The organism is Streptomyces sp. WM6372 (genome assembly GCF_001279655.1).
Taxonomy (GTDB): domain Bacteria; phylum Actinomycetota; class Actinomycetes; order Streptomycetales; family Streptomycetaceae; genus Streptomyces.
Window position 1 is genome coordinate 1 of record NZ_LGDB01000216.1, and the last position, 54,077, is coordinate 54,077.

Annotated in this window: 58 protein-coding genes (1 of these 58 running past the window's edge); 26 read left to right on the forward strand and 32 right to left on the reverse strand. The window is 70.9% G+C overall.

The annotated features are described in order from the left end of the window. Positions 1 to 93 precede the first annotated feature (93 nt). From ADK52_RS30170 to ADK52_RS30180, 3 genes are all read left to right on the forward strand, one after another. The gene (locus tag ADK52_RS30170) at positions 94 to 1,713 is read left to right on the forward strand and encodes an ABC-F family ATP-binding cassette domain-containing protein (RefSeq protein WP_053693027.1); all 1,620 of its coding nucleotides are present in this window, start codon (positions 94 to 96) and stop codon (positions 1,711 to 1,713) included. Between the two features lie 189 nt (positions 1,714 to 1,902). After that, positions 1,903 to 2,883: a hypothetical protein gene (locus ADK52_RS30175; protein ID WP_053693028.1), complete on the forward strand. Its 981-nt coding sequence runs from the start codon at positions 1,903 to 1,905 to the stop codon at positions 2,881 to 2,883. Positions 2,884 to 3,194: 311 nt separating this feature from the next. Continuing rightward, positions 3,195 to 4,403, forward strand: coding sequence for a hypothetical protein (locus ADK52_RS30180; RefSeq protein WP_234344314.1), 1,209 nt, complete (start codon positions 3,195 to 3,197; stop codon positions 4,401 to 4,403). Here the strand turns inward: ADK52_RS30180 and ADK52_RS30185 are convergent. The 4 genes from ADK52_RS30185 to ADK52_RS30200 form a co-directional block, all read right to left on the reverse strand. Further along, positions 4,387 to 6,270, reverse strand: coding sequence for an asparagine synthase-related protein (locus ADK52_RS30185; RefSeq protein WP_234344315.1), 1,884 nt, complete (start codon positions 6,268 to 6,270; stop codon positions 4,387 to 4,389). The genes ADK52_RS30180 and ADK52_RS30185 overlap by 17 nt on opposite strands. Then, a complete protein-coding gene (locus ADK52_RS40660; RefSeq protein WP_078988710.1) occupies positions 6,209 to 6,835 on the reverse strand; it encodes a lasso peptide biosynthesis B2 protein in 627 nt (208 codons plus the stop codon). The genes ADK52_RS30185 and ADK52_RS40660 overlap by 62 nt, the downstream gene beginning before the upstream one ends. A gap of 598 nt (positions 6,836 to 7,433) precedes the next feature. Beyond that, a complete protein-coding gene (locus ADK52_RS42600; RefSeq protein WP_159046060.1) occupies positions 7,434 to 8,237 on the reverse strand; it encodes a helix-turn-helix domain-containing protein in 804 nt (267 codons plus the stop codon). Positions 8,238 to 8,559: 322 nt separating this feature from the next. After that, entirely contained in the window at positions 8,560 to 8,985 is a 426-nt protein-coding gene (locus tag ADK52_RS30200; protein WP_234344316.1) for an ATP-binding protein, read from the reverse strand. Positions 8,986 to 9,122: 137 nt separating this feature from the next. Here ADK52_RS30200 and ADK52_RS30205 point away from each other — a divergent pair, with 137 nt between their 5' ends. Beyond that, a complete protein-coding gene (locus ADK52_RS30205) occupies positions 9,123 to 9,983 on the forward strand; it encodes a helix-turn-helix domain-containing protein (protein ID WP_053693031.1) in 861 nt (286 codons plus the stop codon). After that, entirely contained in the window at positions 9,980 to 10,228 is a 249-nt protein-coding gene (locus ADK52_RS30210) for a DUF397 domain-containing protein (RefSeq protein WP_053693032.1), read from the forward strand. Before ADK52_RS30205 ends, ADK52_RS30210 begins: the two co-directional genes overlap by 4 nt. Before the next feature lie 10 nt (positions 10,229 to 10,238). On the opposite strand, the gene ADK52_RS30215 is transcribed toward ADK52_RS30210, so the two are convergent. Further along, a complete protein-coding gene (locus tag ADK52_RS30215) occupies positions 10,239 to 10,868 on the reverse strand; it encodes a hypothetical protein (RefSeq protein WP_159046061.1) in 630 nt (209 codons plus the stop codon). Positions 10,869 to 11,067: 199 nt separating this feature from the next. On the opposite strand from ADK52_RS30215, the gene ADK52_RS30220 reads away from it, so the two are divergent. Genes ADK52_RS30220 through ADK52_RS30230 form a run of 3 tightly spaced genes read left to right on the forward strand, consistent with a single transcriptional unit; the run spans position 11,068 to position 13,216 of the window. Next, the gene (locus tag ADK52_RS30220) at positions 11,068 to 11,511 is read left to right on the forward strand and encodes a hypothetical protein (protein WP_234344317.1); all 444 of its coding nucleotides are present in this window, start codon (positions 11,068 to 11,070) and stop codon (positions 11,509 to 11,511) included. Beyond that, entirely contained in the window at positions 11,508 to 12,899 is a 1,392-nt protein-coding gene (locus tag ADK52_RS30225) for a hypothetical protein (RefSeq protein ID WP_053693034.1), read from the forward strand. Before ADK52_RS30220 ends, ADK52_RS30225 begins: the two co-directional genes overlap by 4 nt. Further along, positions 12,896 to 13,216, forward strand: coding sequence for a hypothetical protein (locus ADK52_RS30230; RefSeq protein WP_053693035.1), 321 nt, complete (start codon positions 12,896 to 12,898; stop codon positions 13,214 to 13,216). Before ADK52_RS30225 ends, ADK52_RS30230 begins: the two co-directional genes overlap by 4 nt. Before the next feature lie 55 nt (positions 13,217 to 13,271). Here the strand turns inward: ADK52_RS30230 and ADK52_RS30235 are convergent, their stop codons facing one another. The 5 genes from ADK52_RS30235 to ADK52_RS30255 all read right to left on the reverse strand — a co-directional run bounded on the left by ADK52_RS30235 (position 13,272) and on the right by ADK52_RS30255 (position 17,614). After that, entirely contained in the window at positions 13,272 to 14,579 is a 1,308-nt protein-coding gene (locus tag ADK52_RS30235) for a dicarboxylate/amino acid:cation symporter (RefSeq protein ID WP_182508582.1), read from the reverse strand. Positions 14,580 to 14,918: 339 nt separating this feature from the next. Then, a complete protein-coding gene (locus ADK52_RS30240) occupies positions 14,919 to 15,185 on the reverse strand; it encodes a DUF4229 domain-containing protein (protein WP_053693077.1) in 267 nt (88 codons plus the stop codon). A gap of 135 nt (positions 15,186 to 15,320) precedes the next feature. After that, on the reverse strand, positions 15,321 to 15,842 hold the full coding sequence (locus ADK52_RS30245) for a GNAT family N-acetyltransferase (protein ID WP_053693037.1): 522 nt from the start codon (positions 15,840 to 15,842) through the stop codon (positions 15,321 to 15,323). A gap of 96 nt (positions 15,843 to 15,938) precedes the next feature. After that, complete coding sequence (gene mqnE / locus ADK52_RS30250) at positions 15,939 to 17,102, reverse strand: aminofutalosine synthase MqnE (RefSeq protein WP_030864588.1); 1,164 nt, start codon at positions 17,100 to 17,102, stop codon at positions 15,939 to 15,941. 56 nt (positions 17,103 to 17,158) lie between these two features. Then, on the reverse strand, positions 17,159 to 17,614 hold the full coding sequence (locus ADK52_RS30255; RefSeq protein WP_030161227.1) for an Lrp/AsnC family transcriptional regulator: 456 nt from the start codon (positions 17,612 to 17,614) through the stop codon (positions 17,159 to 17,161). 138 nt (positions 17,615 to 17,752) lie between these two features. On the opposite strand from ADK52_RS30255, the gene ADK52_RS43125 reads away from it, so the two are divergent. After that, on the forward strand, positions 17,753 to 17,893 hold the full coding sequence (locus ADK52_RS43125; RefSeq protein WP_182508901.1) for a hypothetical protein: 141 nt from the start codon (positions 17,753 to 17,755) through the stop codon (positions 17,891 to 17,893). A 20-nt stretch (positions 17,894 to 17,913) separates the two neighbouring features. Here the strand turns inward: ADK52_RS43125 and ADK52_RS30260 are convergent, their stop codons facing one another. Beyond that, the gene (locus ADK52_RS30260; RefSeq protein WP_053693038.1) at positions 17,914 to 18,600 is read right to left on the reverse strand and encodes a UbiX family flavin prenyltransferase; all 687 of its coding nucleotides are present in this window, start codon (positions 18,598 to 18,600) and stop codon (positions 17,914 to 17,916) included. A 102-nt stretch (positions 18,601 to 18,702) separates the two neighbouring features. On the opposite strand from ADK52_RS30260, the gene ADK52_RS30265 reads away from it, so the two are divergent. After that, positions 18,703 to 19,287 carry a rhomboid family intramembrane serine protease gene (locus ADK52_RS30265; protein ID WP_053693039.1) on the forward strand — a complete coding sequence of 195 codons (585 nt, stop codon included), beginning with the start codon at positions 18,703 to 18,705 and terminating at the stop codon, positions 19,285 to 19,287. A gap of 3 nt (positions 19,288 to 19,290) precedes the next feature. Here ADK52_RS30265 and ADK52_RS30270 read toward each other — a convergent pair whose 3' ends face one another. From ADK52_RS30270 to ADK52_RS30285, 4 genes are all read right to left on the reverse strand, one after another. Continuing rightward, positions 19,291 to 19,878 (reverse strand): Uma2 family endonuclease, encoded by a 588-nt coding sequence (locus ADK52_RS30270; protein ID WP_078988712.1) that lies wholly within the window; start codon positions 19,876 to 19,878, stop codon positions 19,291 to 19,293. Positions 19,879 to 19,956: 78 nt separating this feature from the next. Beyond that, complete coding sequence (gene mqnP / locus ADK52_RS30275; protein ID WP_420714956.1) at positions 19,957 to 20,880, reverse strand: menaquinone biosynthesis prenyltransferase MqnP; 924 nt, start codon at positions 20,878 to 20,880, stop codon at positions 19,957 to 19,959. Next, positions 20,877 to 21,344, reverse strand: a complete 468-nt coding sequence (locus ADK52_RS30280; protein WP_053693040.1) for a hypothetical protein — start codon at positions 21,342 to 21,344, stop codon at positions 20,877 to 20,879. The genes mqnP and ADK52_RS30280 overlap by 4 nt, the downstream gene beginning before the upstream one ends. After that, positions 21,341 to 22,798: a menaquinone biosynthesis decarboxylase gene (locus ADK52_RS30285; RefSeq protein WP_053693041.1), complete on the reverse strand. Its 1,458-nt coding sequence runs from the start codon at positions 22,796 to 22,798 to the stop codon at positions 21,341 to 21,343. The genes ADK52_RS30280 and ADK52_RS30285 overlap by 4 nt, the downstream gene beginning before the upstream one ends. A gap of 90 nt (positions 22,799 to 22,888) precedes the next feature. Here ADK52_RS30285 and ADK52_RS30290 point away from each other — a divergent pair, with 90 nt between their 5' ends. After that, positions 22,889 to 23,185, forward strand: a complete 297-nt coding sequence (locus ADK52_RS30290; RefSeq protein WP_078988713.1) for a PLD nuclease N-terminal domain-containing protein — start codon at positions 22,889 to 22,891, stop codon at positions 23,183 to 23,185. 9 nt (positions 23,186 to 23,194) lie between these two features. Here the strand turns inward: ADK52_RS30290 and ADK52_RS30295 are convergent, their stop codons facing one another. Beyond that, a complete protein-coding gene (locus ADK52_RS30295; RefSeq protein ID WP_053693042.1) occupies positions 23,195 to 23,566 on the reverse strand; it encodes a cupin domain-containing protein in 372 nt (123 codons plus the stop codon). A gap of 86 nt (positions 23,567 to 23,652) precedes the next feature. On the opposite strand from ADK52_RS30295, the gene ADK52_RS30300 reads away from it, so the two are divergent. Both ADK52_RS30300 and ADK52_RS30305 read left to right on the forward strand, forming a co-directional pair. Next, the gene (locus ADK52_RS30300) at positions 23,653 to 24,120 is read left to right on the forward strand and encodes a MarR family winged helix-turn-helix transcriptional regulator (RefSeq protein WP_420714957.1); all 468 of its coding nucleotides are present in this window, start codon (positions 23,653 to 23,655) and stop codon (positions 24,118 to 24,120) included. Positions 24,121 to 24,151: 31 nt separating this feature from the next. Then, on the forward strand, positions 24,152 to 24,622 hold the full coding sequence (locus tag ADK52_RS30305) for a hypothetical protein (RefSeq protein ID WP_053693044.1): 471 nt from the start codon (positions 24,152 to 24,154) through the stop codon (positions 24,620 to 24,622). Here the strand turns inward: ADK52_RS30305 and ADK52_RS30310 are convergent. From ADK52_RS30310 to hemL, 8 genes are all read right to left on the reverse strand, one after another. Then, entirely contained in the window at positions 24,598 to 25,107 is a 510-nt protein-coding gene (locus ADK52_RS30310) for an SRPBCC domain-containing protein (protein WP_053693045.1), read from the reverse strand. The two genes, ADK52_RS30305 and ADK52_RS30310, sit on opposite strands and share 25 nt — an antisense overlap. Positions 25,108 to 25,132: 25 nt before the next feature. Continuing rightward, entirely contained in the window at positions 25,133 to 26,215 is a 1,083-nt protein-coding gene (gene ccsB, locus ADK52_RS30315) for a c-type cytochrome biogenesis protein CcsB (RefSeq protein ID WP_053693046.1), read from the reverse strand. Next, on the reverse strand, positions 26,212 to 27,945 hold the full coding sequence (gene resB / locus ADK52_RS30320) for a cytochrome c biogenesis protein ResB (RefSeq protein ID WP_053693047.1): 1,734 nt from the start codon (positions 27,943 to 27,945) through the stop codon (positions 26,212 to 26,214). Before resB ends, ccsB begins: the two co-directional genes overlap by 4 nt. Positions 27,946 to 27,958: 13 nt before the next feature. After that, on the reverse strand, positions 27,959 to 28,666 hold the full coding sequence (locus tag ADK52_RS30325) for a cytochrome c biogenesis protein CcdA (RefSeq protein ID WP_078988715.1): 708 nt from the start codon (positions 28,664 to 28,666) through the stop codon (positions 27,959 to 27,961). A 76-nt stretch (positions 28,667 to 28,742) separates the two neighbouring features. Continuing rightward, positions 28,743 to 29,336 (reverse strand): TlpA family protein disulfide reductase, encoded by a 594-nt coding sequence (locus ADK52_RS30330; RefSeq protein WP_053693049.1) that lies wholly within the window; start codon positions 29,334 to 29,336, stop codon positions 28,743 to 28,745. Positions 29,337 to 29,402: 66 nt separating this feature from the next. Continuing rightward, positions 29,403 to 30,653, reverse strand: a complete 1,251-nt coding sequence (locus tag ADK52_RS30335; protein ID WP_053693050.1) for a hypothetical protein — start codon at positions 30,651 to 30,653, stop codon at positions 29,403 to 29,405. A 75-nt stretch (positions 30,654 to 30,728) separates the two neighbouring features. Next, the gene (locus tag ADK52_RS30340) at positions 30,729 to 31,403 is read right to left on the reverse strand and encodes a histidine phosphatase family protein (RefSeq protein WP_053693051.1); all 675 of its coding nucleotides are present in this window, start codon (positions 31,401 to 31,403) and stop codon (positions 30,729 to 30,731) included. Further along, entirely contained in the window at positions 31,400 to 32,734 is a 1,335-nt protein-coding gene (gene hemL / locus ADK52_RS30345) for a glutamate-1-semialdehyde 2,1-aminomutase (protein WP_078988714.1), read from the reverse strand. Before hemL ends, ADK52_RS30340 begins: the two co-directional genes overlap by 4 nt. Positions 32,735 to 33,039: 305 nt before the next feature. Here hemL and ADK52_RS30350 point away from each other — a divergent pair, with 305 nt between their 5' ends. After that, a complete protein-coding gene (locus tag ADK52_RS30350) occupies positions 33,040 to 33,477 on the forward strand; it encodes a hypothetical protein (RefSeq protein WP_030161262.1) in 438 nt (145 codons plus the stop codon). A gap of 15 nt (positions 33,478 to 33,492) precedes the next feature. On the opposite strand, the gene ADK52_RS30355 is transcribed toward ADK52_RS30350, so the two are convergent. Then, the gene (locus ADK52_RS30355; RefSeq protein ID WP_234344319.1) at positions 33,493 to 34,554 is read right to left on the reverse strand and encodes a serine hydrolase domain-containing protein; all 1,062 of its coding nucleotides are present in this window, start codon (positions 34,552 to 34,554) and stop codon (positions 33,493 to 33,495) included. A gap of 179 nt (positions 34,555 to 34,733) precedes the next feature. Continuing rightward, a complete protein-coding gene (locus ADK52_RS30360; RefSeq protein WP_053693053.1) occupies positions 34,734 to 36,155 on the reverse strand; it encodes an FAD-binding oxidoreductase in 1,422 nt (473 codons plus the stop codon). A gap of 129 nt (positions 36,156 to 36,284) precedes the next feature. Here ADK52_RS30360 and ADK52_RS30365 point away from each other — a divergent pair, with 129 nt between their 5' ends. The 3 genes from ADK52_RS30365 (at position 36,285) to ADK52_RS30370 (ending at position 38,316) form a co-directional block, all read left to right on the forward strand. Continuing rightward, entirely contained in the window at positions 36,285 to 37,442 is a 1,158-nt protein-coding gene (locus tag ADK52_RS30365; RefSeq protein ID WP_053693054.1) for a TDT family transporter, read from the forward strand. A 105-nt stretch (positions 37,443 to 37,547) separates the two neighbouring features. Then, positions 37,548 to 37,709: a hypothetical protein gene (locus ADK52_RS42605; protein ID WP_159046062.1), complete on the forward strand. Its 162-nt coding sequence runs from the start codon at positions 37,548 to 37,550 to the stop codon at positions 37,707 to 37,709. Between the two features lie 13 nt (positions 37,710 to 37,722). Then, entirely contained in the window at positions 37,723 to 38,316 is a 594-nt protein-coding gene (locus tag ADK52_RS30370) for a disulfide bond formation protein B (protein ID WP_053693055.1), read from the forward strand. 43 nt (positions 38,317 to 38,359) lie between these two features. Here ADK52_RS30370 and ADK52_RS30375 read toward each other — a convergent pair whose 3' ends face one another. Further along, the gene (locus tag ADK52_RS30375; RefSeq protein WP_053693082.1) at positions 38,360 to 39,259 is read right to left on the reverse strand and encodes an NADP-dependent oxidoreductase; all 900 of its coding nucleotides are present in this window, start codon (positions 39,257 to 39,259) and stop codon (positions 38,360 to 38,362) included. A 197-nt stretch (positions 39,260 to 39,456) separates the two neighbouring features. Here ADK52_RS30375 and ADK52_RS30380 point away from each other — a divergent pair, with 197 nt between their 5' ends. Together ADK52_RS30380 and ADK52_RS30385 are read left to right on the forward strand one after the other, a co-directional pair. After that, on the forward strand, positions 39,457 to 39,876 hold the full coding sequence (locus tag ADK52_RS30380; RefSeq protein ID WP_053693056.1) for a winged helix-turn-helix transcriptional regulator: 420 nt from the start codon (positions 39,457 to 39,459) through the stop codon (positions 39,874 to 39,876). A gap of 40 nt (positions 39,877 to 39,916) precedes the next feature. Further along, the gene (locus ADK52_RS30385; RefSeq protein WP_053693057.1) at positions 39,917 to 40,654 is read left to right on the forward strand and encodes a Mut7-C RNAse domain-containing protein; all 738 of its coding nucleotides are present in this window, start codon (positions 39,917 to 39,919) and stop codon (positions 40,652 to 40,654) included. A gap of 201 nt (positions 40,655 to 40,855) precedes the next feature. Here the strand turns inward: ADK52_RS30385 and ADK52_RS30390 are convergent, their stop codons facing one another. Next, a complete protein-coding gene (locus ADK52_RS30390) occupies positions 40,856 to 41,374 on the reverse strand; it encodes a hypothetical protein (protein ID WP_053693058.1) in 519 nt (172 codons plus the stop codon). Positions 41,375 to 41,499: 125 nt separating this feature from the next. On the opposite strand from ADK52_RS30390, the gene ADK52_RS30395 reads away from it, so the two are divergent. Both ADK52_RS30395 and ADK52_RS30400 read left to right on the forward strand, forming a co-directional pair. Next, positions 41,500 to 41,835: a YnfA family protein gene (locus ADK52_RS30395; protein WP_053693059.1), complete on the forward strand. Its 336-nt coding sequence runs from the start codon at positions 41,500 to 41,502 to the stop codon at positions 41,833 to 41,835. Between the two features lie 62 nt (positions 41,836 to 41,897). After that, a complete protein-coding gene (locus ADK52_RS30400; RefSeq protein ID WP_053693060.1) occupies positions 41,898 to 42,662 on the forward strand; it encodes an SDR family NAD(P)-dependent oxidoreductase in 765 nt (254 codons plus the stop codon). A 56-nt stretch (positions 42,663 to 42,718) separates the two neighbouring features. Here ADK52_RS30400 and ADK52_RS30405 read toward each other — a convergent pair whose 3' ends face one another. Together ADK52_RS30405 and ADK52_RS30410 are read right to left on the reverse strand one after the other, a co-directional pair. Beyond that, positions 42,719 to 43,795 (reverse strand): MBL fold metallo-hydrolase, encoded by a 1,077-nt coding sequence (locus tag ADK52_RS30405; protein WP_063783970.1) that lies wholly within the window; start codon positions 43,793 to 43,795, stop codon positions 42,719 to 42,721. A 162-nt stretch (positions 43,796 to 43,957) separates the two neighbouring features. Next, positions 43,958 to 45,151, reverse strand: a complete 1,194-nt coding sequence (locus ADK52_RS30410; protein ID WP_053693061.1) for an RtcB family protein — start codon at positions 45,149 to 45,151, stop codon at positions 43,958 to 43,960. Between the two features lie 172 nt (positions 45,152 to 45,323). On the opposite strand from ADK52_RS30410, the gene ADK52_RS30415 reads away from it, so the two are divergent. The 3 genes from ADK52_RS30415 to ADK52_RS30425 all read left to right on the forward strand — a co-directional run bounded on the left by ADK52_RS30415 (position 45,324) and on the right by ADK52_RS30425 (position 48,916). Next, positions 45,324 to 46,175, forward strand: coding sequence for a DUF3558 domain-containing protein (locus tag ADK52_RS30415; RefSeq protein ID WP_147420013.1), 852 nt, complete (start codon positions 45,324 to 45,326; stop codon positions 46,173 to 46,175). A gap of 177 nt (positions 46,176 to 46,352) precedes the next feature. Further along, positions 46,353 to 47,129 carry a DUF3558 family protein gene (locus tag ADK52_RS30420; RefSeq protein ID WP_053693063.1) on the forward strand — a complete coding sequence of 259 codons (777 nt, stop codon included), beginning with the start codon at positions 46,353 to 46,355 and terminating at the stop codon, positions 47,127 to 47,129. Between the two features lie 116 nt (positions 47,130 to 47,245). Then, positions 47,246 to 48,916, forward strand: coding sequence for a DUF2637 domain-containing protein (locus tag ADK52_RS30425; RefSeq protein WP_053693064.1), 1,671 nt, complete (start codon positions 47,246 to 47,248; stop codon positions 48,914 to 48,916). Between the two features lie 81 nt (positions 48,917 to 48,997). Here the strand turns inward: ADK52_RS30425 and lysS are convergent, their stop codons facing one another. After that, positions 48,998 to 50,734, reverse strand: a complete 1,737-nt coding sequence (gene lysS, locus ADK52_RS30430) for a lysine--tRNA ligase (protein ID WP_053693065.1) — start codon at positions 50,732 to 50,734, stop codon at positions 48,998 to 49,000. Between the two features lie 90 nt (positions 50,735 to 50,824). Beyond that, positions 50,825 to 51,382 (reverse strand): hypothetical protein, encoded by a 558-nt coding sequence (locus tag ADK52_RS30435; RefSeq protein WP_053693066.1) that lies wholly within the window; start codon positions 51,380 to 51,382, stop codon positions 50,825 to 50,827. Positions 51,383 to 51,500: 118 nt separating this feature from the next. Here ADK52_RS30435 and argS point away from each other — a divergent pair, with 118 nt between their 5' ends. Together argS and ADK52_RS30445 are read left to right on the forward strand one after the other, a co-directional pair. Next, entirely contained in the window at positions 51,501 to 53,294 is a 1,794-nt protein-coding gene (argS, locus tag ADK52_RS30440; RefSeq protein ID WP_053693067.1) for an arginine--tRNA ligase, read from the forward strand. A gap of 66 nt (positions 53,295 to 53,360) precedes the next feature. After that, a protein-coding gene (locus ADK52_RS30445; protein ID WP_159046063.1) for a hypothetical protein crosses the window boundary here: on the forward strand, positions 53,361 to 54,077 show its 5' portion. The gene runs 93 nt beyond the window's last position; the window shows 717 of its 810 coding nt (coding positions 1-717); it begins with the start codon at positions 53,361 to 53,363; its stop codon lies off the right edge, out of view.

Here is a 54,077-nt window from a genome sequence, read left to right on the forward strand (position 1 = left end):
CGAGCACCTCGCCCGCACCCCCCGTACCCCCTTCCCTCCCCCACGCCGAAAACGCGTTGTGCCGCCGTCGTACGGCAGGCAAGGATCCGGACCATGGGACATCTGGAAGCCTCGCACCTGGAGTACTACCTGCCCGATGGGCGCGTGCTGCTCGGCGATGCCTCGTTCAGAGTGGGCGAGGGTTCGGTGGCGGCCCTCGTCGGCGCCAACGGCGCGGGCAAGACGACGCTGCTGCGGCTGATCTCCGGCGAGCTCCGGCCGCACGGCGGAACCGTCACCTCCAGCGGCGGCGTCGGCGTCATGCACCAGTTCGTCGGCTCGGTGCGGGACGACCGCACGGTCCGTGACCTGCTGGTGTCGGTGTCGCAGCCGCGGATCCGGGAGGCGGCGGCAGCGGTGGACGCGGCCGAGCACCTGATCATGACGGTGGACGACGAGGCCGCGCAGATGGCGTACGCGCAGGCGTTGAGCGACTGGGCCGAGGCCCGCGGGTACGAGGCCGAGACCGTCTGGGACATGTGCACGACGGCAGCCCTCGGCCTGCCGTACGACCGCGCCCGCTTCCGCGAGGTGCGGACGCTGTCCGGCGGCGAGCAGAAGCGGCTCGTACTGGAGGCGCTGCTGCGCGGACCGGACGAGGTCCTCCTGCTGGACGAGCCGGACAACTACCTCGACGTCCCCGGCAAGCGGTGGCTGGAGGAGCGGCTGCGGGAGACCCGCAAGACGGTCCTGTTCATCTCCCACGACCGGGAGCTGCTGGCGCGGGCCGCGCAGCGGATCGTCGCCGTGGAGCCCGGCCCGGCCGGATCCGACGTGTGGGTGCACGGCGGCGGCTTCGGGACCTTCCCCGAGGCCCGGGAGGAGCGGTTCGCGCGCTTCGACGAACTGCGCCGGCGCTGGGACGAGAAGCGCGCGCAGCTGAAGCGGCTCGTGCAGGACATGCAGCAGTACGCGGCGCGCAGTGACGAGATGGCCTCGCGGTACCAGGCGGCCAAGACCCGGCTGCGCAAGTTCGAGGAGATCGGCCCGCCCCCGGAGCCGCCGCGCAAGCAGGACATCACGATGCGCCTGCAAGGGGGCCGGACGGGCGTACGGGCCGTGGTCTGCGAGGACCTGGAGCTGACGGGCCTGATGAAGCCGTTCTCCCTGGAGGTCTTCTACGGGGAGCGGGTGGCCGTGCTCGGCTCGAACGGCTCGGGCAAGTCCCACTTCCTGCGGCTGCTGGCCGGTGAGCCCGTCGCGCACACCGGGAGCCGGAAGCTGGGCGCGCGCGTGGTGCCGGGGCACTTCGCGCAGACGCACGCGCACCCCGAACTCACGGGGCGCACCCTGGTCGACATCCTCTGGACGGAGCACGCCAAGGACCGGGGCGGGGCGATGTCGGCACTGCGCCGCTACGAGCTGGACCGCCAGGGGGACCAGCCCTTCGACAAGCTGTCGGGCGGCCAGCAGGCACGTTTCCAGATCCTGCTGCTGGAGCTGTCCGGCACCACCGCGCTGCTCCTCGACGAGCCGACGGACAACCTCGACCTGGAGTCCGCGGAAGCGCTGCAGGAGGGGCTGGAGGCGTACGAGGGCACGGTGCTGGCGGTGACGCACGACCGCTGGTTCGCGCGCTCCTTCGACCGCTACCTGGTCTTCGGCGCGGACGGGGTCGTCAGGGAGACCGCCGAGCCGGTATGGGACGAACGCCGGGTCCAGCGCGCCCGCTGACCGCCCCCACGGTGGCCGGCGCGCGCCCCCGGCGCCGCGCCGGCCACCGGCCCCAGTGCCAACCGGCCCCACGGCGTGGCCCGTGCAGGCGATCCTCCGGCCGTGACTGCCGCCACTTCGCACCGTCGCGGCATCACCTCTTCCTTGTGCCGCGTTCCCCGGCACCCAGCGCCGCCCAAGGAGAGACCCATGTTCCGACTCTCACGCCTGGCCACCACCGCCACGGTCGTCGCCGCCGCCTTCACCCTGCTCGTCCCCGCCGCCGCATCGGCCGGAGAGCCGGCCCTGTCCGATGTGCGCACCGTCGCGCACTTCGGCTTCGACGCCGGGGAGACGCCGGAGAACATCGCCCTCGAACCCGACGGCTCCGCGAACCTGACCCTGGCCTTCGCCCGGCAGGTCGTCCGCGTCGACCAGCACGGGTCCCCCCGGCTCCTCGCGGTCCTTCCGGCAGTCCCGGACCCGCTCACCCCGCTGCTCGGCGGGGCCGTGGTGATGGGGATCGTGCGCGCCAAGGACGGCACCCTGTACGTCAACTACGCCACCGGAACGAGCGAGACCGGCGTCTGGCGCATCGGACCCCGCGGCGGCGCTCCCGTCCAGATCGCGCAGCTTCCCGCGGACTCGCTCCCCAACGGCCTCGCCCTCGACGAGAAGCTCGGCGTGTTCTACGTGGCCGACTCGGCACGCGGACTCGTCTGGCGCGTCCCGCTGAAGGGCGGCCCGGCCACGATCTGGGCCGCGGGTGCCGCGCTCCAGCCGCTCCCCGCGACCAATGGCTTCCGGGCCGGCGCCAACGGCATCAAGATCCACAACGGCGCCGTCTGGGTGTCCAACACCCACCGCCAGACCCTGCTGCGCATCCCGGTACGCCGGGACGGCGGCGCGGGCTCGATCGAGACCCGGGCGACCGGACTCGCCGGGATCGACGACTTCGCCTTCACGGGACAGGACGACACGGCCCTCGCCGCGCTGATCACGGCGGACGAAGTCGCCCTCGTCCGCCCGAACGGCACCCACGCCGTCGTCCTCACCTCCCCGGACGGCCTGTCCGGCCCGACCGCCGTGGCCCTGCACGACAAGACCGTCTACGTGACGAACGCCTCCTACTTCGCCGTCCCGTCGAACCCCAACCTCCTCCTGGCCCACCTCGACAACGGCAACGACTAGCACCGGCCCCTGGGGGCCACCCGGCGCGGACCCTTGCGGTTGGGCCGTCCAGAGGCATCCGGATGGTGATCCCACGGATCGGCACGGACGATGGTGCTCAAGCCCTCGGCGCAGCGCCGGACCGCCCGGAACGGTGCGGGAAGGCGACACCGTGCCGGTCGCGGTCGTCATCGGCACATCCGGAGCACAACGCACCGCTTGCAGTCTCAGGAGGTGATCACGTGAGCCCGCCACCCAAGTCCGGACTCTGCTCGTACCTGCGGGCGGGACGGGCACCGGCGAAAACCCAACGGTCACGGACGACCCCGGTATTGATCCTGCTGGTCCTCCTCCTGACGGCGGGCTACCTGGGCCGGTTCGGCGTCGAAGACCTCAACGAGGCCCTGACCTTCATGGGGCGCGTCACCGGCGCCGGCCTCATCGCGGCCTCGATCACCGCACTGTTGGGCGGCGCCGCAGTCATGGACTACTGGTTCCGGGGCAGCTTCCCCCACTCCGGAATCGTCGCGCTGGCCGGCACGGTCGCGGCAGCCTTGACCAATCTCATGGTCCTGCTTGAGGTGGCGAACGGCGACTCTCGGTACTACATGACGGCGTCGATCCTGCTCACTGCGGGTTCCGCATGGGCCGTCTTCGCCGTGGGGCGGATGTCGGTCGAGATCCCCGCTCCGAAGCGGCTGGCCGTGGCGGTCCTCGCCTCCACTGCATTCGCGATCGCCAATTTTGGCTACCAAAACCTCTATCAGCCGTACCAGCACGGGGCCAGGCCCATCATCAAGCTGGCCATGGGGAATCCTGAATTGAGCATGGACCGGAAATCATTCGCCATTCCGGTCGACATCACGCTCGACAACCACAGCGATGTGGGGTTCTACGTCATGGGCGCCGAGTTCCACGCCATGGGGCAAAAGGTAACGGTGAGCGGGCACGACCGGCTCCGGCAGCAATGGCGGGACGATGCCAAGCGGTGGAGTAAATCCCAGGAGAAAAGCCCGCTCTCCCGCAGGGAGATCCACCAGGCCGGCCAATTGGTGGCGGCGCAGCCATGGATGGTCCAGGGAAACTGGATCGAGGCAAGCGACTCGTTCGTCACTCGAACGGTGGTACAGCTGCCCATCGACACGCCGTACGATCAAGTGTCCTTCTACGCCACCGCGAGCTTCGCACGCAAGGACCGACTCGGCCTGGATTCGGTCCGATTCGACAGGGACTCCTGGAGCGGCGGAAAAGTGCCCCACTGGATGAAGGCACAGGAGAATTTCGACTCCCTCATCTACACCGGCAGGGTGCACGAAAACAATTCGATCAACGCACATACGATGGACGCACGTTTCGTCGCCGTCTATTGGAAGTTCGGCACGCAGGGCGCAGCCGTGTTCTCATCCATCACGCGAAAAGGCGAGGAAGATCGCACGCCGTCCGACGCGGAGAACCGCGCGGTGAGCAACCGGTACGGCCTCGTCGATGTCGTGACGGGCCCCATCCAGCGATCGTTGTGGGACATCAAGAGCCGTCGGTGACCGCCGTTGCCGCACCGAGCGCGCGGGATCGCGGGTCCAATCGCTCCAGCCACGCCACAAGGGCGAGGGAGCTGTTCATCCGATCCCAGGATTCCGCGTTCCCCACGCCGAGCCGTGCCTCCCTCACTGCCCGGCACAGCACCTCGATGTCGAACATCTCCGCGACCAGCGGATGCCTCGCGGAGCGGCAGAGGTCGATGAGTTCGTCGCCGTGTGCCCGCAAGCCGCGGGCGTAGAGCTGGTCGAAGGGGATCTTGACCGCTCGGCCGCGGATCCGGGAGGGGAGCAGATCTGCCATGGCCTCGCGCAGAACCGCCTTCGGACGGCCCGGATGGAACGTGGCTTCCGCACGGAAGCGGCGCATCGTGGTGATGACCTCGCGGTCGAGAAAGGGGTGCGAGAGGAAGAATCCGTCCTGCCGTGCTCGCTGCCAGGACAGCGGGTCGGGAGCGGCGAGGTAATTGGCCGCCTCGAAGAGCGACTCTTCCGGCCTGCGTCCGAACACGAAGCGGCTCTCCGCGATGCTCGCCTCACGGTAGCCGTGGGCCCGCGCGAATCCGTATCGCAGCCAGCGGGGGCGGGCGAAGCTGCCGAGGCCGCCCAGCACGGTCCCGCGGCGGTCGAGCGACGCAGTGATCCGTTCGGCTGCCAGTGGGAGGGCCGGCCGCACGACGTAGTCGTAGACGACGTCACGCACGCCGCGTTCGGTGCCCGCGGCCCAGGCACGTGCCTGCTTCGTCATCTGCCGGAGCTGTCCCGTGCGGGCCAGTCTGTGCAGGTGGAGGGGGTTGGCGTCCGCGATCGGATCGGCCCCGCAACCGGTCATGAGGATGTCGCAGCCGAGTTCCGCCGCATTGCCGTGGAGCCTGCTCCAGAACGGGGCGCGGAAGGCGTGCGCATGGGGCTCGTCCGCGTCTCCCGCGTGGTGTTCGAAGTCGTCGAAGTCAGCCACGTCGCCGACGTCCAGAATCACCGGGCGGGCTGCCGGTGCATGACGGCAGATCTCCTTCATCGCCTCTTCGAGGTACGGCTGCTCCCCGGCCAGCTCTCCTCTGTCGAAGCGCCCGGCGAGCAGGACCAGGTCCCCGGGGTGGCCCAGTCCCGCGCCCAGCTGACGGGCTGCGAGCAACGCGACGCTGGTGGAGTCGATGCCGCCGGAGACGTGGCATGCCGTCATCCGGCCCACTCGGCGCCCGACGGCGTCCTCCAGTGCGAGGCGCAGGTCCTTCGCGGCCCCGCTGAGACCGAGCCCGTCTGTCGTCGATCCCCCCGGGGCGTCGGCCCCACGGGCGCGTCTGCGCACCCGACCACGCATCTGCCCGGTGATCGAAAGCTCCACCACCTCGCCGCCGAGGATCCGGTGCACACCGGAGAACGGGGTGAGTTCCGAGTGCGGTTGCGCCATGTTCCCCGTCAGGAACCGGCAGAAGTAGCTGCGTTCCAGCGCTTCGACGTCGCCCAGACAGCGCGCCGACGTACTCACCGCGCTGACGCGCCCGCCGGACTCCCTGAAGAACAGGGGAATGCGCGCATGGTCGTCGCGCATCAGCACGATGCGGTCGCGGCACACCAGGACAGCCGCGTAGTCGCCGATGGGCAGACGTGCTGTGGCTCCCGGTCGGCCGACGTCGTCCAGGAGCCCGCGCGCGCCCGCCTCGCGGTCACGGAGCGAGCCGACCCAACCGACGACCACTGCGGTGCCGGCCCGTGAGGAGACCGTCGTCACGAGTCCCTGCCGCGCCATGGCCTCGGCCGCCCGGAGCCTCGGTGCACCCTCTGCCCAGTCAAGGCGGAGCGCTTGCACGTCACTGCCCTGCGCAACTGATCGAGAGAACCGGCACGAACGCGTGGCCCCGCGGATCGGCATCAGGGATGCACACGCCGCCCGAAGAGCTCCAGGCATGCAAGGCGAACGGGTGCTCGCGCACACCGACGTGGAGCACGGCGTTCAAGCCGCATCGCCGCAGAAGGACGAAGGCCGTCACGGCCTCGGCCTTGCAGTCGTCGTTCACGAACCAGCTTCTGTGACTGTGTGATCGCACGGCCCGTTTCAGCCGCGCCACCTCGTCCGCCGAAGGCGGGTCTGCACGTGAGTACACCGGGGCCGCCACGGACAGGAGCCGAAGGACGCGCCCGAATCCCATGGTCCGGATCGACAGGTGCACTCCGCGCAGCCAGAGCCCGACCTCGACGTCCGAGTACGCCTTCCGGTGATCCGTCGCACACCCGGCGCGGATGAGATCGGCGACGAGTTCGGCACGTTCCTCGGAGCTTCCCTCGACGAATTTCTGAACGTCCGTCGTCGTCATGCCGAGAAAACGGGTCCGCCGCCTCCAGTCGGCGATCAGGGCACCGCTGGACGTCCTGGTGACACGGCAATGCGGTGACAGAACCCGCGTAATGGCCACCAGAGTGTCGGTCTCTTCTGCCACCGCACATGCTCCAAACTCGGCCTGCCGCACGGACTCTGCGACAGGCCGAGTTCGACACGGTGAGCTGTATCAGGACATATATCCATGGCCGTCGTAGAGCCCCCCGCTGAAGCCTCGAATCGAACGGCCGTTGCCGAGAAGAACAAACCGATGCGGCATACGGCGCCGCAGCCGTCGGACGAACATCGCCTACCTCCAGAATCGGGCAGCGTCGATCAAGTCCAGGCTACTCTGCGTCGAATGCCCCGCAACCGGACCGCGCACACTCCGAAGCGGCTCCCGCGGCTTTCTGACCAGCAGGATTCACCTTGGCGCGGACAGGTTGATCACGACATCACCCGGTCCCCGGGCCGGGCGGGGGACGACCGTGAAAGGGTCGCACCCGTGTACACGAAAGTGACCGCGGGGAGGCATTTCTCCTCGACGACGGTCCCGAGGCCGTCGCAGTGAGGAAGCGCGCTCGGTACACCGGGCACCACCTTTCGGTGTCGATCAGTGGGGACGCCGGTCAGCCGACCACGCCCCGGTGCCGCACCCGCGGCGACATCCCGCCGGAGCGGCCGGACGGCGCAGCACATCCACCCCGACAGGGCCCGGCTCAGGCGGCGGCGCGCACTTCGGGCGGTGTCGGGCAGTCGCGGCAGCGGCCGGGGTGCGGGGAGCGGAAGGCGCGTTCGCAGCCGTCGCAGGTCTGGAAGGGGTCCGGGCGTCTGATCGGCCTCGCCGCCGGGGCCGCCGGGGCCGCCGGCAGGTGAGGCGGGAGCAGCGCCTTGAGGCGGTACGCGAGGACGGAGGCGGGGCTGCGCAGGGGCTCCGGGAGGCTGGTGGTCAGGGCCAGGATGACCGCCTCGGGGTCCGCGCCCCGGTCCAGCCAGGCCGAGACGGCGGGTGCGAGGCGCCGTACGTCGCGCTCGGCCAGCAGGAGCCGGGGGTCGTAGCGGCGGAGGCCGGCCAGCAGATCGGCCGCGCCGGGGTGCACGGGGTACGGCGCCGGCCCGGGTTCGGGGTCGGCGACCCACTGCGGCCCGGGCCCGGGCTCCGGCTCGGGCCCCGGGTCCGGGTCCGGGTCGGGCTCCGGATCGGGCGCCGGGTCCGGGTCCGGGTCGGGCTCCCGGTCCGGCGGCGGAGGCGGAGGCTCGTCCGGGCCGGTCGGCGGCTTGTTGTACGAGTACGTCCGGGTCACCACCCGCCCGTTCTCCAGCCGCTCGCGGCGGCGTTCCAGGTAGCCGTGGCGTTCCAGCTCCCTGAGGGCGGAGCTGAGGCGCATCTCGCCCTCCGGGAAGCGGCCCATGAGCGCCCTGATGCCGACCGGTGCGCCTTCGGGGAGCGACTGGATGTACGCCGCCACCCCGATCGCCGTCGCCGACAGCTCGCGGTGCTGGAGGAGGTGGTTGCCGATCACGGTGTAGTGACTGGCATGCCACGTGTTGACGTGGATGACACCGGATCGGGGGGTCCCGGCGGGAACTCGGGACGAGGCGCACGAGGGCGCGCTAGGGTGCTGAAAAGCCATGGGGAAGCAGCCACTTCCTAAGTGGTCAGGCCCTCGACCGGGATGCCAGTCCCGCCGGGGGCCGTCTCATGTCTGCGGTTGTCGGGGCGAGCATATGCCCGCCAACCGGTCCGAAATCCAGCCGAGTTGGCACAGTTCACCCGTCCGAGCGACGGGGGCCGGTGGGGTGGGTTTGGTGGGTTCTTTCCCCCGGTTCTTTGGTCTTTTGCGTCTAAGCACGCCGGATCGCGGAGCCCCGGGACACGGGGGTGAGCGACACCTCCGCCCACACCACCTTGCACGGGACCGGCCCTTCCCGTACGCCCCAACGGTCCGCGAGCGCTTCGACCAGCACGAGCCCCCGCCCCGCGTCGTGGATCTGCGGGATCCGGTCGCCCCGGGCGTCCGTCACCTCGATGAGGAGGGTGTCCGGCGTGATGGTGAGGGCGAGTTTGAAGTCCCGTCCGGGAACCCGGCCGTGGGTCACGGCGTTGGTCGCGAGCTCCGCGATGATCTGCGCGGGGACCTCCAGGGGGAGCCCCCAGGCGCGGAGTTGTTCGGCGGCCAGCACGCGGCCGAGTCGAGCTCCGCGCGGGGTCGCGGACAGCTGGACGTGAAAGTCGACGAGTTGAGGAATCACGTCACTCAGCGTGGCCACGCATGCGTACCGTGGGAAGCAACACCGCCTGTACGTCCCGCGTTTGTCCGGTGCTTGTCCAGCGCTGTCGCGGCTGTCCGGACCGACCTGACGGGTACGGGGCGCTGAGGACATCGGCTCGTCGGAGGTGGGCGCGCATGAGCGTGGACAACAGTGACGGTACGGAAGAGCCCGGCTGGGACGTGGACCCGGAGGACGAACAGGGCGTGGCGGTGGTCGCCGCGCTGGGCCGCCAGCTCAAGACCTGGCGCGAGTCGGCCGGCATGCGGGCGGCCGAGTTCGGAGCGGCCATCCAGTACGGGGAGGACCAGGTCCGCAAGGTGGAGGCGGGGAAGCGGATCCCCCGCGCAGAGTATTTGGACCGGGCGGATGAGGTACTGAACGCCGGCGGCAAGATCAAGGCGATGAAGGTCGACCTTGAGCAGGTCCGCTACCCGAAGCGCATCCGCGACTTGAAGCAGAGGGAGGCCAAGGCCGTCGAGATCGGCGCCTACAACAACCACAACATCCATGGCCTGTTGCAGACCGAGGAATACGCACGGGCGCTCTTTCGAACGCTGCGCCCCGCCTATACATCGGACGAGATGGAGCGGATGGTGTCCGCCCGCATGGCACGGCAGTCCATCTTCCAGCGGTCTCCCGGTCCGGCACTCAGCATTGTCCAGGAAGAGGTCACGCTCCGCCGTCCGATCGGAGGCACAATGGTGTTGCGCCGACAGCTCGAACACCTCTTGGAGGTAGTCCAGTTGCCGAACATCGAGTTCCAGGTGATGCCGACCAGCCGCGAGGATCACGCCGGGATGCTGGGGCTGATCCAGTTCCTGAAGTTCGGCGACGGAACGGCGGTGGGCCGAGCGGACGGGGTGTTCTACGGGCGCCCGGTCTCCGATCCCAAGCAACTCCAGCTCCTTGAGCTGCGCTATGGCATCATCCGAGCTCAGGCGCTTACGCCCCGAGAATCGCGGGCCTTCATCGAGGAACTGCTGGGAGAAACATGATCCACGACGCCGAGTTGGACTGGTTCAAGAGCAGCTACAGCGACAGCGGCGACATCAACGACTGCGTCGAGGTCGCCTGGCACAAGAGCAGCTACAGCGACAGCAGCGACGGAAACGACTGCGTCGAGGTGGCCACCACTGCGGGCGCCGTCCTCGTCCGGGACTCCAAGGACATCGAGCGGCCCCACCTGACGGTCGGGCCGGGCGCGTGGGCCGGGTTCGTGGCCCACGCTTCCGGCAGCTGACTTCGACAGTTCAGGCGCGGGTGCAGACGTGCACCGATTCGCTGTGCCCGCCCTCGCTGTGGACGATCCGCACGACGTTGTTCTTGTAGGTCACCTTCAGCACCTGGCCGTCGCTGGTGTCCTTGTGGCCCGGGGGCTGCCAGGGGAAGGTCAGCGAGACGTCCTCCCCGACCTCCTTGGGGACGGTCAGGGCTTGGCCGCCCGTCAGCCGGCTCACGCCCTTGGGGGCCTCGTACACGTCGAGGACCAGGTGGCCGCCGCGCAGCAGCCAGCCTCCGTGCCACGTGACGGGGGCGGGGCCGCTGGTCCAGGTGATGGTCCAGCCGGAGTTGCCGCCGCCGTCCGCGTTCACGGTGGCCTTCCCCTTCACGGTCTCGCCGTTCGGGGTGGTCGACTCCAGGTTCCAGTCGCCCTTGATGAACGCGTCGAAGGCCCGGGCGATCGGCCCCGACGAGGCCGGCGCGGGAGCCGGGGACGACGAAGCCGCGCCGCCGGAGGCCGCCGGAGTGCCGGGCAGGGGGTCCTTGCCCTTGCCTCCGCACGCCGCGACCAGTGAGGCGCCGACCCCGATCGCCAGGTAGCGCAGCGCGTTGCGCCGCCCGATCATCTGCGCCGCCGCGCGTATCTCTCGTACCGTCACCACCCCACGGTATAAGGCCAGTTGATCAACGAGCGACCGACTGTCGGGCGGCGACCCGAGAGCCCTGGAACCGTACACTCCCCTTCCGCGTCTCCAGTTTCAGGCCAACACCGGCCGAACGACCGGAAATCCCCGTATTAGCATGGACATGACCAGTCGATTCTGGCCATTGTCCGGTTATCAACTCACCAGGGGACACATGTCGTTCGACGCGGAATGGGCCCAGCACAAGGCCGCCGCACTCGCGCAGCCGTCACCCGCCATGCGCCTCAACCACGTGCCCGCGGACGCGAGCACGGCGGGGAGCCCGGCCGGGAGCCTCGTCGCCGGGGCGCAGTCCATCAACGGCAACGCCAACCTGCTGATCGAGATCGCCGCGCTCCTCCACGAGGGCCGGCCCGACGGCGACGCGAGCACCATGGCCCGCGCGCCCCGGGCCCACGCGGACGTCTCGGCGGAGGCGCTGCGCTTCGCCCGCTTCGCCGACGACCAGTTCAAGGACACGATCAACCTGTTCGCCGCCCTGGCCACCAAGCTCAAGACCACCGGCACCAGCTTCGCGCAGGTGGACGACGGGACCGCCCGCAACTTCCTCAACGGCATCCTCGACGGCGGCCAGTACGTGAAGCCGGAGTCGAAGTGAGCCTGAGCCACCGCAAGGACGTCCAGTTCCTGGAGGAGTGCAATCCGGCGCTGGTGGAGCGCAACGCCGCCGAGTTCAAGCGGCTGCGCGATCTGCTGGTGCAGGTCGAGGATCCCGCCCGGCGCGCCGAGACCGGTACGCAGTGGCAGAGCGACGGCAGCCACACGTACACCTCCCGCCTCTCGGAGGCCCGCCAGCTCGTCCTCCACATGGCCGAGGGGTACGACAAGGCGGCCAGCGCCCTGCACGCCTACTCCTTGGCCCTGACCACCGCCAAGTCGCACTACGCGAACGGCAAGCGCACCGAGCGCAAGCTCGCGGCGCTCATCGCGACGAAGGGCACCGCGATCACGCGCACCGCGCAGGAGGCGGAGCCGATGTGCCAGTGGGAGGACATGCGGGCGACGACCGGCGTCATGGACTTCTTCGCCGAGATCACCATGGACGTGGACGACATCCGCGACGAGGCGAACCGGCTGCACGACGACGCGGGCGGCAGTTTCCACCTGGCCAAGACGGCCGAGCAGGAGGCGCGGAGCGTGTGCGTGCACGCGCTGAAGCAGGCGTACGAACTGCTGCCCGAGTTCAAGGTCAAGGGCGGCGGGGGCGGGGTCGACGTGTACGCGGCGATGGCCGACATCCGGCGCGAGGCGGCGGAAGCCCGTACGAACCCCCTGACGCACCTGCCGGGCAGCGGTCCGAAGAAGGACATGACCGGGCCGGTGGGGAGCGAGCCGGTCTCGCCCGAGCTGCGGGACATCCGGATGCGGGTGGCGGGCCTGCCGGAGGCGGACGACAACTACTGGGACCCGCCGCAGTCGGACGAGGGCCGGGCGGAGTGGATCCGCAACAACAAGGAGATCCTGCGGGCAGCGGCGCAGCGGGCGGGCCTGCCGGAGGAGATGGTCGCCGGTATCGCCTGGAAGGAGGTCGGCGGCCAGCCGGGCATCTTCGACGACGGCGTGGACTTCTTCCGCCAGGCCGCCGACGCCCCGTGGGGCCTGAGCCCCGTCACGGCCGAGAACCTGCCGGACCGGGCGGGCGGCAAGCCGGACGAGACCTCCTTCGGGCCGATCGCGGTGCAGCTGCGGCGCGGGGCGGAGGTGCTGGGCTACGACCCGGAGAACCTCACGGACCAGCAGCGCAACGTGGTGAAGTCCGCGCTCCAGGACCCGAAGCAGAACGCCTTCATCGCGGCGGGGTTCCTGGCGCAGATCAAGGAGGAGACCGGGTACGCCAACGTCCCGGCGGACCAGCTGACCGAGGCGCAGATGCAGGAGATCGCCGCCCGGTACAACGGCGGCCCGTACTGGGAGTCGAAGAAGGCCCAGGACTACGGCGATGATTTCCGGAACAACCTCGGCAACGTGAAGAAGGCGATGCGATGACGTACGGGCGCGAGAGCATCGACCTGCCCGAGGACCGGGGCTGCCTCCAGTGGGTCCTGGGCGTCCCGCTGGCCCTCATCTACCTGCCCGCGGCGTACATCTGCTTCCTCCTGCTGGCCGCGGACCCGGTCGCACCCGCAGATCAGCACACGCGTGACGACCTGTACGCGATGGGCGCCGTGGCGCTGTGCATCTGCTTCGCCGGGCTGCTGCTCTCGCTCCTCCCGGTCTACCGGCGGACCATGAACCGCTGGTGGTACGCCGTACCGCTCGTCCTCGGCGCGATCGCCTACTTCGGCGGGGTGTCCCCGGGCTGAACGCACCGCAGCCCCCGCCCGGACGGGGGCGGGGGCTGCGGGAGGGCCGGGCCGGTCAGGCGGCCACGGCGACCGGGGTGCGCTCGTCCAGCGGGGAGGACGAGGCCGTTTCGTAGGCCTTCTTGTCCAGGATTCCCTCGCGCGCCGCGACCACGACCGGGACCAGGGCCTGGCCGGCGACGTTGGTGGCGGTGCGCATCATGTCCAGGATCGGGTCGATCGCCATCAGCAGGCCGACGCCCTCCAGGGGCAGGCCCAGGGTGGAGAGGGTCAGGGTCAGCATGACGGTGGCGCCGGTCAGGCCGGCCGTGGCGGCCGAGCCGACCACCGAGACGAAGGCGATCAGCAGGTAGTCGGTGATCGTCAGCTGGACGTCGAAGATCTGCGCGATGAAGATCGCGGCGAGCGCCGGGTAGATCGCGGCGCAGCCGTCCATCTTCGTCGTCGCGCCGAACGGGACGGCGAAGGAGGCGTACTCCTTCGGGACGCCGAGGCGCTCGGTGACCTTCTGGGTGACCGGCATGGTGCCGACCGAGGAGCGGGAGACGAAGGCCAGCTGGATCGCGGGCCAGGCGCCCTTGAAGAACTGGATCGGGTTGACCTTGGCGACCGTCGCCAGCAGCAGCGGGTAGACGCCGAACATGACCAGCGCCGAGCCGACGTAGACGTCCGCGGTGAAGGTCGCGTACTTGCCGATGAGCTCCCAGCCGTACGAGGCGATCGCGGTGCCGATCAGGCCGACGGTGCCGATCGGGGCGAGGCGGATGACCCACCACAGGGCCTTCTGGAGGAGTTCCAGGACGGACTCCGCGACGGTGAGGATCGGCTGGGCCTTGTCGCCGAGCTGGAGCGCGGCGATACCGGCGACGGCGGCCATGAAGACGATCTGGAGCACGTTCAGCTCGGTGAACGGCGTGATGACGTCCGTCGGCACGATGCCGGTGAGGAAGTCGAGCCAGGAGCCGGTGCGCTTGGGCAGCTTGCCGTCCTGCGGGGTGAGGCCGGTGCCGGCGCCCGGGTTGGTCAGCAGGCCGATCGCGAGGCCGATGCCGACGGCGATCAGCGAGGTGATCATGAACCAGAGCAGCGTGCGCGAGGCGAGGCGGGCGGCGTTGTTCACCTTCCGCAGGTTGGTGATCGACACCAGGATCGCGAAGAAGACGAGCGGGGCCACGGCCAGCTTCAGCAGCTGGACGAAGATGTCGCCGACCTGCTCAAGGGTCTTGGCGAGCCAGCTGACGTCCTGGCTGCGGGCGAGCCAGCCGAACAGGACACCGAGCACGAGGCCGGTGACGATCTGGGCCCAGAACGGGAACTTGAAAGAGGCCTTGGCGGGGGCCTGAGGGGTCGCGGACACGGACACACTCCGGGGGTGATGCGCAAAGAAGGGGGGAAGAGGAAGAACGGCGTGGGCTCAGCGACAGCCACAACAGGCCGCGGACACGCGGCGGCAGAGGTCGACGTGCAGGCGCGCCACGAGCGGGACGCTCGCGGTCATTTCGTGCGCAACTGTGGTCAACATGTTTAACACGCTAACACTTTCCCTTTGAGGATCTCAAAGGTGCACTTTGAGTCAGGGAGCCCCCGCGAAACGCCGAACCGCCCCGGCGCGCAGGGCAGATCCCGGCGCGGGGGCGGTTCGGTGTGGTTCGGGGTGTGACGCAGTCAACACGGGCGCGGGAACTTCCGCGCGGGCGTGACCTTACGCGCGGGCGGCGTCGTCGGCCGCGTCCTCCTGGGAGCGGTTCGCGGCGAGCTTCTCCTTGGCGTCCGCGACGCGTCCGGAGATCTGCGCGGACATCTCGTCGCGCTGCTTGCGCAGCAGCACGAAGGAGAGCGGCGCGGAGATCACGAGGGCGAGCAGCACGACCCAGGCGGGGTTGGCGTCACCGAGGCCGGCGGGCACCCAGCCCACGTTGACCAGGACGGCGACCAGGACGAGGCATCCGACGAAGATGCCCAGCCGCATCGCGGTGTAGCGGATCGTCGCGCTCGGCTTGAGGGACACGGTGACCCCTTCTCTCTCGTCGGTACTCGGCGGCGTGCCCGTCCAGTGAAGCACGGCGCAGGTACGGACAAACCCGCCGGGGGTCACCCGCCGGGGTCAGTGCAGGGGCAGGAGCATCGTGATGTCGTCGCGGTCGTCGCCCGGGGCCACCCGGATCGCGCCCGGGACGCGGCCGACCTCCTTGTAGCCGCAAGCGGCGTAGAAGTGCTCCAGACCCAGGCCGCCGCGGCAGGACAGGCGGATGGCCTCCACGCCCTCGATCGCGCGGGCGCGGTCGGCGGACTCGGCCATCAGCCGGCGGCCGTAGCCCCGGCCCTGACGGTCCGGATGGACCATCACCGTGTAGAGCCAGATCCAGTGGCCCATCAGGGCGTGCCGGTTGATCCCGAGGAAGGCGACGGCGGCCAGCCCGCCCTCGTCGTGGCCCACCAGGAGCCGCATCTGACCGTCGGCGACCATGCCGATCTGCTTGATCAGCTGGGGGCGGATGTCGTCCCGGACGACCGGCGGGACGAAACCCACGGCTCCGCCGGCGTTGGAGGCGTCCGTCCACAGGTCGAGGAGGGCCTCGTGCAGGGCCGGGTCGATCTGCGGGTCCAGAGTGAACGTAAGGGCCATTGCGCCAGAGTATCTATTACCGGCGGGGGCGGTCCAGCAAAAAGACGCCCTGGTCCGGCATGCGGACCAGGGCGCTCAGGGAGCTACGACGGTGCGTCAGACGCGCATCGCCTGCGGGGTCTCGCGCAGGTCCGCGTCCGGGCCGGGGTACTCGCGGATGATCTCGTAGCGCGTGTTGCGCTCGACCGGGCGGAAGCCGGCCTCGCGGATCAGCTCCAGCAGATCGTCACGGCCGAGCTTGTTCGGCGTGCCGTAGTTGTCCGCGTCGTGCGTGATCTTGTACTCGACGACCGAGCCGTCCATGTCGTCCGCGCCGTGCTGGAGCGCCAGCTGGGCGGTCTGCACACCGTGCATGACCCAGAAGACCTTCACGTGCGGCACGTTGTCGAAGAGCAGCCGCGAGACCGCGAAGGTCTTCAGCGCCTCCGCGCCGGTCGCCATCGTCGTACGGGCCTGGAGCTTGTTGCGGACCTTGCCGTCCTGCATGTCCACGAAGTCGTGCTGGTAGCGCAGCGGGATGAAGACCTGGAAGCCGCCGGTCTCGTCCTGGAGCTCGCGCAGCCGCAGCACGTGGTCCACGCGGTGGCGCGGCTCCTCGATGTGCCCGTAGAGCATCGTCGACGGGGTCTTGAGGCCCTTGGAGTGCGCCAGACGGTGGATGCGCGACCAGTCCTCCCAGTGGGTCTTGTGGTCGACGATGTGCTGGCGGACCTCCCAGTCGAAGATCTCCGCGCCGCCGCCGGTGAGCGACTCCAGACCGGCCTCGATCAGCTCGTCGAGGATGTCGGAGGCCGACATCCCGGAGATCGTCTCGAAGTGGTGGATCTCGGTCGCCGTGAACGCCTTCAGCGAGACGTTCGGCAGCGCCTCCTTCAGCGCGGAGAGCGAGCGCGGGTAGTACCGCCACGGCAGGCTCGGGTGCAGGCCGTTGACGATGTGCAGCTCGGTGAGGTTGTCGTTCTCCATGGCCTTGGCCAGGCGTACGGCTTCCTCGATGCGCATCGTGTACGCGTCCTTCTCGCCCGGCTTGCGCTGGAACGAGCAGTAGGCGCACGAGGCGGTGCACACGTTCGTCATGTTGAGGTGGCGGTTGACGTTGAAGTGGACGACGTCGCCGTTCTTGCGCGTACGCACCTCGTGCGCGAGGCCGCCCAGCCAGGCCAGGTCGTCGGACTCGTAGAGGGCGATGCCGTCCTCACGGGTCAGCCGCTCGCCGGAGCGAACCTTGTCCTCCAGCTCACGCTTGAGCCCAGCGTCCATTCCGGTCGTCTCCTCTACGGGTCCTGTCCTGCCTGCAACCGCCACCCACCGTACTCTTAGCCCTCTTCGGGCAGGTCCCCGACCCGGTTCTCCCACTTCGTGGAGAGCACGATGGTGGTACGGGTGCGCGAGACGCCCTTGGTGCTGGAGAGCTTGCGGATGATCCGCTCCAGCCCGTCCACGTCGCCCGCGCGGACCTTGAGCATGTACGAGTCGTCGCCGGCGATGAACCAGCAGTCCTCGATCTCCGCCAGGTCGCGCAGGCGGCGGGCCACGTCCTCGTGGTCCGCGGCGTCGGAGAGGGAGATGCCGATGAGCGCCGTGACGCCGAGGCCGAGCGAGGCCGCGTTGACGGTCGCGCGGTAGCCGGTGATCACGCCGGCCGATTCGAGCCGGTTGATCCGGTCGGTGACGCTGGGGCCGGAGAGGCCGACGAGCCGGCCCAGCTCCGCGTACGAGGCACGTCCGTTCTCACGAAGTGCCTGGATGAGCTGCCTATCCACCGCGTCCATATACCTGGAGCCTTCCATTATTCGGCGATCCCGCAAGTTTACGTATAGAATCAAAGGCGCACAGGGTCAACACCCTGTGAATCTTTCAACAGATCGGCGATGATCTCGCTGATCTGACGACATCAGGAGTGGTTCACCGTGTACACGATCGAGATGGCCTACGCGCACATGCGACAGCTCCAGGAGCTGGCCAACCGATCCCGCACCCACCAGCCCGCCGCCGCGCGCAACGTCGACCGGACCCGCAAGCCGGGCGTCGTCCGCGCCAAGAAGCGCTAGTCGCCGCGCCAGTTCCCGCGCTAGCCACCGTTTTCCTCCCGGGGGCGGGACGCTCCACCGAGCTTCCCCTCCCACCGGCGGTACAGCCGGTGCGGCACCCCTGCCGCATCCAGCACCCGCCCCGCGACGAAATCCACCAGGTCCTGGATGTGCGTCGCACCCGCGTAGAACGCCGGAGAGGCGGGCAGCACCACTGCGCCCGCCTCGTCCAGCGCCACCAGATGCTTGAGCGTCTGCCCGTTCAGCGGGGTCTCCCGCACCGCGACCACCAGTCGCCGCCGCTCCTTGAGCGTCACGCTCGCGACGCGCTGGAGCAGGTCCTTCGACAGCCCGAGCGCCACACCCGCCACACAGGCCGTGGACGCCGGCACGATCAGCATCCCCTTCACGGGGTACGAGCCCGAGCTCGGCCCGGCGGCCAGGTCGCCGGCGCCCCAGTAGCGGACATCGTCCAGTTCCGGCCGTGGATGCGTCGCGGGCTTGCCGTCCGCTCCCCGCTCCAGCCAGGTGGCGAGATCGTCCCGCCAGTGCGCGTCTCGGAACGCGATCCCGGTCTCGTCGAGCAGGGTCAGCCGCGAGGCGCGGCTGACCACGAGGTCCACGCTCTCCCCCGCCGCCAGCAGTCCCCGGATCACCGCCGCCGCGTACGGCGTCCCGGACGCCCCGGAAACCCCGACCACCCACGGGGTGCGCTTGCCGTCAGTCATAGCTCCGAGACTATCCGGCCACCGGCGGACGACGCTGAGTAAGGTGGCCCGAGCGTCGATGGGTGGGGGTTTCAGGACATGGCCGAGGCAAGCGGGGCGGGCATGCGTCTCGATGAATGGAGCCGGACGGATCGGGCCGGAGCCGCGGGGAAGCTGATGCTGGGCTGGGTGGCCCTGCTGTGGCTGATCGAGGTGGTGGACCTGGTCACCGGGCACGCGCTGGACGCGTACGGGATCGCTCCGCGGTCGGTGGACGGCCTGAGCGGGATCCCGCTCGCCCCGTTCCTCCACTTCGGCTTCGACCACGTGGCGTCCAACAGCGTCCCGCTGCTGGTCCTCGGCTTCGTCGCCGCGCTGAGCGGGATACGGCGGTTCCTCGCGCTCTGCGCGGTGGTCGTGGCGGTGGACGGACTCGGCGTCTGGCTGGTCGCCGGGGCGGACACCGTGACGGCCGGCGCCTCGGGCCTGGTCTTCGGCCTCTTCGGCTACCTGCTGGTCCGCGGCTTCGTCGAACGCCGCCCGCTGGGCGTGCTGGTCGCCGTCGCGATCGCCGCGTACTGGGGCACCGCGATCCTGACCGGCATCCTGCCGACGAACACGACGGTCAGCTGGCAGGGCCACCTCTTCGGCCTGCTGACGGGCGTCGCCTCGGCGTTCCTCTTCCCCCGCCGCCCCCTGCGCGAGTAGGCCCTACGGGGCGCTCGCGCCCGGGTCCACGGGCAGTTCGGCGGTACCGATCAGCAGCTTGCCGATGTCGGTCAGGACGGTGACCGTTCCGCCGTAGGGAAAGGTGTCCCGGCCCCGGTAGCCGTCGGGTCCCGGGTTCCAGAGCTTCACGCACTCGGCCCGATACGGGTCAAAGATCACGTAGTGGGGGATGCCGGCGCGCGCGTAGGCCCGGTCCTTCACCTCGTAGTCGTTGCGGACGCTGCTCGGGGACACCACCTCGACGGCGAGCTCGATCAGGTCCGGCGCGTAGGCGGTGAGGTTCTTGCGCCATTCCGCCTTCGGGATCACCGCGAGGTCCGGACAGAACTCGTTGTCGCCGTCCATGGGCACAGCCACATCGCTGATGAAGGCCCAGTCCTCAGAGAGTTGGGGCTTCAGGTCATCCCGGACCCCCCAAATCGTCTCGTTGTGGTACGGCCTGACCGGACTCATCACGATGGCGCCCTCGACGATCTCCATCCGGTACCCGGGGAACATGTCCTCGAACCGGCTGAGCTGTGAGTGCAGGCGGTCGCTCTCCGAAACGGTCACGTTGGCCTCCCTGTCCATGCACTCGATGGTAGGCCGCACGCTACTCACGGCGCCGGACTGCGGACCACGAGTTCCGGCGGCGGCCACACCATCGAGCTACAGCGTGAGCCCGCGGGCCACGAGGTCGGCCAGGGCGCAGGCGAAGAGGGCCATGCCGATGAAGCCGTTCACCGTGAAGAAGGCCCGGTTCAGGCGGGACAGGTCGTGCGGCTTCACGATCGTGTGCTCGTACAGGAAGGCACCGACGACGACCAGCAGGCCGAACCAGAAGAAGGGGCCCGCGTCCGTCGCGAGCGCGTACCAGGCCAGCAGGACCGTCGTCACCGCGTGCGCGCCGCGCGCGCCCCACAGGGCCGCCGGGACACCGAAGCGGGCCGGGACCGACTTCACGCCGTCCGCGCGGTCCGCGGCCACGTCCTGGCAGGCGAAGATCAGGTCGAAGCCGCCGATCCAGACGCCCACCGCCAGGCCCAGGATCACCGCGTCCCAGGACCACTCGCCGGTCACCGCGAGCCAGGCCCCGACCGGACCCATCGCCTGGGCCAGGCCCAGGATCGCGTGCGGGAAGTTCGTGAACCGCTTGCCGTACGGGTACACCACCATCGGGATCACCGCGATCGGCGCCAGCGCCAGGCACAGCGGGTTCAGCAGCGCCGCCGAGCCGAGGAAGACGGCCAGCGCGATCCCGGCCCCGGTCCAGGCCGAGCGGACCGACACCGCGCCGGTGACGAGCTCGCGCCCGGCGGTACGGGGGTTGCGGGCGTCGATCTCCCGGTCGATGATCCGGTTGGCGGCCATCGCGAAGGTCCGCAGCCCGACCATGCAGACGGTGACGAGCAGCAGCTCCGCCCAGTGCATGGAGCGGTCGAGCCGGAACATGGCCGTCAGCGCCGCGATGTAGGCGAAGGGCAGCGCGAAGACCGAGTGCTCGATCATCACGAGCCGCAGGAACGCCTTCACCTTGCCGGGTGCCTGCGGCGCGGAACCGGGGCCGATGACTCCGTCGGCGGTCGTCATCATGCGAGGGCTCTCCGGAAGTCTTCGAGGTCGGCGAGGAGTTCCGCCGCCGGGAGCGCGCCGAGCTCCAGGGTCTGCGGGCCGCCGTCGTGGCCCTCCGGCGGCGTTACGGATGCGGTGATCTGCCACGCGTCGGCCACCGGCCGGGCGTCCAGGCGCAGGAAGTTCCCCGCTTCGGCCGTGAACGGCTCACCCGCGGCCAGGGCCCGCTGGAGCTGCTCCGCGAAGTCGTCCGCCTCGATGTCCCGTGCGCCGGGCAGCTCGAAGCCGTCCCCCTCGCCGTCCACGTCGAGCATCAGCGCCCAGATGTTGCCGGGGCCCGCGAACTCCTCCGGTGTCACTCCCGCCTGCTCGGCGGCGAGGCGCACGCCGGGCTGGGTCGGGTCGATCTCCGGGCGCAGCAGGGCCACGTAGACCGATTCGGTGCCGATGACGAGCTCGGGGCCCTCCACGCCGATGGGGCTCACAGGCCGTACTCCTTCCAGCGGCGGTCCACCAGGGCCGCCGTCGCGGGGTCGGACTCCACCATGTCGGGCCAGCCGCCGTCGCGGGTGTAGCCCTCCTCGGGGAGCTTCTTCGTCGCGTCGATGCCCGCCTTGCCTCCCCAGAACTGCTGGTACGAGGCGTGGTCGAGGTGGTCGACCGGGCCTTCCACGACGGTGAGGTCGCGGGAGTAGTCCGTGTTGCCGAGGGCCCGCCAGGACACCTCGTGCAGGTCGTGGACGTCGCAGTCGGAGTCCACGACGATGATCAGCTTGGTCAGCGACATCATGTGGGCGCCCCAGATGGCGTGCATGACCTTCTGGGCGTGCTTCGGGTACTTCTTGTCGATCGAGACGATCGCGCAGTTGTGGAAGCCGCCCGACTCGGGCAGGTGGTAGTCCACGATGTCCGGCACGATGATCTTGAGCAGGGGGAGGAAGAAACGCTCCGTCGCACGTCCGAGCGGGCCGTCCTCCGTGGGCGGGCGGCCGACGACGATCGACTGGAGGAGCGGGCGCTTGCGCATCGTCACGCAGTCGATCTTCAGGGCCGGGAACGGCTCCTGCGGGGTGTAGAAGCCGGTGTGGTCGCCGAAGGGGCCTTCCGGGAGCATCTCGCCCGGCTCCAGCCAGCCCTCGATGACGACCTCGGCGTTGGCCGGGACCTGGAGCGGGACGGTCTTGCAGTCGACCATCTCGATGCGCTTGCCCGCGACGAACCCGGCGAACAGGTACTCGTCGATGTCGCCGGGCAGCGGCGCGGTCGACGCGTAGGTCACGGCCGGCGGGCAGCCGAAGGCGATCGCGACCGGGAGGCGCTCGCCGCGCTTGGCGGCGACCGCGTAGTGGTTGCGGCTGTCCTTGTGGATCTGCCAGTGCATGCCGATGGTGCGCTTGTCGTGGCGCTGGAGGCGGTAGAGGCCGAGGTTGCGCACGCCCGTCTCGGGGTGCTTGGTGTGGGTGAGGCCGAGGTTGAAGAAGGACCCGCCGTCCTTGGGCCAGGTGAACAGGGCCGGGAGCCGGTCCAGGTCCACGTCGTCGCCGGTGAGGACGACCTCCTGGACGGGCGCGGACTCGCCCTTCACCTTCTTCGGCGGCACGTGCACCATCGAGCCGAGCTTGCCGAAGGCCTCGCGCACGCCGATGAATCCCTGCGGGAGCTCCGGCTTGAGCAGGCCGCCGATCTTCTCGCTGATCTCGCCGTACGACTTGAGGCCGAGGGCCTTGAGCAGCCGGCGGTCGGTCCCGAAGACGTTCATGGCCAGCGGCATCGCCGAGCCCTTGACGTTCTCGAAGAGGAGGGCGGGACCCCCCGCCTTGTTCACTCTGTCGACGATCTCCCCGACCTCCAGGTACGGGTCGACTTCGGCCTTGATGCGCTTGAGGTCGCCCTCTCGCTCCAGAGCCCGGAGCAGCGAGCGGAGATCGTCGTAAGCCATAGGGGCCAGTATCCGTCACCGGCTAGCCTGGGAGCGTCACCGGGGCCCGAGGCGGGTCCCCCGTCACTGCTGGGGAGTCGGTCCCACACCGTGCTGCGCTATCTGCCGTTCCTGCTGATCATCGCGCTGACCATCTACGCCTTCATCGACTGCCTGAACACGCCGGAGGAAGAGGTCAAGCACCTCCCCAAGGTGGTCTGGGTGATCATCATCCTGCTGTTCTCGATCGTCGGACCGGTGGTGTGGCTGTTCGCGGGCCGGCAGCGCTCCGCGGTCGGCGGTGGCCGGGCGCGCCGGACGCAGTGGGTCGCACCCGACGACAACCCGGAGTTCCTGCGCTCCCTCAGCGAGGACCGCGACAAGGACCGCGACAAGGACAAGGACTGACGGTCCCCGTCACCGGGCCCAGGGCAGGACGCGGGGTTCCGCTTCCCCCGGGACCGTGACCAGGGCGTCCGAGCGCATCGCGACGTGGGCCTCGGCCGTCTCCGAGGCGTGGACGCGGCGCGGTACGTGCGGCGGGAGGACCAGGGTCTCGCCCGCCGCGATCTTCTCCGTGCGGCCGGCCGAGGTGACCTGCACGCTGCCCGCGGTGACCGTCCAGACCTGTTCGCGGTCGATGGAGTGCTCGGGGCCGGATGCGCCGGCGGCCATGGACACGCGCCAGGTGCTGAGCTCGGAGCTGCCCCGGCTGGGGGCGGCCAGGCCGGTCATGACGGCGTTCGGGGTCGTGGTGACGTGCTCGGGCGAGGTGGTGATGACACGCATGAGGGAGCCCTTTTCTCGTGAGTCAAGCTGCTTTACTCGGCCCAATGAGTAAAGCAGCTTGACTCGTTCGTGTCACCATGTTTTCCGTGACCAGAGAACAAGACACCGGCATCGAGCTCGGCTTCCTGCTCGGACTCGGGTTCCAGCTGCTGATCGGCGAGTTCACCCGGCGCGTCGACGCGGCGGGGTACGGGGACCTGCGGCCCGCGCACGGCATGGCCTTCCAGGCACTCAAGGGGCCCGGGGCCACCGCCACCGAGCTCGCCGAACGGCTCGGGGTGACCAAGCAGGCCGCCGGGCAACTCGTGGACGACCTGGAGAAGCGGGGCTACGTGCGGCGCGAGCCCCACCCCGAGGGCGGCCGGCGCAAGCTGGTGGTCCTGACCCGGGCCGCGTACGAGCACCTGGCCGTCGCGGGAGGCATCCTGCACGAGCTGGAGGCGGAGCTCGGCACCCGCGTCGACCTCACCACCCTGCGCGGGGAGCTCACCGGCCTGCTGCGCGCGCTCAACGGGGACGGAGACCTCCCGCCCCTGCGGCCCGTCTGGCATTGAACGCGTTCAAGGCGGCTGCAAGAATGGGCGGATGCCGAGGAACAGCGGGGGACCGCGGGTCGTCGACACGATCCTGCGCAATCTGCTCGCGTACGGGGTCGCCGTCGCCGCCCTGCTCGCCATGGCCGGCGGCAATCCGCACACCCACCGCTCCACCCCCGCCGTCTACGACGCCCGCGCCGACGAGATCGTCGGCACCTGGCGCTGCGTCGAGGGCACCGAAGTCGTCTTCCGGGCCGACGGGACGGCCACCGTCACCCTGCTCAACGGGCAGGAGCGGGACTACGACCACGGCTGGCGGCTCTCCGGAACCGGCACCTGGAAGCTCATCAGCCGGGAGCCCGCCGGCTGGAACTACGGCCAGCACGTGCGCCTGCGCCTGCCCGACCTGTACAAGTGGACCTTCGAGATGCGCCGCGACCACCGGCAGGCGCTGGAGCTGTACTTCTTCTACGGCGATCCGGACGCGCGCAGCGCCTACGTCCTGGAGAAGGACCCGTAGGAGGCGCGCAGCTCCGCCCAGCGGGCGTCGGTCCACCGGGACCAGTCCGTCGGATGGCCTTGTAGGGCGGATTCCAGCAGCTCGAAGTGGTGGTGCCAGCCGGCCAGGCAGTCGAGGCGGTCCTCGTACGTGCCGGCCCGCTCGTTCAGGAAGCGGATCACGGTCGAGTCCGTGCCGACCGCCTCCAGGTGGAAGCGGATCCGGCCGTGCTCGCTGACCGTGTACTCGGCGACCCGCTCGACGTCCCACGCCGTGACGTGGCCGGAGACCGTCGTCCCGCTGTTCAGCCAGCGCAGGGTGACGGCCCCGCCGAGCCTGCGCTCCAGCACGTCCGCCGCGGCCAGCCAGCCGCGCAGCCCGTCCGCCGTGGTCAGGGCGGGCCACACGGCCTCGTACGCACTGGGCACGTGCACCTCGAAGCGCAGCAGCCAGCGGTCCGCGCCGCGGCTCTCACTGGTGGCATGACTCACCGGTGTCAGCGTCATGCCACCAGCGTCCCACTCCCGCGGGTCAGACGCCCGCGTACGAGTGCTTGCCGTTGAGCAGGATGTTCACGCCGTAGTAGTTCCAGATCCAGCAGGCGAAGGCGAAGAGCGCGAGGTACGCGGCCTTGCGGCCCTTCCAGCCGGCGGTGGCGCGGGCGTGCAGGTAGCAGGCGTACGCCACCCAGGTCACGAAGGACCAGACCTCCTTGGGGTCCCAGCCCCAGTAGCGGCCCCAGGCGTCGCCCGCCCAGATCGCGCCCGCGATGATCGTGAAGGTCCACAGCGGGAAGAAGGCCGCGTTGATCCGGTACGAGAACTTGTCGAGCGTGGCCGCCGAGGGCAGCCGCTCCATCACCGAGGTCGCGAAGCGGCCCGGCGTGCCGCCGCCCGCGAGCTTGGCCTCGTAGGAGTCGCGGAAGAGGTACAGCAGCGTGCCGGTCGCGCCGATGTAGAAGACCGCGCCGCAGATGATCGCGGTGGAGACGTGGATCCACAGCCAGTACGAGTGCAGGGCCGGGACCAGCTGGTCGCTGGCGGTGTACAGCCAGGTAGTGGCGATGCCCAGGTCCAGCAGGACGGTGGTGACCAGGATCAGGCCCATCCAGCGGACGTTCTTCTTCAGCGCCAGCAGGATCAGGTACGCGCCGACGGCCACCGTGGAGAAGGTGAGCGAGAACTCGTACATGTTGCCCCAGGGGGCCCGCTGCACGGACATCGCGCGGGCCACGACGCCGGCCGCCTCGATGAGGAAGGCCAGGGCGGTCAGCGAGACCGCGATCCGGCCGTACAGGTCGCCGTTCTCGGTGCCGCCGGCCGCGCCGGGGCCGTCCGGGACGTCGCGGGTGCCGGCGGCGGAGCGGGTGACGACCTTCGGCTTGTCGAGGACCGCCGTCCCCCCCTTGCCGTGCACCTGAACGGCGGGGGCGGCGGCCGCGGTCTTGGCGCCGGTCAGCGCCGCGGCCGTACGGCCCACCTTGCTGCGGCTGCCGAAGATCCACTCGGCGATGTGGGCGAGGAAGGCGAACGTGTAGACCGCCATCGACGAATAGACCAGGTAGTTGCTGATCTGCGCCAAATTCTCATTGACTTCGGCTGCGAGCGGCGTCATCCGCGCTCCCCTTCGACAGTTGCCGTGACAGGTTGGTCGGGCGCCGTGGGCGCCTGCTGGTGGAGGGCGGCGGCGAGCTGCCCCAGCTCCTCGGGGAGCTTGGCCGACTCACTGCGGCCGAGGCCGGCCATCTCGACGACGGTCACGCCGTCCTTGCCGGCCACCGCGCGCACCCAGACCCGGCGCCGCTGGATGAACAGCGACGCCGCCAGGCCGCCGATCGCGGCGATCGCGCCCGCGAGGGCGAGGCCGCTGCCGGGCTGGCGGGTGATGGAGAAGGTGGCCCAGCGCTCGACGCCCTCGAACTTCACGGTGCCCGCGCCGTTCGGGAGCTCCATGGTCTCGCCGGGCAGCAGCCGCTTCTTGAACAGCTGCCCGTCGGGGTCCTTGAACTCCTGCATCTTGGAGGTGTTCAGCTGGTACACGTTCTGCGGCAGGCCCGAGTCCACGCCCAGGCTGCCGTGGTAGGCGCTGAGGGCGAGGACGGGGAACTTCAGGTCGGGGAACTGGGAGAGCATCGTGCCCTTGCCCTCGCCGGCGAAGGTCGGCACGAACATGGCGTTGAAGCCGAGCTGCTCCTTCTTGCCGTCCTTGTCGCGGTAGCCGTCCGCCACCTTGACGGCGCCCGAGGAGCTCAGGTTCGCGTCGAAGGGCAGCATCGGCACGGCGTCCTTGTAGATCACCTTGCCGGTCGGGTCGGTCACCGAGATGACCGGCGCGTAGCCGTGGCCGAGCAGGTAGACCTTGGACCCGTCCACCTCCATGGGCTTGTTGACCTGGATCTCGCGCTTCTGCGGGGCGCCGTCCGCGCCGTCGCTGAAGGTCACGTACGCCTTGAAGTCGCGCGCGGTGCCCTTCTGCGGGCCGCTCTCCTCGTACGTGGCGTCGAACTTGTCGAGCGTGAAGGAGAAGGGCGACAGGTCGTCGGGGTCGAACCAGCTGCCGTACTTGAAGTCGTCGTACTGGGTGAGCGTGTTCGCGAAGCCCTTGCCGCGCAGGACGAGCTTGCCGCCCTCGGACTTGAACAGCTGGCCCCAGGCGAACGCGATCAGCATCACGATCAGGGCGACGTGGAAGAGCAGGTTCCCCGCCTCGCGCAGGTAGCCCTTCTCGGCGGCGACGGCGGACGTGCCGGCCTCGGTACGGAACCGGCGCCCGCCGAGGATCGTCTTCGCCTGCGCGAGCACCTCGTCGGGGGACTTCTCCGTACGCCACGTCGCGTACGCGGGCAGCCGGTCGAGGCGCTTGGGGGCGCCGGGCGGGCGGCCGGTGAGCTGGCCGACGAACTGCCAGGTGCGCGGGACGATGCAGCCGATCAGCGAGATGAACAGCAGCAGGTAGATCGCGGAGAACCACACCGAGCTGTAGACGTCGAAGAGCTGGAGCTTCTCGGCGACCGGGACCCAGAAGGAGTGGTCCTTCTTCCACTGGGCCACCTTCATCGCGTCGACCTGGTTCTGCGGGACGAGCGAGCCGGGGATGGAGCCCAGGGAGAGCAGGAAGAGGAGGATCAGCGCCACCCGCATGGAGGTGAGCTGGCGCCAGAACCAGCGGATCCAGCCGATCACGCCGATGCCGACGGGACCGCCGCCGTCCTCCGCGGGGGCGGTGGAGAGCTGCGCTCCGGCGGCCGTTTCGGTTGCGTCCGCGGTATCCGTTGCGTCCGTTGCGTCCGCGGCGTCCTCGGACGGGTTCGGCGCCTCGGTGGACGCCTTGTCTGTCGTACTCATGTCCGTGTAGTCCTCAGATCCCCACCGTGAAGCCTTGGGTCCAGATGCGCATGTCGTCGACCATGCCGGCCCACAAACCTGTGACGAGCAGCAGCCCGGTCAGGACCAGCATGCCGCCGCCGATCCTCATCACCCATGCATAGTGCTGCTTCACCCAGCCGAAAGCGCCGAGCGCCTTGCGGAAGGCGAGTGCGGCGAGGATGAAGGGCAGGCCCAGGCCCAGACAGTAGGCGACGGTCAGCAGCGCGCCGCGGCCGGCACTGGCCTGGTCCAGGGAGAGCGTGCTGACCGCGGCGAGGGTCGGGCCCATGCAGGGGGTCCAGCCGACGCCGAACAGCACGCCGAGCAGCGGTGCGCCGATCAGGCCCGCGGTCGGTTTCCGGTGGAAGCGGAACTCCCGCATCGTCAGCCCCGGGATCAGGCCCATGAAGAAGAGGCCGAGGACGATCACCAGACCGCCCAGCACCCGGGAGATGATCTCCCTGTTCGCCTGGAGCGTGCCGCCGAAGTACCCGAAGAGCGCGCCGGTGGAGACGAACACGGCGGTGAAGCCGACGATGAACAGGCTCGCGCCGGCCAGCATCCGGCCGCGCCGGGCCTCGGCGAGGTCGGCACCGCTGATGCCGGTGACGTACGAGAGGTAGCCCGGGACCAGCGGGAGCACGCAGGGCGAGAAGAACGAGACGAGTCCGGCGAGGACCGAGATGGGCAGTGCCAGCATCAGTGCCCCGTCGAGGACCGTCGTGTTCAGGCCGGTCGGCTCGGCGGCCAGGGTGAGGAGCTCGGGGACCACGCGGTCACTGCTCCGCGAGCACGGGGTCGATCATCGAGCGCAGCTGCTGCTCGTTGACCGCGACGAGCGTGCGGGCGGCGATCTTGCCCTGCTTGTCGAGGACGATCGTCGAGGGGATGGCCTGCGGGTTGAGCGTGCCCGCAGGGAAGCGGAGCATCAGCTTCCCGTCCGGGTCGTACAGGCTCGGGTAGGTGATCCCGAAGTTCTCCTCGAACGAGGTGGCGTTCTGCTTGCTGGAGTCGCGGGTGTTGATGCCGACGAACGCGACGTCCTTGCCGGCGTCGGCGAGCTCCTTCGACACCTTCGCGAAGTACTTGGCCTCTCCCCGGCACGGCGGGCACCAGGATCCCCACACGTTGAGGACGACGACCTTGCCCTTGAGCTCGGTGGTGTCGAGGGTCTTGCCGTCGACGGTCTCGCCGTCCAGCTTGGGGGCGTCGGTGCGCTCGCCCTTGGAGACGGTGGAGATGCCGCCGGCGCCGGTCACGTAGTTGCCGCCGGCGGAGCCGTTCGGCTTGCCGTCGTCATCGCACGCCGACAGGGTCAGGGCGCTCGCGACGGTCACCGCGGTGAGCAGGAGAGCACGGCCAATTCTCATGTGAAAAGTTTCGCATGAGCGATTTGCGGATCTTTCCCGCCCCCCGAGGGTGCGCCGAGCCCCTGGTCAGACGGCGGAGAGGTACGCGTTCCAGCCGCCGGCCGGCGACTGACCCGGGGCCAGCTCCTGGAGCCGGGCGAGCAGCTTGGGGTCCTGTACGTCGATCCAGTCGGTGAACTGCCGGAAGGAGACGAGCCGTACGTCCTTTTTGTCCGACATGCCCTTGAGTGCCTCCTCGACGGCATCCATGTAGATGCCGCCGTTCCACTCCTCGAAGTGGTTGCCGATGAACATCGGCGCGCGGTTCGTCTCGTACGCGCGCCGGAAGCCGCCGAGGTAGGAGCCGGTGGCCTGGGTGCGCCAGGCCGGGTAGTTGGAGGGCATGCCCCGGGTGGTGTTCTTCGACTGGTTGGCGAGGATGTTGTAGTCCATCGACAGCACCTCGAAGGAGTGCCCGGGGAAGGGCATGGACTGCAGCGGCAGGTCCCAGACGCCCGCCCTCTTCACCGGCCACACCTGGACGCCCCCGGGCGAGGAGGCGTCGTAGCGCCAGCCCAGCTTCCGCGCGACGGGCAGCAGGTTGTCCTGGCCGAGCAGGCACGGGGTGCGGCCGCCGACCAGCTCCTTGCGGTAGTCGAAGGGCAGCGGTTCGAGGTCGGTGAAGCCGGTGTTGGTCCGCCAGCCGGTGACGAAGGACACGGCCTGGTCGATCTCGCTCTGCCAGTCGTCCGGGGTCCAGTGGGCCACGGAGCCGGAGCCGTCGCAGAAGTGACCGTTGAAGTGGGTCCCCACCTCGTGGCCGTCGAGCCACGCCTGACGGACGCAGTTCAGGGTGTTGCGGACGTTCTCGTCCTTGAGGTAGCCGATGTCGGAGGCCCCGACCGGGTTGTTCGGCGGCTTGTAGAGGTCCTTCTTCGACTCGGGCAGGAGGTAGAGGCCGGAGAGGAAGAAGGTCATGGCTGCGCCGTGGTCCTTGGCGAGCTTGAGGAAGCGCGGGAAGAGGCCGTTGCCGATCTCCCCCGCGCCGTCCCAGCTGAACACCACGAACTGCGGCGGGGTCTCGCCCGGCTGGAGCGGTACGGGCTCGGCCGGCTGGTGGGGCTGCGGACCGGTGTCGGCGGTGGAGCCGTCGCCGATCGGCCGGACCGCGGCCCCCGACGGGGAGGCGCCGGGGCCGCCGCCGGGACCGCCGGGGCCCGGGCGGCCCGGGCGGTCGTCGGCGCCGCAGCCGACGACACCGGCCGCCACCGCGGCCGCGCCGAGCCCGAGCAGCCCCCTTCGGGTGAAGTCGCGCGTCGTCCTCTTCGCTTCGCTCATGAATAGTCACATAAACGGACTTTTCAGCGAAGTCGAGGTACGCCGCGGCGATTCCCGTACTACTTGTACGAGTTTTTAGGCGCCGAACGCCTTGGACCCGCCCTTCACCGGCTTCGCCCCCGCGAGCAGGTGCGCCGGGACCAGGTCCCGGGCCGGCTCGCTGTAGCCCACCGACACCAGCCGGTCGTCCTCGTACGTGAACGACGTGAGCGAGGCCAGCGTGCACTGCCGGCGCCGCGGGTCGTGCCACAGCCGGCGCTTCTCCGCGAAGCTGCGCACGATCCAGATCGGCAGCTGGTGGCTGACCGCCACCGCCTCGTGGCCGCGCGCCGCGTCGCGCGCCGCCTCGATGGCGCTCGTCATCCGGACGACCTGCTCCACGTACGGCTCGCCCCAGGACGGCTTGAACGGGTTCGTCAGGTGCTTCCAGTTGGCGGGCTTGCGCAGCGCCCCGTCCCCGACGCCGAAGGTCTTGCCCTCGAAGACGTTCTCCGCCTCCAGCAGCCGCGCGTCGCTCGCCACCACCAGGCCGTGGCCCTTGGCGACCGGCGCCGCCGTCTCCTGCGCCCGCTCCAGCGGGGAGGAGACCACGTAGGTGATGTCACGGTTCTGCAGGTGGTCCGCGACGCGCTCGGCCATCTCGCGGCCCAGCTCGGAGAGGTGGTAGCCGGCGCGGCGCCCGTACAGGACCCCGTCCGGGTTGTGCACCTCTCCGTGGCGCATCAGGTGGACGACGGTGATCTCGCTCATGCGGTGGCCTCCGGGGTGGCCTGCGCGGCGGCGCGGGCGGCGGCGGGGAGCGCGGCCGCGATCCGCTCGACCGCCTGCTCGTCGTGGGCGGTGGAGACGAACCACGACTCGAAGGCCGACGGCGGCAGGTAGACGCCCTGCGACAGCATCGAGTGGAAGAAGCCGTTGAAGCGGAAGGACTCCTGCTTCTTGGCGTCGTCGTAGTTCTTGACCTCGTCCTCGGTGAAGAAGACGGAGAACATGTTGGACGCGGTCTGCAGCCGGTGCGCCACGCCCTCCTTGGCGAGCGCGTCCGTGACCAGGCCCTGGATCTGCGCGGAGACCGCGTCGACCTTCTCGTACGCGGCCGCGTCCAGCAGGCGCAGCTGCGCGAGACCGGCGGCGGTGGCGATCGGGTTGCCGGAGAGCGTGCCCGCCTGGTAGACCGGGCCGACCGGGGCCAGGTGGCCCATCACGTCGGCGCGCCCGCCGAAGGCCGCGGCCGGGAAGCCGCCGCCCATGACCTTGCCGAAGGTCATCAGGTCGGGCTTGACCCCGTCGACGCCGTACCAGCCGGCGCGGGAGGTGCGGAAACCCGTCATGACCTCGTCGGAGATGTACAGCGCGCCGTTCTCGCGGCACAGGTCCGCGAGGCCCTGGTTGAAGCCGGGCGCCGGGGTCACGACGCCCATGTTGCCGGGCGCGGCCTCGGTGATCACGCAGGCGATCTCGCCGGGGTGCGCGGCGAACGCCGCCCGCACCGCTTCGAGGTCGTTGTACGGCAGCACGATCGTGTCGCCGGCCTGCGCGCCCGTCACCCCGGGGGTGTCCGGCAGCGCGAAAGTTGCCAAACCGGAACCGGCCGCGGCGAGCAGCGCGTCCACGTGGCCGTGATAGCAGCCCGCGAACTTGACGACCTTGGCCCGGCCCGTGAAGCCGCGCGCGAGGCGGATCGCCGACATGGTCGCCTCGGTGCCCGAGGACACCAGACGCACCTGCTCGACGGGTTCGATGCGGTCGACGATCTCCTCGGCGAGGGCGACCTCGCCCTCGCCGGGCGTGCCGAAGGAGGTGCCGCGGGCGACGGCGGCCTGGATGGCCTCCACCACGGCCGGGTGGGCGTGGCCGAGAATCATCGGTCCCCACGAGCAGACCAGGTCGACGTACTCGCGCCCGTCGGCATCGGTCAGGTACGGACCGGTACCGGACACCATGAACCTGGGCGTTCCACCCACGGCGCGGAAGGCACGCACCGGAGAGTTCACGCCGCCAGGCGTCACGAGGGACGCGCGGTCAAAGAGAGTCTGCGAGACTTTGGCTTCATACGGGTACGGGTAGCTCACACCAGCCATGGTCTCATCAGGCCGCGACTGACTTGCGGACGGGCGTTTCACCGCGCCGCCCCGGGGGAGGTCACTGCCATGATGATCAGGCTGCGTGGCGGGGGCCGCGGGGCCGGGGCAGGCAAGACCAGTCGGGTGGAGATATGCAACGCGGTGGTGGACCGGGCGAGGGTACGGACGGCCTCGACCCGCAGCGCGCCCGCGAGGCCCGCGAAGCCCGTCGCCGCGGCAAGCACCGGCGCCGGGCCGCGGACGCGGCCGATCCGGTACCGGGACCGCTGGAGTCCCCCGACGGCCTGCCCAAGGGCCGCGGCATGGGCGTGACGTACAAGTACTTCGGCGCGCCCGACGGCGCCACGGCCGCCCGCGTCCCGGTCACGATGCGGCCGGAGGAGCTCGGCGGCGACGAGCTCGGCATGGGCGGCCTCTTCACCAAGATCAAGCCGGAGACGGTGGCCGCGATGGTCCTGACCGGCATCGAGGGCATACCCCTGCACAAGGTGCCCCCGCTGGAGCTGGTCGTGCTCCACCCCGACTACGCGGTGGTCAAGCTCCCGATGACGGTGGTCGACCCGCTGCGCGGCATCGGCGAGGAGTCGGTCGGCGCGGCGGCGTTCATCTGGTCCACGGTCCCGGACCGGGGCGGGCCGCGCGACGCCTTCAACGTCTACCAGCTGCTCCACGAGTGGCAGGACTTCAGCCACCGGCTGCACGAGGCGGGGCACCAGCCGTACTGCCTGGTCTGGCCCTGACCCTCCGCGCACCGGTCAGCCCGCGGTCAGGATCTTGTGGGCGAGATCCCGCAGGGGCGTGATCCGGATGCGCGCGGCGGCGCCGTTGTGGACGGCGTTGGTCACGATGACCACGTACCGGCCGGTGGCGGGGGCGAGGTGGAGACTCGTACCGGTGAATCCGTGGTGGTAGGCCACCGTCCCGCCCGCGCCGAGGATCCACCCCAGGCCGCGCTGGAGGCCCGGCTCGATCTCCGCCTGGGGGACGAGGCTCAACCGGAACCACTGGCCGAGCGGGCTCTCGCGCCCGGCGAGCAGGTGCTCGGCGTACGTGGCGAGGTCGGCGGCCGGCGCGAAGACCCCGGCGTGGCCGGCGACACCGCCCATGATCGCCGCGTTGTCGTCGTGGACGGCGCCCCAGAGCCGGTCGTGGCCCTCCTGCCGCTCGGTCGGCGCGACGCGGGGCTCCTGCCTGACCGGGCCGTACGCGGTCTCGTCCATGCCCAGCTCCGCCCACAGCTCGCGGGCGAGTTCGTCCAGCGGCCGGCCGTGGACATGGGCGAGGGCCAGGCCGAGCAGGATGTAGCCGCGGTTGATGTAGCGGTGGATGCCCGGGAGGTTCTCCATGAGCTCGTGGCAGATCAGCTCGTGCAGGGGACGGCCGGTCAGGTCGTAGAGGTCGAGGCGGGTGGCGGCCCGCAGGCCGGAGGTGTGCGAGAGCAGCTGCCGTACGGTCGCCTCCCCGCTCGGCATCGCGCCCTCCATCGGCGGCAGGAACTCCCGTACGGGCGTGTCGAGGTCGAGCAGGCCCGCGTCGAGGGCGCGGCCGACGAGCGGCCAGGTCGCGGTGACCTTCGTCAGGGACGCGATGTCGTAGACGGTGTGCTCGTCGGGCGTGCCGGGGCCGGTGAACGGGGAGACGACCCCGGCCGAGAGGACGGCGCGCTCGCCGGCCGCCGCAGCGCCGGCATGCCGCGTACCGCAGACGACCACGCCTCCCGGGGTGGCGCCGTCGGTGACGATCTCGCGCAGCACGTCGTGCAGTCCGCCGGTCTCGGCGGCCGTGAACATCGGTACGGGCTGGTCCATCGGGTTCATCTACGCCTCCGGCTCGGTGGATGGTGATCCCGCCACCCAGCGTGGCCATGGCGCCCGGCGAGTGCCCGTAGCCGCGCCGGAGATGATCACAAGCCGGGGGCATCGCGAGCCGGAGGACCCGTGAGGGGGTGATCGCGAGCGGGGGATCGTGAGCGGCGATCGCGAGCGGGGGATCGCGGCTACGCAGCCGCCGGGGGGATGTTCTGGTTCAGGCGGAACACGTTCCCCGGATCCCACTGCGCCTTCAGGGCCCGCAGCCGCTCCAGCTTCCGCTCCCGCGAGCCGTAGGCCTGGCGGACGCGCTGCTCGCCCTCGTCCATCAGGAAGTTCACGTACACGCCCGCCTGGTACGGCTCCATCTCGCCCCAGAACTCCCGGACCCACGCGCACTCCTCGGCGAAGCCCTCGGGCGTGTCCCGGATCCCGTTGATGTTCAGCATGTGCCCCAGGGAGCGGCCCGCGGCCGCCGTGTCCTCCTCGCCGACCCGGGCGACCGCACCGCCCAGCTGGAACAGCGGGAAACCGCTCTGCGGGGAGGCGATCCGCCCCGCGTACCGCGCCATCGCGTCCAGGGCGCCGTCGGCGAGCCGTTCGAGACCGCAGCCCCGGAAGTAGTACCACCAGCCGTGCGGGAACGAGGCGTCGAACATCGCCTGGTGCGCCAGGTACGGCTTCGGCCGGCACAGGTCGAGCAGCGGCCGCCCGAACCCGCGCATCGGCCGCATCACCTCCTCACCGGCGGCCATCTCGCCCACCCAGCAGGCGATCACCATCACCACCGGCCGCCCGTGCAGCTCCGGCGGGATCGCCGGCGACGGCGGGGCCTTGCGGTGGATCACGATCGTCGTCAGCTCGTCCGGCACCCCCGCGATCCAGTCCCGGTAGAACCGCATCACCCGCGGCGACTCCTCCACCGGCCACAGCACCGGCCCGGCCAGCACGGTCGGACCGACCGGATTCAGCCGGAACGTGAACTCCGTGACGATGCCGAAGTTCCCGCCCGCCCCGCGCATCCCCCAGAACAGCTCCGGCTCCTGCCCCGCACCCGCCGTGACCCGCTCCCCGCCCGCCGTGACCAGGTCCACCGACAGCAGCTGGTCCACGCTCAGCCCGTACTTGCGGCTCAGCCAGCCGATCCCGCCGCCGAGCGTGAGCCCCGCGACGCCCGTGTGCGTGACGATCCCCGACGGCACCGCCAGCCCGAACGGCTGCGTCGCCGCGTCCAGCTCGCCGAGCAGCGCCCCCGCCTGGACCCGGACCGTACGGGCCTCGGGGTCCACCCGGATCTCCTTCATCGGCGACAGGTCGATCACCACGCCGCCGTCGCAGACCGAATGCCCGGGGAAGCTGTGGCCGCCGCTGCGCACCGCGACCGGCGCACCCGTCCGGCCCGCCCACTTCAGCGCCGCCACCACATCGGCCGAACCCGTACACGGCGCGATCAGGGCGGGATGCCGGTCGATGGCGCCGTTCCAGATCCGCCGGCGCTCCTCGTACGGGGCGTCCCCGGCCCGCACCAGGCTCCCCCGGAAGGAACGCGCCAGCTCGTGGTACGCGGAATCGTCCAGCCGGACCGGTACCGGCGCAGTCGAGGCACCCATAGGTCGCTCCTCACCGCTCTCCCCCGAGTGTTCCACCGCGGGGATACGCGGGCCAGCCGGCGTCGTTCGCGCTGGTCAGCACTGATCCACCCGGTTGCGGGGGCCATCGGCCCGGGTCACGGTGAGCACATGGCCGCGCCCCCGCCCCCCGTCAGCCCCAGCCTGATCCGGCACCTCGGCCCCAACTGGTACGCCAGCGTGATGGGGACCGCCATCGTCGCCAACGCGGGCGTCGCCCTGCCCGTGCACGTCCGCGGACCGCACACCTTCAGCCTGGCCTTCTGGGCCCTGTCCGCCGCCATGCTGGCCGTCCTGCTCACCGCCCGCGCCGTGCACTGGGCCCGCCACCGCGACCAGGCGCGGGCCCATCTGCTCGACCCGGCCGTCGCCCCCTTCTACGGCTGCCTCTCCATGGCCCTGCTCGCCGTCGGCGGCGGCACGCTGCTGATCGGCAAGGACCTCATCGGCCTCCATGCCGCCGTGGTCGCCGACTCCGTCCTCTTCATCGCCGGAACGGCCATCGGACTGCTCGCCGCCGTCGCCATCCCGTACCTGATGGTCGAGAGCCACCGGATCCGGCCCGGCAGCGCCTCACCCGTCTGGCTGCTCCCCGTCGTCGCCCCGATGGTCTCCGCCGCGCTCGGCCCGCTGCTGATCCCGCACCTGCCGCCCGGCCAGTGGCAGCGCGCGCTGCTGCTCGGCTGCTACACGATGTTCGGGCTGAGCCTGCTGGCCACGCTGGTGCTGCTGCCCATCGTCTTCGGGCGGATGGTGACCGGCCCGCGGCTGCCCCTCGCGCTGACCCCGACGCTGTTCCTGGTCCTCGGCCCGCTGGGGCAGTCGGTCACCGCCGCCAACAAGTTCGCCGACGCCGCCCCGGGGGTGGTGCAGCCCCCGTACGCCGAGGGCTTCCGGATGTTCGCCGTGATCTACGGGGTCCCGGTGATGGGCTTCGCGCTGCTCTGGTTCGCCTTCGCCTGCGCGATGCTCGTACGGGCGCGGCGGCTCGGCATGCGGTTCTCGCTGACCTGGTGGGCGCTGGCCTTCCCGGTGGGCACCTGCGTGACCGGGGCGGAGGGGCTGGCCCAGCACACCGGCCTCGACCTGTACCGCTGGCTCGCCGTCCTCCTGTACGCCTGCCTCCTGGTGGCCTGGGCCACCGCGGCCTCCCTGACCGTACGCGGCCTGGCGACGGGCGCGTTCGTCCCGGCGGCGGCCCCGGCGCCCGAGCCGGCCGCCGAGGCCGCCGCCGGGGCCGCTGCCGAGACCACCGCCAGGGTCCCATAAAGCCCGCTTATGGGCGCATAGACCCGATACCGCTACCGGCGCGTAACGCCCGGGCGGAGGGTGGAACCGCAAAGCAAGAGTTCCCCCCGATGAAGCTGGGACACCATGTACACCCTCCTCTTCCTCCTCATCTTCCTGTGCGTCGTGGCAGCACTCCGGCCCTGGCCGGCCAGGGTCCGGGTGCCGCTGTGGACGGGAACGCTGATCGCCTCCCTGATCGCGTTCCTCCCCCACGTGCTCGACCACACCTTCCGCATCGCCCTCTGAGGAGAAGAGCCCCGTGAACACCGCATCCACCTCCAGCCGGCTGGGCCTGTGGTTCGCCCACGCCTACGTCATCGGCCTCTGCGGCACCCTGGCCGGCGCGTACTTCTTCCAGTTCGGGCTGTGGGAGTACCCCTGCCCCATGTGCCTGATGCAGCGGATGTTCTTCCTGCTCAGCGCGGTCGGCCCGGCCTGGATCATCGTCCGCTCCCGCAAGGGCGCGGTCACCGCCGGGGAATGGGCCTCCGGCTGGGGCTGGGCCATCGTCGCCGCCCTCGCCGGCAGCACCGTCTCCGCCACCCAGGTCCTGATGCACATCGTGCCCCCGGACCCCGGCTACGCCGGCGCCCTCTTCGGACTGCACCTCTACACCTGGGCCCTGATCACCTTCCTGGCCGCCTCCGTCGCCGCCGCGGCCGCGCTGTTCCTGACCCCCCGGGCCGTACCCCTCGACGCGGGCCTCACCTCCCCCGCGCTGCGCCGGGCCTCCACCGTCACCTCGGCGGTGCTGCTCGCCTTCGCCGTGAGCAACCTGGTCGCCTGCTTCTTCCTCCAGGGCTTCGCCTGGCAGATGCCGGGCGACCCCACCGGCTACGCCCTGTTCCACTGAGGAACCGGGTGGCCCGCCGATTCCCGGTCGGCGGGCCACCCGGTCAGGCGGTCGTCAGGACCAGCCGGCCGCGGGTGCCCGGCTCCGCCAGGCGGGCGTGGGCCTTCACCGCGTCCGCCAGCGGGATGGTCTCCGCGACCCGCAGGGTCAGGGCGCCCGCGTCCACCAGGCCCACCAGCTCCGCCAGGTGCGCGCCGTCCGCCGCGACCTCCTGCTCCGCCACCCGGATCCCCCGCTCCGCGGCCGGGCCGGCGTGCGGGCGCAGGCCCACGTAGACCCCGCCGTCACGGACGAAGCCCAGCGCCGGCTCCCCCAGTACGGCCGCGTCCACGACCCCGTCCACCGGACCGGCCGGAGCCGCGCCGCGCGGGACGAACGCGGTCGCGCCCAGCGACCGTACGAACTCCTCGTCCGACTCCCCCGCCAGGGCCGTCACCACCAGCCCCGCCCGTACCGCGAGCTGCACCGCGAGCCCACCGACCACGCCCGCGGCCCCCGTGACCAGCACCGAGGACCCCGGAGCCAGCCCCAGCAGTCCCACCGCCCGCGCGGCCGTCAGCCCGCTCAGCGGGAGCGCGGCCGCGGCCGCGGCGTCCACGGTGGCCGGGGCGGCCGCCACCGCCGAGGCGTCGAGCACCGCGTACTCCGCGTGCGTGCCCAGCGGCTTGACCGGCCCGTAGTGCAGCCCGACCACCCGCTGCCCCGCCGACCAGCCGGTGACCCCGGCGCCGACCTCGTCGATCTCGCCCGCCACGTCCCAGCCGAGCCCCAGCCGCGTCCCGGCGCCGCCGAAGACGCCGGCGCGGACCGCGCCGTCCACCGGGTTCACCCCGGCCGCCGCGACCCGGACGCGGACCTGGCCGGCGGCCGGCCGCGGGACCGGCACCCGCACGATCTCCACCTGCTCCGGCCCACCGAAGCCGTTCACGACGGCCGCCTGCATGGTCCGTACGGTCTGCGCGTTCTCGCTCATGGTGTCTCCCCGGTTCGGTTCGGTGCGGTGCGGTTCTGTGCGGTGCGGTTCCGTGCGGTGCGTCCGCTCGTTTCTGCGTTCCGCTGAGCACTAACCTAGGGAGAGGTACTCTCCTTTCGTAAGTACGTACTTGAAGGTGCGTACCCGACCCGGAAGTGGGGCACCCGATGGCCACCCGTACCGCCGAGACCCGCCGCGAAGAGGCCCGCTACGCCTACGACGCCTTCCTCAAGGAGTGCCCCACCAGCCAGCTCCTGGCCCGCATCAGCGACAAGTGGGTCGGCCTCATCGTCGCCGCGCTCGCCCAGGCCGAGGACAACTCCATGCGCTACAGCGACCTCGGCCGCAAGATCCCCGGCGTCAGCCAGAAGATGCTCACCCAGACCCTGCGCTCCCTCGAACGCGACGGCCTCGTCACCCGCACCGTCACCCCCACCGTCCCCGTCCGCGTCGACTACCGCCTCACCGGACTCGGCAGCAGCCTGGCCTGCCTCCTCACCTCCGTGAAGCAATGGGCCGAGAACCACTTCGACGAGGTCGACGCCCACCGCACCGCCTACGACGGCGCCACCGCCGCGACCTCGTAATTCCCCGGCACCGCCCGCCCCCCGATGGCATGCTGACAGCGTGAACGGACCCGGCATTCAGCTCACCCTCGCCCCCGAACTACGCCTGTTCGCGCCGCCCAGCCGGCGCGCCGACCGCGTACCGACCGCCACCGACGGCGCCTCCAGCCTCGGCCACGTCGTCGAATCGGCCGGCGTCCCGCTCACCGAGGTCGGCCGCCTCCTCGTCGACGGGCACGAGGTGCCCGTCTCGTACGTGCCGCAGGCCGGGCAGGACGTGGAGGTCTTCGGCGTCGAGCGCCCGCAGCAGATCGAGGGCGCCCCGCTGCGCTTCCTCCTCGACGTCCACCTCGGCACGCTCGCCCGCCGCCTGCGCCTGCTCGGCGTGGACACCGCGTACGAGAACGAGGACATCGGCGACCCCGCCCTCGCCACCCGATCCGCCGCCGAGCAGCGCGTCCTGCTCTCCCGCGACCGCGGACTGCTGCGCCGCCGCGAGCTGTTCGCGGGCGCCTACGTCTACAGCGACAACCCCGACGAGCAACTGCGGGACGTCCTCGGCCGGTTCGCGCCCGCCCTCGCCCCGTGGACCCGCTGCACCGCGTGCAACGGGTCACTGTGCGAGGCCGACAAGGACAGCGTCGGGGACCGCCTCGAAAGCGGGACGCACCGCTCGTACGACGTCTTCGCGCAGTGCACGGCGTGCGAGCGCGTCTACTGGCGCGGCGCCCACCACGCCCGGCTGGAGCGGATCGTCAGCGAGGCGGTCGAGGAGTTCGGTGGCGTGGCCACCCCGTAGGCCGCAGGCCCTTCGGGCCGTCGGGCTGTCCTGCCGCCGGGCCGCCGGGCGCCCGTAGGCCATCGGACCGTCCGGCCGCCGGACTGCCGGGCTGCCGGGCTGTCCCGCCGTCGGGCTGTCGGGCTGTCGGGCTGCCGGGCTGTCCCGCCGTCGGGCTGTCGGGCTGCCGGGCCGTCGGACTGCCGACGGCCCGACCGGCCGTCAGAAGGCGTAGGAGTCGCCCGTGTCCAGCGCCAGCACCGCGTGCTGGTTGTTGGACAGGTCGCGGTCGGACGCCCCGCCGTTCCACCACGTGTCGATCCGGACCACCACCTCCGGCACCGGCTGCTTCAGATCCAGCATCAGCCCGATGTGCCGGCCCCGGCCGTGCAGCGGCAGCGCGCCCGTCTCGCACACCACCTCGCGCAGCCCGGCCCGCGCGCAGCCCTGCGCCAGCTCCTGCCGGTCCGCGAGCTCCGCCGACAGCCGCACCCGCAGCGTCGCGTTGGGCAGCGCGGCCGGCCCCTCGTTCTGCGGCACCACCCACACCCTCAGCCGCCCCTGCGACAGGGACACCCGCCCGTGGTAGGCCACGTCGGCCTCGGGACCCGGCCCGCTCCGGGCCACCGCCACCGCCGCCGCCTCCCCGGAGACCCCGGACACTCCGGAGACCCCGAGCACCAGCAAGCCCGCCACCACCACACTCCGTACGGCACCACGGCGCACCGCCACCACCTCCACGCGCGGAGGCTAGCCAGCACCGCCCTTAACCGGTCGGACCATCACACGAACGAGGGCGATCCCCTCGCCCAACCGGCGGGCGGCGCCGACCCGGGCCCCCGGCCGGTCTGCGTACGCTTCGAGCCATGCTGATCGCCCGCTCCGTCGCCCTGTTCGCGCTCGCCGCCGTCCTGGAGATCGGCGGCGCCTGGCTCGTCTGGCAGGGCGTGCGCGAGCACAAGGGCTGGGCCTGGATCGGCGCCGGGGTCATCGCCCTCGGCCTGTACGGCTTCGCCGCCACCCTCCAGCCCCAGGGTGACTTCGCCCGCGTCCTCGCCGCGTACGGCGGGGTCTTCGTCGCCGGCTCCCTCGTGTGGGGCGTGGTCGCCGACGGCTACCGCCCCGACCGCTGGGACGTCACCGGCGCCCTCGTCTGCCTCGCCGGCATGGCCGTGATCATGTACGCCCCGCGCGGCCGCTGAGCCCCGCCTATGCTGGCGGGTATTCGCCCGTACGAACGACCGAACGACTGAGGAGCCCGCACATGAGCACGGCCGCCACCCGGACCGCCGTAGTCACCGGCGCGAGCAGCGGCATCGGCGCGGCCACCGCCCGACAGCTCGCCGACGCCGGCTACCACGTCGTCCTCACCGCCCGCCGCAAGGACCGCATCGAGGCCCTCGCCGCCGAGCTGACGGCAGCCGGCCACTCCGCCGCCGCCCACGCCCTCGACGTCACCGACCGCCCCGCCGTCGACGCCTTCGCCGCCTCCCTCGACCGCTGCGACGTCCTGGTCAACAACGCCGGCGGCGCCATCGGAGCCGAGCCCGTCGCCACCGGCGACCCCGCCGACTGGCGCACGATGTACGAGGTCAACGTCATCGGCACCCTCAACCTCACCCAGGCCCTCCTCCCCGCCCTCGTCGCCTCCGGCGACGGCACGGTCGTGGTCCTGTCCTCCACCGCGGGCCACGCCACGTACGAGGGCGGCGCCGGCTACGTCGCCGCCAAGAACGGCGCCCGCGTCCTGGCCGAGACCCTCCGCCTGGAGATCGTCGGCCAGCCGGTCCGCGTCATCGAGATCGCCCCGGGCATGGTGAAGACCGAGGAGTTCGCGAAGACCCGCTTCCGCGGCGACGCCGAGAAGGCCGAGAAGGTCTACGCGGGCGTCGCGGCCCCCCTGAGCGCCGACGACGTCGCCGACACCATCACCTGGGCCGTGACCCGCCCCAGCCACGTCAACATCGACCTGCTGGTGGTCCGCCCCCGCGCCCAGGCCTCGAACACCAAGGTCCACCGCGACCTGTAAGCGCCGCCCGGTCCCGCGTCTCGCCTGCCTCCCCCGCCTCGACTCGTCCCGCCCCGTCAATCCCCCGGTTGCCCCGCGGAGGGCGTGGGGCTCGGCGCGGAATCGTGGAGGGCGGGGCGGGACCAGGGGGCGTCGGGCTCGGCGGACTCCGGCCGCAGTCCGAGCTCGCGGAGCTGGTTCACCGCCATCATGGCGGTGAACATCGCGTTCGGGTTGGCCCCGCCGCCGCCCAGTCCGGCGACGGCCTCCGCGTACCGGGCGGTGAACTCGCCCGGCCGGACCCGCCCTCCCCCTCCGGTCAGCCCGAGCGCCGCCCCCTGTAGGGCGGCGGCCTGGTCCAGCAGCCCGTCCAGGAAGTCCGTCACCTCGGCGCCGCGGCGCACGGCGAACGTGTGCCCGTCGGTGAGGACAGCCGCCTCCCCCTCCTCGAAGAGGAGCGCGACGGCGCCGAGCACGGTCTGGATCTTGAGCTGGTCGGCGTCGGCCATCACCCCGCAGGCTCCGTTGCCCTCGTCGGACAGGTGCAGCACGCCGCTGTCCCTCAGGTGCACGATCACGTGCCCGGCGCAGTGCCCCTGGCTGCGCAGCACGCGGACCGCGCCGTCGGCGAAGGTCCAGCCGGTGAAGCGCGCCGGGCCGATCCGGATCCGCTCCAGCGGTCGCTCCTCGTAGGTCCGGGTGGTGGCGCCGAAGGGCCGGTACGGCTGGAAGAGCGACACCAGCCAGGGGCCGGCCAGTGCGGGAGCGGGCAGCGGCGCCAACCCGGCGATGCGCTCCAGGGACCGCACCCAGTACGAGTCCGGGTCCCGCATCTGGTCGAGGTCGGGAGCGGGTACCCAGTGCTCGGCCGGCACGCCCAGCTCGTCGGCCAGGTCGTTGTTGGCGACGTGGTCGGGATGGCCGTGCGTGGTCAGGAACAGCGCCCGGGACCAGGGCCCGACCCGGTCCATCGCCTCCCGCAGGGCCGCGCGGAAGGCGGCGGTGACGCCGGTGTCGACGACCACCAGGGTGTCGCCGGCCCGGTGCACCAGGGCGTTGCCGACGTCCGGCTGACCGCGCTCGACGTCCAGTTCCTGCCCGAGGACCAGCACGGTCCGGTCGTCGATCCCGATCAGTTCACCGAGCGCGGTCATGGATCCTCCCGCAGTCCCGTCGCGCCCCCACCCCTGCCGAGCGTACGCCGCACCGACCCCCCTGTCCCCGCGAAGCCGTCGGCGGCCACGGGGACCACGCGGAAGGGCCCGGACCGCGTTCGGTCCGGGCCCTTCCGCTCCCCCGACAACTGCACCCAGGGCTCAGCCCTTGATGCAGATGACCTGCTTGAGCTTGGCCACGACCTGGACGAGGTCCGTCTGCTGGTCGATGACCTGCTCGATCGACTTGTACGCGCCCGGGATCTCGTCGACCACGCCCGAGTCCTTGCGGCATTCGACGCCCTTGGTCTGATCCGCCAGGTCGCGCGCCGAGAACCGCTTCTTCGCGGCCGTCCGGCTCATCTTCCGGCCCGCGCCGTGCGAGGCCGAGTTGAACGACTTCTCGTTGCCGAGGCCCTTCACGATGTACGAGCCCGTCCCCATGGATCCCGGGATGATCCCGTAGTCGCCGCTGCCGGCGCGGATCGCGCCCTTGCGGGTGACCAGCAGGTCCATGCCGTCGTACCGCTCCTCCGCCACGTAGTTGTGGTGGCAGCTGATCTCGTGGTCGAAGGAGACCTTCGCCTTCCGGAACTCCCGGCGGATGACCTCCTTGAACAGGCTCATCATCACGGCCCGGTTGTACTTGGCGTACTCCTGGGCCCAGAAGAGGTCGTTGCGGTACGCCGCCATCTCGGGCGTCGCCGCGAGGAAGACCGCGAGGTCTCGGTCCACCAACCCCTGGTTGTGAGCGAGCCCACGGGCCACGTTGATGTGGAAGTCGGCCAGCTCGTTGCCGATGTTCCGCGAGCCCGAGTGCAGCATGAGCCACACCGAACCGGACGTATCAACACAAAGCTCACAAAAATGATTGCCTTGGCCAAGGCTTCCCATTTGCCTCAGCGCCCGGTCCCGCCGGAACTTCACCGCGTCCGCGATGTAGTCGAACCGCTCCCACAGGTCCCCGAACCCCGCATCCGAGAACCCGTACAGCCGGTCCGGGTCCACCGGGTCGCGGTGCATGCCCGCGCCCACCGGGATGGCGCGCTCGATCTTCGAGCGGAGGGGGGAGAGGTCACCCGGGAGGTCGTTCGCCGTCAGGGACGTCTTCACCGCCGACATGCCGCAGCCGATGTCCACCCCCACCGCCGCCGGGCACACCGCGTCCTTCATCGCGATCACCGATCCGACCGTGGCGCCCTTGCCGTAGTGGACGTCCGGCATGACTGCCAGGCCCTTGATCCAGGGAAGGCCGGCGACGTTGTGCAGCTGCTGCATCGCGCTCGCCTCGACCGACGCGGGGTCGGTCCACATCCGGATCGGGACCTTCGCTCCCGGTACCTCTACATACGACATATGACTTCAATCCCCCGAATAAGCAAAAACCTCGCTCTTGATCCCAAACCAGACAGGGGACCGGCGCCGGCACCAACGTGTGCGATAGACATTGTGTTCATCCGCGTCCAAAGCGCGGCAACGCATTTTCCTGACCGCCGGGACGCCGGCCGGTCGAAGGGAGCCAGTGGACGTGCAGCGCAAGGCGGTACGGCAACGACGGCGGGTCCTGCCGGGCATCGCGATGCTCACCGCACTCACGGCCGGCCTGACCGGCCTGACCGGGTGCACCAGCGGCAGCGGCGCCGGGTCCGACACCGACTCCAAGGCGGGCGACAGCAGCCCCGCGCCCGCGCCGGCCGGCAAGTACCGCAGCCTGCCCGCGCCCTGCAAGGCCGCCGACGGCAAGCGCCTCAAGGCCATGCTCCCGGCCGGGGACAGCCTGACCGACGAGCAGCGCGCCCAGCTGTACGCCGGGGTCGCGGACACCTCGTACGACGGCGACCGGCACGTCGGCTGCCGCTGGACGGCGCAGACGCCCGAGGAGACCCGGCTGCTGTCGGTGGGCTTCGAGCGCGTGGTCTCTTACGACCGGACGCTCTCGAGCGACGACGACAAGGCGCACCAGGTGTACGTGCGCCGGCTGACGGACGCGCACCTGCCGTTCCCCGGCCCCACCACGAGCCCCACGCCGAGTACGGGTACGAGCTCCAGCGCTCCTCCGGCCGCCAGCACTCCCCCGCCGCCCGCCGGGCAGTCGCCCTCCCCCGGCGCCGGGAGCCCTTCCGCGCCGCCGCCCGAGCTCGGGTCCCGCGTGCTCGAAGGGCTCGGGACCGAGGCGTACATCGAGGACAAACTGAGCGCGGCCGGTGCGAGCGCGGCGCAGGCGCGGACCGTGCGGATTGTGTTCCGCACCTCGAACGTCATCGTCACGGTCGAGTACAGCGTGCAGCCGGCGCTGCCCGGTACGGTGCCGTCGAGCCCCGAAACCCAGGACAAGGCACGGCAGTTGACGCAAGCCCTCGTCGAGCGTTTCAACGAGTGAGCGGGGGCGCGCGGGGCTCGGCGTGACGGCGCGCACAGCAGGCGCGCGCCGGGTCGGGCTACCGTTGTTCGGGTCCAGCGCCCGCCCGCCGAACCCGAACCGAGCCCGAACCGAGCCCGAACCGAGCCCGAACCGCGTCCACAGAACGCGCCCCACAACGTACTGACTGAAGGAACCATGCACCGATCTGCCTCGCGCCTCACTCGCGTTCTCGCCTGCGCAGCCGTCCCGGTGATCCTCACCGTCGCCGGCTGCTCGTCCGACTCGGGCAAGGGCTCCGCTTCGGGCGGCGACAAGAAGCCCGGCGCGTCCTCCTCCGCCAAGCCGAGCGGCAAGGCCTCGGCCGCGCTGGAGAAGGCGGCGTTCGCGACGCTGCCCGACCCGTGCAAGTCGATCCAGGCGAAGACCGTCGACACCCTCGTCCCGGAGGCGAAGGACAAGAACGGCACCGCGACCAAGTCGAACGACCTGGCCTCCCGCGCCAGCTGCTCCTGGAACGGCCTGGACGAGGACGGGCTGAAGGGCTCGCAGTACCGCTGGCTGTCGATCTCCCTGGTCCGCTACGAATCGCACTCCTCGCTCGGCGGCGCGAACAAGCGCGCCGAGGACCAGTTCAACAAGCAGGTCGAGACCGCGAAGGCGACCGAGGGCGCGCAGAACGTGAAGGTCGAGCAGGCGGGCGGGATCGGCGACCAGGCGTCGTCGGTCGTGTACGGCGTGAAGAAGGACGTGGACTTCTTCAACACGACGATCGTGGCGCGCACGCAGAACGTGGTGATCACGCTCGACTACAACGGTGCGGCGTACGAGGGTGCCGGCGCTCCGGATCAGGCCAAGCTGCTGGAGAACGCGATCGCCGCGGCGAAGGAGACGGTGGCCTCGGTCGCCGCCGCCAACCAGCAGCAGCAGCCGTCGCAGCAGCCTGAGCAGCAGGCTTCTCCCTCCGCGCAGTAGGCGCAGGCGGGTCCGGACGGCGTGGCGGGCGCTTAACGGGAGGCTGACATTCAGTCACCTGTGCGGTCACCCGTACGCTGTGCCTGCCGTAGCTCGACAAGGGGAGGGGATCGCGGGTGGCCGCGATGCAGCTGACTCGTACGCACCGGATACTCATCGGCGTCGTGGTCGCAGGAGCCGTGGTCATCGCGGGGATCGGTTTCGCCGGTTCGTACGCCGCGGTGCGCGCGCTCGCGGTGCAGAAGGGGTTCGGGAACTTCTCGCTGGTGTTCCCGATCGGCATCGACATGGGCATCTGCGTGCTGCTGGCGCTGGACCTGCTGCTCACGTGGATCCGGATCCCGTTCCCGCTGCTGCGCCAGACGGCGTGGCTGCTGACCGCGGCGACGATCGCGTTCAACGGCGCGGCGGCCTGGCCGGACCCGCTGGGCGTGGGCATGCACGCCGTGATCCCGATCCTGTTCGTGGTCACGGTGGAGGCGGCCCGGCACGCGGTGGGCCGGATCGCGGACATCACCGCGGACCGGCACATGGAGGGCGTCCGCATCACGCGCTGGCTCCTGTCGCCCTTGCCGACGTTCAAGCTGTGGCGCCGGATGAAGCTGTGGGAGCTGCGCTCCTACGAGCAGGCCGTCGGCATGGAGCAGGACCGGCTGATCTACCAGGCGCGGCTCCAGGCCCGGTACGGACGCGCGTGGCGCCGCAAGGCGCCGGTGGAGGCCCTGATGCCGCTCCGCCTGGCCCGCATCGGCGTTCCGCTGTCCCAGACGGCCCCGGAGGGCCTGGCGGCGGCGGGCATCGACCCGATCCTGCTGCCCCCGGCGGCCGCGGCCATCGCGACGGGTGCGGCCGTGTCGGCGCCGTCGGCTCCGGCCCTGGAGGCGGGCCAGGCGCTCGCCGCCGCGGGCCAGGCGGCCCTGGCCGGCGCGGGCATCCCGGGCCAGGTCGGTCTGGCGGGCGCGGGCGCGGGCCGGCAGGCCGCGGGCATTCCGGGCCAGGTGGGCCAGGCGGGCGCGGCTGATGGCCAGGCGGCCTTCGTCGGCGCGACCGCGGGCGCCCCGGGACAGCCGGGCACGCCCGGCGCAGCCGCGGGTCTCGCGGGTTTCCCGGGCGCAGCCGCGGGCCAGGGTCAGGCGGGGCAGCCGGGTACGGCGGGTCAGCCCGGCCTGCCCGGCGGAGCCGAGGGCCACGCAGGTCTCGCCGGCGCAGCCGCGGGCCAGGCCGGTCCGCCGGGCGTGGCGGGCGCCGGGTACCCGGGGCCTGGGGCGGAGCCCCAGGTTCGGGAAGGGGCGGGTAGGGGAGCAGCCCCGCAGGGCCACACCCCGCTCCCCTTCGCGGTCGACCCGACGGCCATGCCCGCCGCCCACGACAGCGCCTGGTTCGCGGCTCCCCTGGCCCCGCAGGCCGCGTACGAGGGCGGGTACAACCCCCAGTACGTCGAGGGCCTGGAGCCGACCCCGGTCATGCCCCCGACCGGCCCGGACGAGGACGTTCCGCAGCAGGAGCAGCTCCCCGTACCGCCGGCCACCGCCGATGACGCCGAAGCCGACGCCGCCGCCGACGCCGAAGCCGGCTTCGACCAGGCCAAGTTCAACGAGGCGGCGTACGAGGTGTTCCGCTCGTACCTCGACGAGCACTCCGACTTCCCGACCCCGGAGCAGGTGGACATACACCTCTCGGACCGCCACGGGATCGACCACCCGCGCAGTTCCTCGATGATCCGCAAGCTGATGCCGGGCCTGAAGCTGCGCTACCAGCGCGAACTGGAGAGCGAGCACATCGCCTAGCCGGAGGCAGCGGCAGACGCCCGTATGCGGAAGGGCCCGCACCCCTCGGGGTGCGGGCCCTTCCCTGTGCCCACGAACGGCTCAGGCGGCCAGGAGCTTGCGCACCCGGTCCGCGCCCACGGCCAGCAGCAGCGTGGGCAGGCGCGGGCCGGTCTCCCGGGTCACGAGAAGCCGGTACAGCAGCGCGAAGAACGTGCGCTGCGCGACCTTCAGCTCCGGCGTCGGCTTCGCGTCCGGCTCCAGCCCCGCCATCACCTTCGGCACGCCGTACACGAGCGTGGTCAGCCCGTCGAGCGACCAGTGCGAGTCGAGCCCGTCCACCAGCAGCCGCAGCGACTCGCGGCCCTCGGCGTCCAGGGACCCGAGCAGCTCGGTGTCGGGGTCCTCGCGCACCAGCGTCCGCTGGTCGGCCGGGACCTGGGTGGTGATCCAGTTCTCGGCGCGGTCCAGCCGCGGCCGTACCTCGTCCAGCGAGGTCAGCGGCTGCGACGGGTCCAGGTCGGCCAGGATCCGCAGGGTCTGCTCGTCGTGCCCGGCGGTGATGTCCGCGACCGACGCGAGCGTGCGGTACGGCAGCGGCCGCGGGGTGCGCGGCAGCTCGTGCGAGGCGACGCGTACGGCACGGGTGTGCGCGGCGGCGTCGGCCGGCAGCACGGAGCCGTCGGCGACCTTGGACTCCAGCTTGTCCCACTCGTCGTAGAGCCGCTGGATCTCCTGGTCGAAGGCGATCTTGAAGGACTGGTTGGGGCGGCGGCGCGCGTACAGCCAGCGCAGCAGCTGCGGCTCCATGATCTTCAGCGCGTCGGCCGGGGTGGGGACCCCGCCCTTGCTGGACGACATCTTGGCCATGCCGCTGATGCCGACGAACGCGTACATCGGTCCGATCGGCTGCTCGCCGCCGAAGATGTGCACGATCTGCCCGCCGACCTGGAAGGACGAGCCGGGCGAGGAGTGGTCGACGCCCGAGGGCTCGAAGATCACGCCCTCGAAGGCCCAGCGCATCGGCCAGTCGACCTTCCAGACCAGCTTGCCGCGGTTGAACTCGCTGAGCTTGACCGTCTCGGTGTACTCGTCCTCGGTGCAGACGTACGTCATCTCGGTCGTCTCGTCGTTGTACGAGGTGACCTTGGTGAAGTCCTTGCCGCACTGGCCGCAGTACGGCTTGTACGGGAAGTACCCGCTCTCGCCGGCGCTGCCGTCGTCCTCGGCGGCCGCGCCGGAGCCCTCGGCGGCCTCCAGCTCGGCCTCGTCGACCTGCTTCTGCTGGGGCTTCTTGCCGCCCGGCTTCTGCTTGGTGCGGTACTGGGCGAGGACGGCGTCGATGTCGCCGCGGTGCTTCATCGCGAACAGGACCTGCTCGCGGTACGCGCCGGAGGTGTACTGCTCGGTCTGGCTGATCGGGTCGTACTCGACGCCCATCTCGGCCAGGGCCTCGACGAAGACGGCCTTGAAGTGCTCGGCCCAGTTCGGGTACGCGGAACCGGCCGGGGCGGGCACGGAGGTCAGCGGCTTGCCGATGTGCTGCGCCCAGGACTCGTCGATGCCGGGGACGCCGGCCGGGACCTTGCGGTAGCGGTCGTAGTCGTCCCAGGAGATGAGGTGGCGGACCTCGATGCCGCGGCGGCGGATCTCGTCGGCGACCAGGTGCGGGGTCATGACCTCGCGGAGGTTGCCCAGGTGGATCGGACCGGAGGGGGAGAGTCCGGACGCGACGACGACGGCTTTGCCCGGGGCTCGGCGCTCCGCCTCGGCGATGACCTCGTCCGCGAAACGGGAGACCCAGTCGGTCTCGGTGCTGCTCTGGGCGCTCTGAGCCACGACACGTCCTTCTATCTCGAATGCTGGCTGTCAGCCATTCTCCCAGACGGAACCAGCCCCTCCGAGGTTGCCCGTCAGGACGTGGCGGTGTCAGGACGTGGCCGGGTCGGACGTGGCGACCGGTATCCCTCCGAGCCGCCGCACGGCGGCGAGTATCCGGGGCCCGGTGGTGTCCAGCATCTGGGGCATCAGAACGAGGGGGCTGCCGTAGCGCCGGATGTACACGGCCCTCCGGCGCGCAGGCCGGCCGAAGGGCATTCCGTGGGGCACGACCGGCAGCTCGATCCCGGGGCGGGGAACCAGCACCACGACGCCACTCTTCCCGCTGCGGACCTCGCTCAGGTCGGACCAGGGGATGGCGGGCCCGGCACCGACGGTGACCCCGTACCCGTCCAGCCGGACCAGGGTCCCCGGGGTGCGCCACCGGAGCTGCCAGACCAGCAGGAACACCAGGACGACGGCCATGAGGGCGCAGGAGCCCGCTGCCAGGAGGCGGCCGAGCCCGTCGGGCGCGGTGAGCAGCTTCCCGATGCTGGGCGCCCCGATGAACAGCATGAAGAATGCCGGTCGGCCGGGCCCGACGGGGCGGAGTTCCAGCGGGCCGACCTCGGGGAAAGCCCCGGCACCGCGCAGGGTGGTCCTGTTCATGGCGGCACTGTAGTGACCGGGAAATCCCGGAATCCGGACAGCCCCTCCGTGGGATACTCGGGGCTTGTCGGAACAACCAAGTGCACCTTCAGGCACGACCTCACAGGAACGGCAGCTCATGGCCTCGGTCCCTTCGCTCGCTTCGTCCGTCAACCAGCGCGTCGCGGACGCCCTCGCCTCGGCCCTGCCGGAGGCCGGTGGCGCCGACCCGCTGCTGCGACGAAGCGACCGGGCCGACTTCCAGGCCAACGGCATCCTGGCGCTCGCGAAGAAGGCCAAGGCCAATCCGCGCGAGCTGGCGACGACCGTGGTCGGGTCCATCCCCACCGGTGACCTGATCCGGGACATCGAGGTCTCGGGCCCCGGCTTCCTCAACATCACCGTCTCCGACCGGGCGATCATCGAGACCCTCGCCGCCCGCGCCGGCGACGACCGCCTCGGTGTCCCGTACGCCGCGAACGCGGGCACCACCGTCATCGACTACGCGCAGCCGAACGTCGCGAAGGAGATGCACGTCGGCCACCTGCGGTCCGCCGTGATCGGCGCCGCGATGGTCGAGATCCTGGAGTTCACGGGCGAGAAGGTGGTCCGGCGCCACCACATCGGCGACTGGGGCACCCAGTTCGGCATGCTCATCCAGTACCTGATCGAGCACCCGCACGAGCTGGACCACAAGTCCGTTGACGGCGCCGACGACGCGGAGGTCTCCGGCGAGGAGGCCATGTCCAACCTCAACCGCCTCTACAAGGCCTCGCGCGCGCTCTTCGACTCGGACGAGGAGTTCAAGACGCGGGCCCGCGCCCGGGTGGTCGACCTCCAGGCGGGCGACGAGCAGACCCTCGCGATGTGGCAGCGGTTCGTCGACGAGTCGAAGATCTACTTCTACTCCGTCTTCGACAAGCTGGACATGGACATCCAGGACCCGGACGTCGTCGGCGAGTCCGGCTACAACGACATGCTGGTCGAGACGTGCAAGCTGCTGGAGGACTCGGGCGTCGCCGTCCGCTCCAACGGCGCGCTGTGCGTGTTCTTCGACGAGTACAAGGGCCCGGACGGCAACCCGACCCCGCTGATCGTCCAGAAGTCGGACGGAGGCTTCGGCTACGCCGCGACCGACCTGTCGGCGATCCGGGACCGCGTGAGCCACCTGAAGGCGGACACCCTCATCTACGTGGTCGACGCCCGCCAGTCGCTGCACTTCAAGATGGTCTTCGAGACGGCCCGCCGCGCGGGCTGGCTGAACGACGAGGTCAAGGCCGTGCAGCTGGCCTTCGGCACGGTCCTCGGCAAGGACGGCAAGCCGTTCAAGACCCGTGAGGGCGAGACGGTCCGGCTGGTGGACCTGCTCGACGAGGCGGTGGACCGGGCCACGGCCGTCGTCCGCGAGAAGGCGGAGAAGGTCGGCCTGTCGGAGGAGGAGATCGTCGAGAACGGCCGGTACGTCGGCATCGGCGCGGTCAAGTACGCGGACCTCTCCACCTCCCCCTCGCGCGACTACAAGTTCGACCTGGACCAGATGGTCTCGCTGAACGGCGACACGTCCGTGTACCTCCAGTACGCGTACGCGCGGATCAAGTCGATCCTGCGCAAGGCGGCCGAGGCGGGCGAGCGCACCCCGCTCGCGCACCCGGAGCTGGAGCTGGCCCCGGCCGAGCGCGCGCTGGGCCTGCACCTGGACGGCTTCGGCGAGCTGATCGCCGAGGCGGCCGCGGAGCACGCCCCGCACAAGCTGGCCGCGTACCTCTACCAGCTGTCCTCGCTGTTCACGACGTTCTACGACCAGTGCCCCGTCATCAAGCCGGAGCCGGAGCTCGTCGTCGGCGAGAACCGCCTGTTCCTGTGCGACCTGACCGCCCGCACGCTCACGAAGGGCATGTCCCTGCTGGGCATCCGCACGCCCGAGCGCCTCTGACCCTGTTCGCGGGGCGCACCGCTCCGTACGATCGGCCTTCCGTCTGAACGGCAGGGGAGGCCGATCGTGAACGGTTCACAGGGTGCGCACGGTTTACCGCTGGCGCGCGCCGCGCTGAGAGTGCTGACCGGCGCCGGTGGCGGCACGCCGGCGCAGTCCGCCCTCCGGGCGCGGATACGGGTCCACGTGGAGGACAGGCTGCGCGGCGGCGCGCTGGGCACCGCGGTGCTGACGAAGCTGCGCGACGAGCCGGGGGATGCGTCCACCGCCATCGCCGTACCGGTGGTGGCCGACGAGATCTCCCGCGACCCGGCGTTCGGGGACACCCTGAACGACCTGCTGGAGCAGCTCCTGGGCGGACCGGCGGCCGTGGCGGCGTACGGCGTGCCGCCCGGCGCGAGCGCGACGGGCTCCGCGTCCGCGACGGGCTCCACGTCCACGCTGAGGTCGATCGGCCTGAGCTCGGTGACGGCGAACCAGATCCCCTTCCAGGGGCCCCCGGCCCCGCCCTCGGGCCCGCCGGCACCCGTGGCGCCCATGGCGCCCCAGGTGGTGGTGGTCCCGCCGATGCCCGCGTACCGGCCTTACCGTTCGAGCGCGTGGCTGGTCTTCATGCTCGGGCTGCCCCAGTTCACGGTCTTCCTCTTCCTCGGCTGGCTCGTGGTCATGCTCGACCTCCCGGTGTCCCTCACCATCGTGTTCGCCATGGGGATCGTTTCGCTGCTCATGGCCCTCTTCGGCCTCATCCGCGGCCTGTTCCTGTTCCGCGGCCCGTCGAGCGTG

What these genes read in the sequence shown, in the direction of transcription:
- ADK52_RS30170 (WP_053693027.1), top strand. Translation starts at nt 94, where the DNA reads ATGGGACATCTGGAAGCCTCGCACCTGGAGTACTACCTGCCCGATGGG.
- ADK52_RS30175 (WP_053693028.1), top strand. Translation starts at nt 1,903, where the DNA reads ATGTTCCGACTCTCACGCCTGGCCACCACCGCCACGGTCGTCGCCGCC.
- ADK52_RS30185 (WP_234344315.1), bottom strand. Translation starts at nt 6,270, where the DNA reads ATGCCGATCCGCGGGGCCACGCGTTCGTGCCGGTTCTCTCGATCAGTT.
- ADK52_RS30205 (WP_053693031.1), top strand. Translation starts at nt 9,123, where the DNA reads ATGAGCGTGGACAACAGTGACGGTACGGAAGAGCCCGGCTGGGACGTG.
- ADK52_RS30210 (WP_053693032.1), top strand. Translation starts at nt 9,980, where the DNA reads ATGATCCACGACGCCGAGTTGGACTGGTTCAAGAGCAGCTACAGCGAC.
- ADK52_RS30220 (WP_234344317.1), top strand. Translation starts at nt 11,068, where the DNA reads ATGTCGTTCGACGCGGAATGGGCCCAGCACAAGGCCGCCGCACTCGCG.
- ADK52_RS30230 (WP_053693035.1), top strand. Translation starts at nt 12,896, where the DNA reads ATGACGTACGGGCGCGAGAGCATCGACCTGCCCGAGGACCGGGGCTGC.
- ADK52_RS30240 (WP_053693077.1), bottom strand. Translation starts at nt 15,185, where the DNA reads ATGCGGCTGGGCATCTTCGTCGGATGCCTCGTCCTGGTCGCCGTCCTG.
- ADK52_RS30245 (WP_053693037.1), bottom strand. Translation starts at nt 15,842, where the DNA reads ATGGCCCTTACGTTCACTCTGGACCCGCAGATCGACCCGGCCCTGCAC.
- mqnE (WP_030864588.1), bottom strand. Translation starts at nt 17,102, where the DNA reads ATGGACGCTGGGCTCAAGCGTGAGCTGGAGGACAAGGTTCGCTCCGGC.
- ADK52_RS30255 (WP_030161227.1), bottom strand. Translation starts at nt 17,614, where the DNA reads ATGGACGCGGTGGATAGGCAGCTCATCCAGGCACTTCGTGAGAACGGA.
- ADK52_RS30260 (WP_053693038.1), bottom strand. Translation starts at nt 18,600, where the DNA reads ATGACTGACGGCAAGCGCACCCCGTGGGTGGTCGGGGTTTCCGGGGCG.
- ADK52_RS30265 (WP_053693039.1), top strand. Translation starts at nt 18,703, where the DNA reads ATGCGTCTCGATGAATGGAGCCGGACGGATCGGGCCGGAGCCGCGGGG.
- ADK52_RS30270 (WP_078988712.1), bottom strand. Translation starts at nt 19,878, where the DNA reads ATGGACAGGGAGGCCAACGTGACCGTTTCGGAGAGCGACCGCCTGCAC.
- mqnP (WP_420714956.1), bottom strand. Translation starts at nt 20,880, where the DNA reads ATGATGACGACCGCCGACGGAGTCATCGGCCCCGGTTCCGCGCCGCAG.
- ADK52_RS30285 (WP_053693041.1), bottom strand. Translation starts at nt 22,798, where the DNA reads ATGGCTTACGACGATCTCCGCTCGCTGCTCCGGGCTCTGGAGCGAGAG.
- ADK52_RS30295 (WP_053693042.1), bottom strand. Translation starts at nt 23,566, where the DNA reads ATGCGTGTCATCACCACCTCGCCCGAGCACGTCACCACGACCCCGAAC.
- ADK52_RS30305 (WP_053693044.1), top strand. Translation starts at nt 24,152, where the DNA reads ATGCCGAGGAACAGCGGGGGACCGCGGGTCGTCGACACGATCCTGCGC.
- ADK52_RS30310 (WP_053693045.1), bottom strand. Translation starts at nt 25,107, where the DNA reads ATGACGCTGACACCGGTGAGTCATGCCACCAGTGAGAGCCGCGGCGCG.
- ccsB (WP_053693046.1), bottom strand. Translation starts at nt 26,215, where the DNA reads ATGACGCCGCTCGCAGCCGAAGTCAATGAGAATTTGGCGCAGATCAGC.
- resB (WP_053693047.1), bottom strand. Translation starts at nt 27,945, where the DNA reads ATGAGTACGACAGACAAGGCGTCCACCGAGGCGCCGAACCCGTCCGAG.
- ADK52_RS30325 (WP_078988715.1), bottom strand. Translation starts at nt 28,666, where the DNA reads ATGCTGGCACTGCCCATCTCGGTCCTCGCCGGACTCGTCTCGTTCTTC.
- ADK52_RS30330 (WP_053693049.1), bottom strand. Translation starts at nt 29,336, where the DNA reads ATGAGAATTGGCCGTGCTCTCCTGCTCACCGCGGTGACCGTCGCGAGC.
- ADK52_RS30335 (WP_053693050.1), bottom strand. Translation starts at nt 30,653, where the DNA reads ATGAGCGAAGCGAAGAGGACGACGCGCGACTTCACCCGAAGGGGGCTG.
- ADK52_RS30340 (WP_053693051.1), bottom strand. Translation starts at nt 31,403, where the DNA reads ATGAGCGAGATCACCGTCGTCCACCTGATGCGCCACGGAGAGGTGCAC.
- hemL (WP_078988714.1), bottom strand. Translation starts at nt 32,734, where the DNA reads ATGGCTGGTGTGAGCTACCCGTACCCGTATGAAGCCAAAGTCTCGCAG.
- ADK52_RS30350 (WP_030161262.1), top strand. Translation starts at nt 33,040, where the DNA reads ATGGGCGTGACGTACAAGTACTTCGGCGCGCCCGACGGCGCCACGGCC.
- ADK52_RS30355 (WP_234344319.1), bottom strand. Translation starts at nt 34,554, where the DNA reads ATGAACCCGATGGACCAGCCCGTACCGATGTTCACGGCCGCCGAGACC.
- ADK52_RS30360 (WP_053693053.1), bottom strand. Translation starts at nt 36,155, where the DNA reads ATGGGTGCCTCGACTGCGCCGGTACCGGTCCGGCTGGACGATTCCGCG.
- ADK52_RS30365 (WP_053693054.1), top strand. Translation starts at nt 36,285, where the DNA reads ATGGCCGCGCCCCCGCCCCCCGTCAGCCCCAGCCTGATCCGGCACCTC.
- ADK52_RS42605 (WP_159046062.1), top strand. Translation starts at nt 37,548, where the DNA reads ATGTACACCCTCCTCTTCCTCCTCATCTTCCTGTGCGTCGTGGCAGCA.
- ADK52_RS30375 (WP_053693082.1), bottom strand. Translation starts at nt 39,259, where the DNA reads ATGCAGGCGGCCGTCGTGAACGGCTTCGGTGGGCCGGAGCAGGTGGAG.
- ADK52_RS30380 (WP_053693056.1), top strand. Translation starts at nt 39,457, where the DNA reads ATGGCCACCCGTACCGCCGAGACCCGCCGCGAAGAGGCCCGCTACGCC.
- ADK52_RS30395 (WP_053693059.1), top strand. Translation starts at nt 41,500, where the DNA reads ATGCTGATCGCCCGCTCCGTCGCCCTGTTCGCGCTCGCCGCCGTCCTG.
- ADK52_RS30400 (WP_053693060.1), top strand. Translation starts at nt 41,898, where the DNA reads ATGAGCACGGCCGCCACCCGGACCGCCGTAGTCACCGGCGCGAGCAGC.
- ADK52_RS30405 (WP_063783970.1), bottom strand. Translation starts at nt 43,795, where the DNA reads ATGACCGCGCTCGGTGAACTGATCGGGATCGACGACCGGACCGTGCTG.
- ADK52_RS30410 (WP_053693061.1), bottom strand. Translation starts at nt 45,151, where the DNA reads ATGTCGTATGTAGAGGTACCGGGAGCGAAGGTCCCGATCCGGATGTGG.
- ADK52_RS30420 (WP_053693063.1), top strand. Translation starts at nt 46,353, where the DNA reads ATGCACCGATCTGCCTCGCGCCTCACTCGCGTTCTCGCCTGCGCAGCC.
- ADK52_RS30435 (WP_053693066.1), bottom strand. Translation starts at nt 51,382, where the DNA reads ATGAACAGGACCACCCTGCGCGGTGCCGGGGCTTTCCCCGAGGTCGGC.
- argS (WP_053693067.1), top strand. Translation starts at nt 51,501, where the DNA reads ATGGCCTCGGTCCCTTCGCTCGCTTCGTCCGTCAACCAGCGCGTCGCG.